A 56,632-nucleotide genomic window follows, 5' to 3' on the forward strand; every position below is an offset into this window, starting at 1 on the left:
ATGCAGGCGTAACATCCAACGCGCTGCGCGTGACTGCCGACAGCGCTAAAGGCTGTTCTCACACAGCCTCCACCAAACCCGGCCCTCTCTCCCCGCTTGCCCCACGCCCCGCCGTACCCCATACGTTCGCGCATGGCCGACGATCTCTTCGCTAGCGCCCCAACGCCCAACACCTACGACGCCTCGTCGATCGAGGTGCTCGAAGGGCTCGAACCCGTCCGCCGCCGTCCGGGCATGTATGTCGGTGGCACCGACGAGCGGGCGCTGCATCATCTCGCCGCCGAGGTGCTCGACAATGCGATGGACGAGGCGGTCGCGGGGCATGCGACGCGGATCGAGGTGACGCTGGCGCCGGGCAACCGGCTGACCATCGTCGACAATGGCCGCGGCATCCCGGTCGATCCGCATCCGAAGTTCCCCGACAAGAGCGCGCTGGAAGTCATCCTCTCCACGCTGCATTCGGGAGGCAAGTTCGCCGGCAAGGCCTATGCGACCAGCGGCGGGTTGCACGGCGTCGGCGTGTCGGTGGTCAACGCGCTGTCGTCCGATACCGTCGTCGAGGTGGCGCGCGACCGGCAGCTCTACCGCCAGTGCTTCGCGCGCGGGCTGACGCTGGGGCCGTTGCAGACGGTGGGGCCCGTGCCCAATCGCCGCGGCACCTCGGTGGCGTTCACGCCGGACGCCGAGATCTTCGGCCCCGAGCTGAGCTTCAAGCCGCAGCGGCTGTACCGGCTCGCGCGGTCGAAGGCGTATCTGTTCGCGGGGGTCGAGATCCGCTGGCATTGCGCGCCCGAACTGCTCGTCGACGATACGCCCGCCGAGGCGGTGTTCCAGTTTCCCGGCGGGCTTGCCGATCACCTGCGTGAGCAGATCGGCGGCCGCGACTGTGCGACCGCGGATTTTTTCGCCGGTAGCCAGGACTTTCCGGGCGAACAGGGCCGCGTCGAATGGGCGGTCGCGTGGCCGCTGTGGAGCGACGGGTCGTACAGTTGGTATTGCAACACCATCCCGACCCCCGACGGCGGCACGCACGAACAGGGCTTGCGCCAGGCGCTCGTCCGGGGCTTGCGCGCCTTCGCCGATCTGGTGAACCAGAAAAAGGCGAAGGACATCACCGCGGACGACGTGATGGTCGGCAGCGAACTGATGCTGTCGGTCTTCATCCGCGAACCGCAATTCCAGAGCCAGACCAAGGACCGGCTGACCTCGCCCGAGGCGGCCGGGCTGGTCGAGAAGGCGGTGCGCGACCATTTCGACCATTGGCTCGGCCACAATATGGAGCGTGGCAAGGCGCTGCTCGGTTACGTCCTCGAACGGATGGACGACCGCCTGCGCCGCAAGCAGGAGCGCGAAGTCAAGCGCAAGACCGCGACCAGCGCGCGCAAGCTGCGGCTGCCCGGCAAGCTCACCGATTGTTCGGCGGACGATCCCAAGGGTACCGAACTCTTCATCGTCGAGGGTGATTCGGCGGGCGGCTCCGCCAAACAGGCGCGCGACCGCAAGACGCAGGCGATCCTGCCGATCCGCGGCAAGATCCTGAACGTGGCGTCGGCGACGGCTGCGAAGATCTTCGCGAACCAGGAGATTGCCGATCTGTCGCTCGCGCTCGGCTGCGGCACGCGCAAGGACTGCCTGGTCGACAATCTTCGCTACGAACGCATCGTCATCATGACCGACGCGGACGTCGACGGCGCGCATATCGCGACGCTCTTGATGACGTTCTTCTTCCAGGAAATGCCCGATCTGGTGCGGCGCGGGCATCTGTATCTCGCGCAGCCGCCGCTCTACCGGCTGACGGTCGGTGCGAAGTCGCTCTACGCCCGCGACGACGCGCACCGGGCCGAGCTGGAGCGTACGGCGTTCAAGGGCAAGAAGGTCGAGGTCGCGCGCTTCAAGGGGTTGGGCGAAATGAACCCGGGCCAGTTGCGCGAGACGACGATGGACCCGAAGACGCGCGGCATGATCCGGATCACGCTGCCCCAGGAATATGAGGAGCGCGCGGGGGTGAAGGACCTGGTCGACCGGCTGATGGGGACGAACCCGGCGCACCGCTTCGCCTTCATCCAGGAGAATGCCGCGCGGCTGGACGAGGAAGCGATCGACGCTTGAAGGGATCTGATCGTATTTATAATTCGGGAGTAAGCGCCTAGATGGAATTCGTCTTCGATCCCGCGAAAGATGCCGCCAATATCGCCAAGCATGGCGTTTCGCTGGCCGACTTCCGCGGGTTCGATACGGAGGCGAAGATCAGGATCGACGATCGGTACGATTACGTCGAAACGCGATATCGTGCGTGGGGCAGGATCGGTGGCCGGGGGTTTTGCGTGGTCTTCACCTTCAGGGAGACGACGACGCGGGTAATCAGTTTCCGCCGAGCGCATGACAAGGAGATGAGGCGTTATGAATAAACCGCTACCACCACCGGACGATTACGACGAAAATCCGGAATGGACGGAAGAGGATTTCGCCAAAGCCCGACCCGCCTCCGAAGTTCTTCCCCCCGAAGTCGTCGCCCTGCTGGTCCGTCGGCGCGGCCCGCAGCGGGCACCGACCAAAGCACCGGTGACGCTCCGCCTCGATCCCGATGTCCTCGCCAAGTTCCGCGCGACGGGGCCGGGGTGGCAATCGCGGATGAACGAAGTGCTGCGCAACGCGGCGATCTGATCGCCGGGCACGGTTGATCGGGCACGGTGTTGCCCCCCTCGTCCCACCTCTGTATCAGGCATTTCCGGGCGGCCCTCCACGGGTCGCCCTTTTCGTTTCGTGAAGAGGATCAGCGCCGTGCCAATGACCGCCCTCATGCCCGTCTACCCGCGGTGCGGCGTGCGGCCGGTGCGCGGCGAGGGGGCGTATCTGTTCGGCGAGGACGGCACGCGCTATCTCGATTTCGCGGCGGGGATCGCGGTCAATGCGCTGGGTCATGGCCACCCCGCGCTCAGCAAGGCGATCGCCGAGCAGGCGGCGACGCTGATGCACGTGTCGAACCTGTACGGCTCCCCGCAGGGCGAGAAATTCGCGCAGCGGCTGGTCAATGCGACGTTCGCGGACACGGTGTTCTTCACCAATTCCGGCGCGGAGGCGGTAGAGTGCGCGATCAAGACCGCGCGCCGCTATCATTTCGCGAACGGCCATCCCGAACGCACCGACCTCATCACCTTCGACACCGCGTTCCACGGCCGGACGCTGGGGACGATCAGCGCGACCAACCAGCCCAAGATGCGCGACGGGTTCGAACCGCTGCTGCCCGGGTTCAAATATGCGCAGTTCGATGATCTGGACGGCGCGCTGGCGCTGATCGATGGGCATACCGCCGGGTTCCTCGTCGAACCGATCCAGGGCGAGGGCGGTATCCGTCCCGCCAGCCACGAATTCCTGACCGGTCTGCGCAAGGCGTGCGACGAACACGGCCTGCTGCTGGTGCTGGACGAAGTGCAGTGTGGTTACGGCCGCACCGGCAAGATGTTCGCGCACGAACTCTATGGCATCACCCCCGACATCATGGCGGTGGCGAAGGCGATCGGCGGCGGCTTCCCGCTCGGTGCCTGTCTCGCGACCGAGGAAGCGGCCAAGGGCATGGTCGCGGGAACGCACGGCTCCACCTATGGCGGCAACCCGCTGGCGATGGCGGCGGGCGAGGCGGTGCTCGACGTGATCCAGGGCGAGGGGTTCCTGGCGAATGTCGAGGCGATGGGCGCGCGGTTGCGCGGCGCGCTGGAACAGATGATCCCGAACTACGACCATCTGTTCCACAGCGTACGCGGGCATGGCCTGATGGTCGGGTTGAAGCTGAAGAGCGACAGCCGCAGGTTCGTGGCGTTCCTGCGCGACGAACACCAGTTGCTGACGGTGTCGGCGGGGGACAATGTCGTGCGCATCCTGCCGCCGCTGAACATTGACGAAAGCCATGTGACGGAGTTCGTCGAGAAGCTGTTGGTCGCGGCCCGGGTCTATGTGCCGGCGATGGACGAGTGATCCATTCCTCCCCGCTTCGCGGGGCGGGGGACCATGCGAAGCATGGTGGAGGGGGAGTGCGGCAGGTGGTTCGCGTGAGGCAAGCCCCCTCCAGCCTGCGGCTGGTCCCCTCCCGGCGAGCGGGGAGGAATTAGAATGCGCCATTTCCTGAACCTGTCCGACGCCGGACCCGACGGCATCGCCGCGATGCTGGCGGATGCGCTCGATCGCAAGGCGGCGCGGATCGGCTGGCCCAAGGGCAAGCCCGATGCCGACGCGCCGCTTGCGGGCCGCGTCCTCGCGATGGTGTTCGAGAAGAATTCGACCCGAACGCGGTTCAGCTTCGACGGGGCGATGCGCCAGCTCGGCGGCGATACGATCATCTCCGATGCGAGCCAGATGCAGCTCGGCCGCGGCGAGAGCGTCGCGGACACCGCGCGTATCCTGTCGGGTTACTGCGACGCGATCATGATCCGTACCGACGATCACGCGAAAATCGAGGAGATGGCCGCGTACGCCAGCGTCCCCGTCATCAACGGGCTGACCGACGCATCGCATCCGTGCCAGATCATGGCCGACCTGCTGACGATCATCGAGGCCGGCAAGGCGCTGCCGGGGTTGAAGGTCGCGTGGCTCGGCGACGGCAACAACGTGCTGGCGTCGATCGTCGAGGCGGCGAGCCTGATGCGGTTCGATGTCGTGGCGGCATGTCCACAGGGGTTTCAGCCCGAGGCGGCGGCGATCGTCCGCGCCTCGGGCCGCGCGCGTGTCGTCGCGGACCCGGCGGAGGCGATCGCGGGGGCGGACGTCGTCGTGACGGATACCTGGATCTCGATGGGGCAGGCGCATGCCGAGACCAAGCTGAAGGCGTTGATGCCGTATCAGGTTACGTCGCAGCTGATGATGTGTGCGAAGCCCGATGCGGTATTCCTGCACTGCTTGCCCGCGCATCGCGGCGAGGAGGTTGCGGCGGACGTCATCGACGGACCGCAATCGCTGATCTGGGCGGAGGCGGCAAACCGGCTACACGCGCAGAAGAGCGTGTTGCGCTGGTGTTTCGGGCAGATCGGTTGATCTTTCCTTCGTCACCCCGGCCTTGTGCTGGGGTCCAGGGTTTGCGCGTACCGCACAGCGTTTCGGTCGCGACGGCCTGGATGCCGGGACGAGCCCGGCATGACGGAAAGCGTTGATCGCGATCGCCATCCGCCCCATTTCACGACCTATATGACCGACCCCCGACGCTCCGACACCGACCGAACGCTCGCCTTCGCCATCCCGCAGCGGTCCGCCCGGGGGCGCGTCGTGCGGCTCGGCCCGACACTGGACACCGTGCTCGCCGCGCATGCCTATCCGCCCGCGATCGAGTCGCTGTTGGCGGAGGCGCTGACGCTCGCCGCGCTGATCGGGTCGACGCTGAAGGACGCGAGCGGGCAGCTGACGATGCAGACGCGCACGGACAGTGGCGTGGTCCAGCTGCTGGTATGCGATTACCGTGGCGGGGAAGTCCGGGGCTATGTGCAATATGATGCGGACAAGCTGGCCGAAGCGCCCGAGCGGCCGACGCTCTTCGCGCTGTTCGGCGCGGGCTATCTGGCGATCACCTTCGATCTGGAGACCAGCGGCGAGCGCTATCAGGGGATCGTGCCGCTGGACGGCGAGACGCTGGCGCACGCGGCGCAGAATTATTTCGTGCAGTCCGAACAGATCCCGACCCTGATCCGCGTCGGCATCGACAAGCGCGCCGACGGCACGACGGTGGCGGGCGGGTTGTTCCTCCAGCACCTGCCCGAAGGCGAGGACGGCCGCGAACGGCTGCACACCCGGCTCGACCATCCCGAATGGGAACATGTCGCGGCGTTGGGCACCACGATGGGGGCGGACGAACTGACCGACCCGGTGCTGCCGCTGGAAACGCTCGTCTGGCGGCTGTTCAACGAGGAAGAGGTGCGCGTCCACCAGGTCGTGCCGATCGCGCGCGGCTGCCGCTGCACGACCGAGCACATCCTGAGCGTCATCGCGAAATTTCCGCTGGAGGAACGGCAGGCGATGGCGGGCGACGACGGCGTGATCCGGGTCGACTGCGCGTTCTGCGCGAGCGTGTTCCCGGTGCCGGTGGAGGCGGTGGGATGACGTTGGGGCAGCGCATTCTTAACCCGATCTTCACCTCCATCCGCTATCCCGTATCTCGTGCTTTCTAGTTCGGCACGCTTTCTCTCCCTTGTAAGAAACTCGGGGCCGCCAACGAGCGGCCCTTTTTTCGTTCGGGCCTGCAGATGTTGCGATGCCGAGCGGAAGCGCCTAGCGCGCGCCGATCATGTCGCAACAACAACCCCTGGCGGTCGCGCTCGTGTCGGGCGGGCTCGACTCGATGGTGTCCGCAGCGATCGCGCGCGAGGCGGGCTATCGCCTGCTCGCGCTGTCGATCGATTATCACCAGCGCCACCGGATCGAACTCGACGCGGCCGCGCGGGTGGCGACCGCGCTGCGTGCCGAACGCCATATCGTCCTGCCGATGGACCTGTCCGCGTTCGGGGGCTCCGCGTTGACCGCGACGGACATCGCGGTGCCGAAGGACGGCGTCAAGCCCGGCATTCCCGTGACCTACGTGCCTGCACGCAACACGATCTTTCTCAGCCTCGCGCTCGGCTGGGCGGAGGCGGCGGGCGCGCGGGACCTATTCATCGGGGTCAATGCGCTCGATTATTCGGGCTATCCCGATTGCCGCCCCGAATTCATCGCCGCGTTCGAGAGCCTCGCCGAACGCGCGACCAAGGCGGGGGTCGAGGGCGAGCCGTTCCGCATCCGGGCCCCGCTGCAGCATATGACGAAGGCGGATATCGTCCGCGAAGGCGACCGGCTCGGACTGGACATGGGAATCAGCTGGTCCTGCTACGATCCGGCACCTGCCGGCGAACATTGCGGGCGCTGCGACAGTTGCCGCCTGCGCGCGAAGGGGTTCGAGGAGGCCGGCGTCGCCGATCCGACCGTGTACGCGGTTTCCCCGGGCGTGTCGGCGCGCGCCGGCCGGCCATGACCTATGCGGTCAAGGAGATGTTCCTGACGCTCCAGGGCGAGGGCGTGAATGCCGGCGCGCGTGCGGTGTTCGTGCGTTTTGCCGGGTGCAATCTATGGTCGGGCCGGGAGCAGGACCGCGCGACCGCGGTCTGCCGGTTCTGCGATACCGACTTCGTCGGCACCGACGGGTCGGGCGGCGGCAAGTTCGCCGACGCCGCGGCGCTTGCGGCGTCGGTGGTGGGGTTCTGGGGGCCGGGCGCCACCGATCGTTTCGTCGTGCTGACCGGCGGCGAACCGATGCTGCAGGTCGACGATGCGCTGGTGGATGGGCTGCACGCGGCAGGCTTCCGGATCGCGATCGAAACCAACGGCACGCTGCCCGTGCACCCCCGCATCGACTGGGTCTGCGTCAGCCCCAAGGCGGGCAGCGTCGTCGTTCAGCGGTCGGGCGACGAATTGAAGCTGGTATGGCCGCAGCCGGAGACCGATATCGAACTGATCGAGCACTGGACTTTCCCGCACCGGTTGATCCAGCCGCTCGACGATGTCGACGCCGCCGCCAACCGGGATGCCTGCGTCGCGCTGGTCATGGCGCGGCCCTGGTGGCGGCTGTCGCTTCAGACGCACAAGCTGCTGGGGCTGCGGTAGTGGTCCCTTCGTCATCCCGGGCTTGTCCCGGGATCCAGAGCCGCAAGGGACGCCGTTAGCGGACCTGGATGCCGGGACGAGCCCGGCATGACGGACAGACCGTTGCGCTCAGCGCGCGGCGATCCCCGCGGGCGGCCAATTCTGTTCCCCGCATTTGCGAACCTGCCACTCGCCCTTTTTGGACCAGCAGGCCTCGTCCAATCGCGGAACGGGCAGATTGTAGGTCCGCGCATAGACGTAGGAGGGCACGCCCTGTTCGCCATACGGCACCAGGCTATTGCGCAATTCGCGCATCCGCGCCTGCGCCAATGCGGTCAGGCCACCGCGCGGGGTGAAGATCGCATCGCGTCCGATGACGTTGGCGGTCTGGCAGAAATTGCGCTGCGCCGACACGGTCGAGAAGCTGGAATAGATATGCGTGCCGAACTGGTCGAACGCATCCGATCCCGCCTTTTTCGTCTTCACCTTCGCGGTGCGCAGATAATATTTGTTCAGCACCGCCTGTGCCGCGTCGAATTCGCCGTCATGATCCTTCAGCAGGGCGTTGTAGTTCGACACCACCAGCAAGGTCGGTTCGAACTGGCATTGCAGCGCCGCCACGTTCAGGCCTGCGCGCATGTTCCACAACAGGCCGGCGCGTAATTCCGCCGGGGTCGCATTCGGCATCGAAAATCCGATATCGGCTTCGTCGCCCGTCACCGATCGCCCCGCCATGTCATGGCTCTTCAGATAGAATTGGGCCGATGCCGGCCACGCGGCGATGCCGCCTGCAGCCAGCATAAGCGCGGCCGCGATACGCAACGAACCCATGAAACCTCCCCGAAGGACTATGTCGGTGATTCTAGGTGGTTTCGTCGCCGAGCCCAAATGGTTTTTAACCACGAACCGTCACGCGGGTCGACCGTCACGCCGTCCGCGAAACGAAAAGCCGTTCAATGCAAAGGGCCGCCCGGTCGCCCGGACGGCCCTTCTTACGACGAAGCCCGTTGGGGCAATTACATCGTGGTGTTGCTCGTGCTGTTGGTCGTCATGGTGTCGTTCGCCATCATGCCGCCATTGCCCATGGTGTCGTTGGCCATCATGCCGCCGTTCATCGAACCGTCGACCGCAGTCATGTTGTCCGACATCGTGTCCATGCCCTCGGTCGAGTTCATGTCGGTGACGGTCGTGTTGGTCGTATCGGTCTTCGGGCCGCAGGCCGAAACCATCAGCGCGGCACCGGCGATCATCGAGCCGGCCATAACCTTGGAGATAAGTGCACGCATTTCGGAAGCTCCCTTAGATAGAGGATTTGGACGGCTGGTGGCCATTTATAATACCCAAATCGCAGTGGACATTAAACGCAATGGGCCTGACCCTCAAGCCTCGTTTTAGTTCCCACAAGAAAGAGTTTCGGCAAAAGCGCCTGCGGTCGCCGCAAGTGCGGCGTCGAAGACGGTCATATCCGCCGCGATCCCGAGCGCGGCGATGCTGGTGACGGGATAATCCGGCAGCCCGCACGGCACAATACCCCCGAAATGGGAAAGATCGGGCGCTACGTTCACCGCAAAGCCGTGAAGCGTGATCCACCGGCGTACGCGCACCCCGATCGCGCCGATCTTCGCCTCGCAGCCGCCGTCGGTGGTCCAGATGCCGACGCGCCCGTCGACGCTGAACGCCGTCACGCCCAACCGGGCCAGCGCGTCGATGACCCAGTCCTCCAGCGCATGGACATAGCGACGGACGTCGCGCCCGCGCGTCGATAGGTCCAGCACGAGATAGCCGACCCGCTGGCCGGGGCCGTGATAGGTGTGGCGTCCCCCGCGTCCGGCCGCCACGACGGGAAAACGCGGATCGATCAGTTCGTCCGGAACGGCGCTGGTGCCCGTAGTGTAGACGGGGGGATGTTCCAGCAGCCAGGCCAGTTCGCGCGCCGCGCCCGCGCCGACGGCGGTCGCGCGCGCCTCCATCTCGGCCAGCGCGTCGGCATAGCCGACAAGCCCCGGGGTCACGCGCCATTCCACGCCGGGCAGGGGGCTTTCGAACCGGGGGTTTTCGATCTGGGGTGAACCGGCCATCGCCAGCGACATGTCCCTTGCATCGGCCGCTTGCAAGCGACGTGACGCTAGCGGTGGTCAGTGCGACGCAGGTGCGCTAGTCTTCTCGCCGACGACCGCAAGGAAGGAGCGAAGGCGCATGGTTCGGATGGGGGACGTCTGGGATCGGACGACGGACGTGCTGTCGGGGCGGGGACGCACGCTGGCGGGGATCGCTGCGTTGGCGATCTTCCTGCCCGGCGTCGTGCGCACGGCCTATTCGCTCTATGTCGGCAAGGATACGCCCGCTACCGCGCTTCTCGGCGGACTGATCGCGATCATCGCCTCGCTGGCGGCGGTCTGGTGCCAGTTGACGCTGATCGCTCTGTCGACCGATCCCGCCACCACCGAGCCGCAGGCCGGGGCGGTCGGCCGTGCGCGATTGCTGCCGACGATCGGGGTCGGATTGCTGATCGGTATCGTGTTCGGCCTGTTCCTCCTGCCGATCTTCATCGCGCTCGTCGGTGCGGGGTGGAGCCCCGAGGCGATGCAGGCGGGGCAGATGCCGACGCTGTCCAGTGGCCAAGCGGGGTTCATCGGGCTCTACGGGCTATTGTATGCGATCCTGGCGCTGTGGGTCGCGGCGCGATTGGCGTTGTGGACCGCGGTAATGGTCAACGAACGGCTCGGCATCGGCGCGATCCGCCGGTCGTTCGCGCTGACCCGGGGGATCACCTGGCGGATCATCGGCGTGTTCGTGCTGTACCTGGTCGTGCTGGGGATATCGTTCAGCGCGGCGCGTGCGGTGACGGGGGTTGTGTTCGGGCTGATCCTGGGCATCGGTGCGAAGGCGACCGTCGGCTTCCTAGCGGCGGTGGCGGGCGGCGCGGTGGCGGCGGCGTTCTCGACCGTCGCGGCCGTGTTCACCGCACAATTGTACGTCGCGACGCGGGTGGGGCCGGCGGCGTCGGCCGGGACGCCATTCGACGTCTGATGACCCTCGATTTCACGACCGTTATTCGCGATGCGTGGACCTTGTTCCGCCGCGACCGCGACATCTTGTTGCGGATCGCCGGCCCGTTCCTGTTTCTGCCGGCCTATGCGCTCGCGTTGCTCGTTCCCGCGCCGCCGACGCCCGACGCCGCCGCCGCCGATAGCCAGGTCGCGACCCAGGCATGGGTCGAATCGATCGGCGATTGGGGAGCGGCGCATGGCGGGTGGTTCCTGCTGTCCTATGCGATCGCCTATGTCGGCGGCGCGGCGATGCTGTCGCTGTATCTCGACCCCGCGCAACCCGATGTCCGCGGTGCGCTCCGCCGCGCGGTCAGCCTCGCCCCGCGATTTCTGCTGGCGATGTTCGCGCTGACGCTGCCCGCCGGCCTGGGGCTGTTGCTGTGGGTCATCCCGGGGTTGGTCATCATGGGGCGCACGATGCTCGTCGCCCCCGTCCTGATCGCCGATCGGCCGATCGGCGTGCTGGCGGCGATCGCGCGCGGCTGGCGCATGGGGCGCGGCGCATCGCTGTCGCTGACCGCGCTGTCCGCCTTCACCTACGTCACCGGCTGGATCGCCAGCGTGCCGTTGCTGGCACTGGACAATTGGCTGCGCACGGGGGCCGATGCCAACCCGGTGCCGATCGCGATCGTCGATGCGGCGGCGGCGGCGGTGGCGACCGCGTCGGGACTGGCGGGAACGATCGTCGCGCTCGCGGCCTATCGCCGGCTTGCCAGATAGGGGATCTGCGGCGCGGCGTCGGCGGACAGCAGCCCCAGTGCACGCGGGTCCGGAAACGTCTCGATCGTCCGGGCCGTCGCGACGAAGCCTTGCGCGCGGTAGAAGCTCAGCGCCGACGGATGATCCAGCGTACACGTCCGCACGCGGATGCATGCGACGCCGGGGGCCCAGGCAAGCGCCATCGCCTGCGCCATCAGCCAGCGGCCATGCCCCTTGCCCGCCAGTTCCGGAACGAGCGCGAAATAGGTGATGTCGACGACATCGCCGTTCGGCGAGTCCAGTTCGAGCAACCCGACCTCGATCCCGCGTGGATCGGTGACGGCGAAGATCCGCCTGGTGGGTTCGGCCAGCGTCTCCGTCAGCCGTACCTCGTCCATCGCCAGTCGCGAAAACCAGAGCCACGGCGCACCGACCCGGGTGAACAACATGCGATAGGCTTCGAGCGTCGGGGTCTGCCAACGCACAAGTCGCAGCGGAGCGACGGGCATCGGGCGAAGCGGCGGGCGGGTGCGCATCTCCAGCGTGGTGACGATCGTCGCCACCTCGTCGTCCGCGACGGGTATCAGGGCCATGGCGCGATCAGGACCATGTCGCCACGGGGGGCAGGCTCATCAGGATCGCATCGACGTTGCCGCCGGTCTTCAGCCCGAACGACGTGCCGCGGTCGTAGACGAGGTTGAATTCGGCGTAGCGCCCGCGCCATGCGTCGCGCGCCGCGATGTCGTCCGCGGTGAAGGGCGTGTCCATGCGCCGCCGGACGATCGCGGGATAGCTGGCGAGAAAGGCGCGACCGACGTCCTGCGTGAAGGCGAAGTTCGCGTCGAAATCGCCTTCGAGGTGATCGTAGAAAATGCCGCCGACGCCGCGGTGGACCTGGCGGTGGGGTATATAGAAATACTCGTCCGCCCATCGCTTGAACCGCTCGTAATCACCCGGGCCATGCGCGTCGCACGCGGCCCTGAGCGATCGGTGGAAGGAGGCGGTGTCGTCCGCGATCGGCATCGGGGGGTTCAGGTCGGCGCCGCCGCCGAACCAGCGTTTCGTCGTGACGAGGAAACGGCAGTTCATATGGACCGCGGGGACGTGCGGGTTCGCCATGTGCGCGACCAGGCTGATGCCCGTGGCGAAGAACCCCGGATTGTCGCCCGCGCCGTGGATCGACTTGGCGAACTCGCCCTCGAACGTGCCACCGACGGTGGAGACGTTGACGCCGACCTTTTCGAACACCTGTCCCTTCATCACGCCCCGAACCCCGCCGCCGCCGGGTTCGCGCGAGGGATCGACGCGGTCCCAGGCGATATAATCGAACGCCGCGTCCGATCCGGCCTCGCGTTCGATCGCGACGAACTCCGCACAGATCACGTCGCGGAGATGTTCGAACCACGCGCGGGCGGTGGCTTGCTGGGGGTCGAGGGGGGGCATGGAGACACGCCCTATCAAATCCTCCCCGGGACGGGGAGGGGGACCCGGTGGCGAATGCGTATCGTGCGACGATGACCACCCCGCGAAGGCGGGGGCCCAGTCGCAACGGTCATGGTAACGTAGCGATGCACCGCGTCATTGTCGTATTCCCAACTGGGCCCCGGCCTTCGCCGGGGTGGTATATCTGATCAAGGGAATGCTCACGCTAGCGGCACAGTGATTTCACGGCGTCGTCTGTCGCAACGCCTCGGCCAGCACGATCGCCACCGATACCGACAGGTTGAGCGATCGCAGCGGCGGTCGCATCGGAATGACCACGCGGGCGTCGGCGCGAGCGTGGACGGTCTCGGGAACCCCCGCGCCCTCCTGCCCGAACAGCAACACGTCGTCGCTGCGGAAGGTGGTGCCGTGGAGCGGGGTCGCCCCCTTCGTCGTCAGCAACACGAGCCGCCCTTCGACCTGACGTGCAAATGCCGACCAGTCTTCGTGGCGGGTGATCGCGACATGGTCGATATAATCCATGCCGGCGCGCGCGACGCGTTTGTCGTCCCAGGCGAACCCCATCGGCTCGATCAGATCGACCGCTGCGCCGAGGCAAGCCGCAGTGCGCAGAACGGCACCGACATTCCCGGCTATCTCGGGCTGATACAGGGCTATGCGCATTCCCGCCGTCCTAGCCGCTGCGCGCGCGGGCCGCAAAATGCTGTTGGCAAAGCCGACCCCGCCCGTCTATCAGGCCAGCACCCTCCCGTGGGGACGGGGGACAGGGCATGGCGGGCGCACGGGCTTCGGCGATACGAAGCTGGTTCTTCCGCCATGGCCGGCAACGTGACGTGCAAGGGTTTGGTGAATGGCCACGGTCGACGATACTATTCCTCTCGGCGAAGATCCCGCGCCTTTTCATGAACCGATGGAAGACCCGCGCCGCCGCGATTTCATGAACATCGCCGCGATATCGCTTGCGGGCGTCGGCGGATTGGCGATCGTGCTGCCGCTCATCAACCAGATGAGCCCGTCCGCGGACGTGCTGGCGCTGTCGACCACCGCGGTCGACCTCACCAAGATCGAACCCGGGCAGGGCGTCGTCACCAGCTTTCGCAAGCAGCCGCTGTTCGTTCGCAACCTGATGCCCAAGGAAATCGCCGAGGCGAACGCGGTCGACATCTCGACGCTGCGCGACCCCGCGACGCTGGCGTCGCGCACCAAGCCAGGCCACGAGAACTGGCTGATCACGCTCGGCGTCTGCACGCATCTGGGCTGCATCCCGCTCGGCATCCACGAGGGCGAGAACCGCGGCAAGTTCGGCGGGTATTTCTGCCCGTGTCACGGATCGCAGTACGACACGGCCGCGCGCATCCGGCAGGGGCCGGCCCCCAAGAACCTGCTCGTTCCCGACTACACCTTCACTTCCAATACGGCGGTTCTCGTCGGCAAGGCGGCCTGAGATGAGCTTTCCCTGGGCAAAGCAGTACGAGCCGAAGGTGCCGCTGATGCGGTGGCTCGACGAGAAGCTGCCGGTGCCGCGGCTGGTCTACAACGCGGTCGGTGCCGGCTATCCGGTGCCGCGCAACCTCAATTATTTCTGGAACTTCGGCGTGCTCGCGGGCGCGGCGCTCGGCATCCAGATCATCACCGGCATCGTGCTGGCGATGCATTATGCCGCGAACGGCGCGATCGCGTTCGATTCGGTCGAACACATCATGCGCGACGTCAATGGCGGCTGGTTCCTGCGTTATGCGCACGCGAACGGCGCATCGATGTTCTTCATCGTCGTCTACACGCACATCTTCCGCGGGCTGTATTACGGATCGTACAAGGCCCCGCGCGAGATGGTGTGGCTGCTCGGCGTCGTCATCTTCCTGCTGATGATGGCGACCGCGTTCATGGGCTATGTTCTGCCCTGGGGGCAGATGAGCTTCTGGGGCGCGCAGGTCATCACCGGCTTCTTCTCCGCGATCCCCTTGGTCGGCGAGAGCATCCGCGTGTGGCTGCTGGGCGGGTTCGCACCCGACGACGCGGCGCTCAACCGCTTCTTCTCGCTTCACTATCTGCTGCCGTTCGTCATCGCGGCGGTCATCATCCTGCACATCTGGGCACTTCACATCCCGGGGTCGAACAACCCGACCGGCGTGGACGTGAAGGGTAAGCAGGACACCGTCCCGTTCCATCCCTATTACACCGCAAAGGACGGGTTCGGGCTCGGTATCTTCCTGCTCGTCTTCGCCTTCCTGCTGTTCTTCGCGCCGAACTATCTCGGCCATCCGGACAATTACATCCCGGCGAACCCGCTTTCGACGCCCGCGCACATCGTGCCCGAATGGTATTTCTGGCCCTTCTACGCGATTCTGCGCTCGTTCACCGCCGACTTCATCCTGCCGGCGAAGCTGTGGGGCGTGCTGGCGATGTTCGGCTCGATCCTGCTGCTGTTCTTCCTGCCCTGGCTCGATACGTCGCCGGTGCGGTCGAACAACTACCGGCCCAAGGCGCGGATCGCGTTCTGGGTGCTCGTGGCGGACGTGCTGATCTTGGGCTGGGTCGGCGGGTCGGAAGCGACGCCGACCTATGCCATCCTGGGGCAGATCACCGCGGCCTATTATTTCGCGCATTTCCTCATCATCCTGCCGATCATCTCGCGTTCGGAACGTCCGCGTCCGCTGCCCAATTCGATCACCGAAGCGGTGCTGTCGAAGGCCGGCGGGACGAGCCCGGCGCAAACGGCACTCGCGTGAGCCGGACCGGAAAAGGGGCTTAAAGAACAATGGTTCGTGCAATTGCAGCGGTCGTCGGCGCCGCGTTCGTCTTCGTGCTGGCGCTCGCGCTGTTCGGCACCGTGTCCGATCGGATCAAGACGCCCCCGGCCGAGACCGCGGCGGAATGGGTCCATGATCGCACCCCGTCGCTGAACGCGGACCTGCCCTCGGCCGGGCTGCTGGGCAAATATGACGACCGTCAGCTGCAGCGCGGGTTCCAGGTGTTCAAGGAGGTCTGTTCCGCCTGCCATTCGATCCGTCTGGTGGCGTTCCGCGACTTGCAGCAACTGGGCTATAGCGAGCCCGAGACGAAGGCCATCGCGCAGCAGTGGCAGATCGAACAGCCGTCGCCCAATCCGGATACCGGCGAAACGGCGACCCGCAAGAATTTGCCATCGGATCATTTCCCGCTGGTCTTCGCCAATGACATCGCCGCGCGCGCCGCGAACAATAACGCGGTGCCGCCCGATCTGTCCGATATCACCAAGGCACGCGAAGGCGGGGCGGACTATGTCTATCGGCTCGTCGGTCACGGCTATGGTCCGCAGCCGGCCGAGTTGCTGAAGGAATTCCCGGATATCGCGACGCCCAAGGGACTATATTACAACAAATATTTCGCGAACCTCAACATCGCGATGCCGCCGCCGCTGAAGTCCGATGGGCAGGTGCAATATACCGACGGCACCAAGCCGACCGTCGACCAGATGGCGAAGGACGTCGCGTCGTTCCTGACGTGGACCGCGGAGCCGAAGCTGGAAGCGCGCCACGCCGGCGGGTTCGCGGCACTGATCTTCCTCCTGATCTTCTGCTTCCTGTGCTGGGGCGCGTATCAGAATGTCTGGCGCGACGAGGTTCACTGACTGGTTCGGGAAGGCGTAGGTCCTTCGCACCGGAGGTGCTCCCGCACGATGCAGACGATATCGCCGCCTGATCGGTAGGACAGTAGTCCTACCGGAACTGCGGCGTTCGTCGTACGTTCTGCAATGATCGCGGCGCGTTCTACGTCGCGCCCAGCGTACGGGACGAGATATCATGCTCAGGAAAACAGGAATTGCGGCGCTCGCCATTGGGTTAGCGGTTGGTTTGTCGGGTTGCGTAGACGATTATGGCTATGGCGGCGTCGGTGTCGGCTATGCCGCGGCACCGGGCTATTATGGCGATGGTCCGTATGGCGACGGTTCCTATGGCGACGGGCTATATGGCTATGGCGGCTATGGCTATGGCGCGAGCTATTTCGGCTGGTACGGCGACTTTTATTATCCAGGGTCGGGCTTCTACGTCTACGACCGGTATCGCCGACCCTATCGGTGGAACCGCGACCAGCAGCGTTACTGGAGCGGACGTCAACAATATCGCGGCAACGGCTATACCGGACGCGGCAATTGGGGCGCGTTCGCGAACCGTGGCGGCGGGACGCCCGGTACCGCTGGTGGCGGCTTTCATGGCAACGGCGGCAACCGTGGCGGAGGGAGCTTCCACGGCGGCGGCGGCTTTCACGGCGGTGGCCAATCGGCGCATAGCGGCGGCGGCCACCGCTGAGCAGACGGGCGGGGGATCGCGACGATCCCCCGCCGTCAGACGGATCGCGTCGAGATCAATCCGTTCGAAACGAAGGTCATTACCTTCACGTCATGCTGATTGTAGACGGTCATCCGGCTCTTGAAGATACCCATTTCGGGCCTGCTCGCGGATCGGCGCTTCTCGACGATTTCGGTTTCGCAGCGTAGCGTGTCGCCGGGATAGACCGGGGTCAGCCATTTCAGCTCGTCGATCCCCGGAGAGCCGAGCCCGGCCTGCCGATCCGCCTTCATATTCTCGACCACCATCGCCATCGTCATCGCCGCGGTGTGCCACCCGCTCGCCGACAATCGCCCGAAATGCGTCGCGGCCGCCGCCTCGTCGGACAGGTGAAAGGGCTGCGGGTCGAATTTCGCCGCGAACGCCACCACTTCGTCACGCGTGACCGCATAGCCGCCGAAGCTGGCCTTGCGGCCGATTTCCAGATCCTCGAAATAGAAACGGTCGTCGGTCATCGGCGTGGCCCTCCCCCGGTATATCGTTGCCGGTCTCACACGAATGTTCGCGGATTTGCCTTCCCCGTCCCGGGCAAGGAACAAAAGATCAAACGTTGAACCGGAACAGCATCACGTCGCCGTCATGGACGAGATATTCCTTCCCCTCCTGCCGCAGCTTCCCCGCATCGCGCGCGCCGCTCTCCCCGCCCAGCGCGACATAGTCGTCATAGGCGATCGTCTCCGCACGGATGAAGCCGCGTTCGAAATCGGTGTGGATCTCGCCCGCCGCCTGCGGAGCCTTGGCACCGGTATGGACGGTCCAGGCGCGCGCTTCCTTGGGACCGACGGTGAAGAAGGTCAGCAGATGCAGCAGCTTGTAGCCCGCGGTGATGACGCGGGCGAGGCCGGTCTCCTCCAGCCCCAGCTCCGCCAGGAACTCGCCGCGGTCCTCCGCGGGCATCGTCGCGATCTCCGCCTCGATCGCGGCGGAGACGACGACCGCCTCGGCCCCCTCCGACTTCGCTTTCTCGAACACGCGCGCGCTGTGCGCGTTGCCGTCGGCGGCATCGCTTTCGTCGACGTTGCAGACGTACAGGACGGGCTTGGCGGTCAGCAGCTGCGCCTGCGCGAAGATGCGCGCTTCTTCCTCGTCGCGCGGCTGGGTCAGTCGTGCGGGCTTACCCTGCCTTAGCAGGTCGAGCGCCTGGCCAAGGACCGCCGCGCCGATCTTCGCCTCCTTGTCGCCCTGCGTCGCCTTCTTGGCGAGCGCGGGAACGCGTTTTTCCAGGCTGTCGAGGTCGGACAGCATCAATTCCATCTCTACCGTCTCGGCATCCGCGATGGGATCGACCTTGCCCTCGACATGCGTGACGTCGCCGTCCTCGAAACAGCGCAGGACATGGACGATCGCGTCGACTTCGCGGATATTGCCCAGGAACTGGTTGCCCAGGCCCTCGCCCTTCGACGCGCCGCGGACCAGCCCGGCGATGTCGACGAACGCCAGCTGCGTCTCTATGATCTTCGCCGAGTGGGCGATGGCGGCGAGCGCATCGAGCCGTTTGTCGGGAACGCCGACATTGCCCACGTTAGGCTCGATCGTGCAGAACGGATAATTCGCCGCCTGCGCCGCGGCGGTCTGCGTCAGCGCGTTGAAGAGGGTGGATTTGCCGACGTTGGGCAGGCCCACGATGCCGCAGCGGAAACCCATGGATATGTCCAGTCCGGAAAAGTGGCGCGGCCGATGGCGCGCGGGGATCGAGGCGCTTTAGCGGGTGGGAGGGGTTAGCTCAACTCTCCGTCACCCCGGGCTTGTCCCGGGGTCCAGAGCCACAAGGGTCATCGCGTGCGGCTCTGCATGCCGGGACAAGCCCGGCATGACGTGGATCACCGCGCCAGCAACACCCGCGCCTGACCGGCGATCTGCGCGAGCATCGCGGCATTCGGTGTCGCGGCATGGCGGGCGCGGTCGATGACGGCCTTGAACTGCGCGACCCGCGCCGCATTGGCCGACAGCCACGCATCCACCGACACCTGCGGTTCGCCGCCGCCGACGCGCGCCAGGAAATCCAGCCGCAATTGCTGGAAATCGCGCGCCAGCCCGGCGATCAGCAGCCGCTCCCAGGGGTCGCTCGGCGACAGCCGCGCCGCCGTCGACTGCGCCCAGTCCAGGCCGAGCGCCTGGCCCAGATGCGTGAAGGCGCGGGTCAGTATCGCCTCGTCGATCCGCAGCCGTTCGCCGAGTGCGGCCAGGCCGACCGCGCCGTCGAGTGCGAACAGCCGCACGACGCGCTGCGCAAGGTCCGCCGGCGCCCCCGTGGCCGTAAGCGTGGCGGCGATCGCATTGCCCTGTGCACGTGCCTCGTCGAGCAGCAGCGTCGGGATCTGCCGATCGAGCGCGGCGATGCCGTTCGCCAGCCGCGCGAGCACGCTGCCCGGATCGGTGCCCGGCGCGCTGACTCGCAACAGGTCCGCGATGTGCGACCGCGCCGCGACCGCGGTCTCGTCGAACAGCGCGATCCGGCCCGCCTCGGGCATCGCGGCGGTCTCGATGTCCGTCCACAGCGAATCCAGCCCAAGCAGACGTTCGGCGACGACGAACATCGCCGCGATGTCGACCATCGCAGCACCTTCCTCCTCCGCCAGTTCGAACGGGTAGAGAATACCCATCCGGTTGACGATCCGGTTGGCCAGCTTCGTCGCGACGATCTCGCCGCGCAGCCGATGCGTGTCGATCGCGGTCGTGTACCGTTCGCGCATCGCGGTCGGGAAGGCGGCGTGGAGGTCGGGCTTCAGCGCGTCGTCGCCCCCCAGCGTCCCGTGCTCGATCGCGTCCTGCAGCGCGAGCTTCGCGGTCGCGAGCAGCACCGCGAGTTCGGGCCGGGTCAGCCCGCGCCCGTCCTGTCCGCGCCGCATCAGTTCGTCGTTGCTCGCCAATCCCTCGACCGCGCGGTCGAGCCTGCCGGTTTCCTCGAACATCTCGATCACGCGGACATAGCTCGGGATCGCGGTCGGGCCGTCCTGCTCCGCGATCGACAGCGCCAGGGTCTGGAGCCGGTTATCCTCCAGCACGAGGTGCGCGACATCGTCGGTCATCTGGGTCAGCAGCGTGTTGCGCGCGTCGAAGGGCAGGCGGCCTTCGTTCATCTCGCGGTTCAGCGCGATCTTGATGTTGACCTCGTTGTCCGAACAATCGACGCCTGCCGAATTGTCGATGAAGTCGGTGTTGATCCTGCCGCCGCGCAAGGAGAATGCGATCCTCGCGGCCTGCGTCACGCCCAGGTTGGCGCCCTCGCCGATCGCGGTGACGCGCAGGTCCTCGGCGTCGACGCGCAGCCGGTCGTTCGCCGGATCGCCCACCGCGATGTTCGCTTCGGACGCGGCCTTCACATAGGTGCCGATGCCGCCGAACCAGAGCAGATCGGCAGGCGCCTTAAGGATCGCGGTGATGAGCGCCGCCGGTTCCAGCGTGTCGGCCGTGATGCCGAGCGCGGTACGGGCTTCGGGGGACACGCGGATTGTCTTCTCGGTCCGCGCGAAGATGCCGCCGCCCCTCGAGATCAGCGACGCGTCGTAGTCCGCCCAGGACGAGCGCGGCAGCGCGAACATCCGCGCGCGTTCGGTCCAGCTCACGGCGGGGTCGGGCGCGGGATCGAGGAAGATGTGGCGATGGTCGAACGCGGCGATCAGTTTCAGCGTCTTCGACAGCAGCATGCCGTTCCCGAACACGTCGCCCGACATGTCGCCGCAGCCGACGACGGTGATGGCTTGGGTCTGCACATCGATCCCGCGCTCGGCGAAATGCCGCTGCACGCTGATCCACGCGCCCTTGGCGGTGATGCCCATCGCCTTGTGGTCATAGCCGTACGACCCGCCGCTGGCGAACGCGTCGCCCAGCCAGTAATCGCGTTCCAGCGCCAGCGCGTTGGCGACGTCGCTGAACGTCGCGGTGCCCTTGTCCGCGGCGACGACGAAATACGGGTCTTCGCCGTCGAGGATCGTGACACCCTGCGGATGGACGACCTTGCCCGCCGCGATGTTGTCCGTGACCGACAGCAAGGCACGGATGAACACGCGGTAGCTCTCGGTGCCCTCCGCCAGCCACGCGTCGCGGCTGACGGGGGAGGGGAGCTGTTTGGGGTAGAAGCCGCCCTTCGCGCCGGTAGGCACGATCACCGCGTTCTTCACCCGCTGCGCCTTCATCAGGCCGAGGATCTCGGTCCGGAAATCGTCGCGCCGGTCGGACCAGCGCAAGCCCCCGCGCGCGACCGGGCCGGCGCGCAGGTGGATGCCTTCCACGCGTGGCGAATAGACCCAGATCTCGCGCCACGGCACCGGGGCGGGCAGGCCGGGGATCAGGTGGCTGTCGAACTTGAACGCCAGCGCCTCGGCAGCGGCGGCCGCGAAGGCGTTGGTGCGCAGCGTCGCGGCGATCAGGTTGCGATAGGCGCGCAGGATACGGTCGTCGTCGATCGCCGACACCGCATCGAGCGCTGCCGTCACCGCCATATCGGCGGCGGCGATGTCATGCATGGCGGCCGGATCGTGCGCTGCGGCGAAGCGGTGGACCAGCGCCTTCGCGAGCGCGGGCGACCGGCGCAACGCATCGACGACGGTCGCCATCCCGTAGGTCAGCCCCGCCTGGCGGAGATACCGGAACCAGGCGCGCAACAGGATCACCGATGCGGGCGCGAGGCCGGCCTCGACGATCAGCCCGTTGAACGCGTCGTTCTCCGCCGTCCCGCGCAGCACCGCGGCGATCGCGTTCTCCAGCACCGCGGGATCGTCCGCGAACGCGCCGCCGCCGACCTCGACCGCGAATTCATGGACATGGGCCGCGGTCTCGTCCGCCAGTCTCGTCGGCAATTCGCCGATGACGCGGAAGCCGAAATTCTCCAGCACGGGCACCGCATCGGACAGCGCCAGCGCGCCACCCAGGCGATAGATTTTCAGCCGCTGCTCCGGCCCCGCCTGCGCCGGATACAATCGCACCGACCGGTCCTGATCGTCGGCCAGCGCGGCGATCCGCTGGATATCCGCGGCCGCCTCGTCGATCGTCGTGGCGTTGCGGTAGCTTTGCGGAAAGGTCGCCGCCCAGCGCAGCGCCAGCCGCGCCGCTCGTGCCGGACCGACCTGCTCCGCCAGCGCGGCCTCGGCATTGGGCACCCAGCCGCGCACCATCTGTTCCAGCCGTCGGTCGAGCGGTGCCGGATCGGGCATCCTCCCGCCGGCGCGGACGTCGATCGTGTACCGGGTCAGCGCGACGCCGCCGTCCTCGAGCGCGATCGACCAGTTCACGACGATGCCGTTCGCGGCCGCCGCGAGCATTTCGCCGATCGCGACCCGGCGCGACGTCGTGACTTCGTCGCGCGGCAGCCAGACGAACGCGAACACATGGCGTCCCAGCGCGGACTCGACCAGGACCAATGCCGGTCGCGGCCGGTCCGCCAGCGACATCGCAGTCAGCACCAGCCTCTCGAGCGCCGCCGGCGCGAAGGCGCAGACCAGGTCGTGGGGCAGGGCGGTCAGCGCGTGGGTCAGCGCCTTGCCGGTGTGACCCTTGCGATCGAACCCGAATTTCGCCTCCAGCGCCGCCAGCCGCGCGCGCAGCACGGGGACGTCGCGCGGCGGCGCGGCAAGCGCTGCGCTGGTCCAAAGCCCGGCATGGATCGACAGGCCGGTCACCGTGCCGTCCGCCTTCACCGGTACGACGACCAGGTCGAGCGGCACCGCCCGGTGGACCGTCGAGATCAGGCTCGACTTCAGCAGCAGGGGTGCCCCGCCCCCCTGGTCGAACCACGCGGCGGCGAGCGTCCTCGACGCGTCGGCGAGGATCGGCGTGGCATGCGCGTTGCGCGCGATGCCCAGCGCGACACCCGCGCCTTCCGCCCGGTTCCACATCTGATGGCCCAGCAGCGTGAAATGCCCGTCGAGAAGCCACTGCAGCAGCGCCGCGCCTTCGCCCTGCGGCAACGCCGCCTCGTCCGCCGCCATCGCGCGCTGCAGCTGTCGCCAGTCGGCGACCGCCGCGCGCACGTCCGCCAGCACCGCGATCATCTGATCGATCAGCGTCCGCCGGTCGCGCGCGTCGATCCGGTCCATCTCGATATAGATCAGCGATTCGGGATTACCGGCACCGCCGATATCCGTCAGTTCGCCCGCGGCATTGCGCGTCGTCCGGACGATGGGGTGGATGATCCGGTCGATCGCGATATCGCGCGCGCCGATCGCGGCGGCGATCGAATCGACGAGGAACGGCATGTCGTCGTTGACGATGGCGAGGCGTACCCGCCGGCGCGTATCGTCCGATGCCATCGGCTCGATCGCAATTGCCGGTGCCTCGTCTGTGCGGACCAACCCGGTCGCGACGACGAACGCCGCGGCCGCCGCGACCTCCGCAGGACCGAACCCCGTCAATTCGCCCGGTAGCGCGCCCTTGGTCAATCGGGCGGAGAGCGCGTCCGACAGCGATGTGGTCGAGATGTCAGCCATGGCTGCCGCGTATGAACCGGGCGGGTGACGTTCTCAAGACGCGAAACGATGTTGCGCCGCAACGTAACTTTACGCGAGTGCGGTCAATACTCGCTTATTCAGCGCGGCGTCATTGGCGATGCTGCCCACGACATCCAGCGTCCCATCCGCCGCGACCCGTGCCACCAGCACCACGAGGCTGCCCGGCGTCGCGCCCGTGTCGATCGACACATGCGCCATCGCAGGACGATCGGCGAAGGCGGGCTGCGGCACCGGTACCGCGACGTCGGGTTTCCGCGCGGCGCGCTCCGCGGCGACCACCGCCTTCACGCCGCCGTCGAACGCATCGAGGAACAGCGGCAGCCCGCCCGACGCGACGCCGTTGCGCGCCGCATGCTGCAGCACCGCGGCATATTCGGTCAGCCGGGTCTTGTCGTAATCCGCGCCGAAGACGAGCTTCACGACGGGGGTCATCGGCGCGCGCGCCTGAACGACGATGCCCGCCCGGCCGAGCAATGCATCGTATTCGGCCTGGGCCCCGGCCGCGGCAATCGCGAAATCATGGGCACGGCCGAGCGCGCGGTATAGCACCGCACGGCTGCGCGTATCGGCTGCGCGTGCCGCGGCGGCGCTTTCACGCGCCATCATGAGCCGGTCGTCGAGCGATCCGATGAAGACCCCCGGGATGCTTTCGCCATCGGCTCCGTCATCGGGCGTACCGAAACCGCCGCTGGGGCCGTCCGCCCAGATCGCGGGCTCGCCGGGCATGGCACCGCCATGGACGGCGGCGGCCAGTTCGGCGTCGAGCGAGGCCTGGACCTGCTGGTTGGCGACTTCCTTCCAGTTGATGACGCCGTAGATGAAATCGATCGCGTCACCATCCGACGAGAACGGCATCAGGATCCCGCGATACAGGGTCGTCAGTCCGCGCGTGTTGACGAATTCCGCTTCGAACCCGATCGGCGCGCGATTGGCGATGATCTGGAGATAATGATCGGTCAGCCGCGAAAGCAACGACCGGGTCGGCACGTCGGCGATCCGCGCGACGCCGATCTCCAGCCCGCATTCCTCGCGTAGCGTTCGGCCGAGATATGCGATCTTCGGATCATCGATCCCGCCGGAAAAATCGAGCAGCGCGCTGTTCGCGCCGAAATCCACGATAGTGTCGGGATCGAGGTCCGCGATCGACGGATAGGGGCGTCCGCGCAGCAGCGACACCCAGTGATTGTACGCGCGGACATGCATCCGCCGCTCGTCGCCGCCCAGGTCGAACATCGCATCGTCGAAGCTGGCGTCGACATCGGTATCCGCTACATCGTCCTGATCGACGCCGGCGTTCCCCCGGTCAAAGCCGCGTGCGCTGTCCATGCCACAGATCCCCGTCCGCCAGGGCACATCCCCGACCGCGACGATCCTTGTGCACCGCCCGTGGTAAACGAGACGTAAAGCCCTGCGCCTTCATGATCGATTGGCCCGTCCATGCTTGTCAGTCGCCCCCCGACCTGTTAGCCGAGCCACCACGTCGGTCGCGAAACGGCCGCCGCCACGCCGCCTTAGCTCAGTTGGTAGAGCATCGCATTCGTAATGCGGGGGTCACAGGTTCGAGTCCTGTAGGCGGCACCATTCCCGCGGTATAATGGCGCAACTGCACCACAACGATGTTTGTGGTTCGAACTTACAGGGCCAGCCATATTCGCGGTGTTTGGTAGCAAACGCACCACGGACGGCTTGCTCTCGCTACCGGCGCGTCGGGTGTAAATAGGCGTCGAACTGGGCCCCCAGATCGGCGTCCAAGAGGAACCCCCTTTTCTGATGTTAGGCTGTTGTCCCGGTAGTCCATAGGAGTGACCCGCGGCCGTCGCCGCGCGCCGCCACGAGCGCTGGCGGTGACGGCCGTGGGAGGTTCCTGTGGACCCACCGGGTCAACAACCGGGAGGGGGGTCCGGGGGAGGGTTTTAGCTGCGGTTTCGCCGCCGCCAGCTGTCATTGCCGGCCTCGACGATGTCACAGTGGTGAGTGAGCCGGTCGAGCATGGCCGTCGTCATCTTGGGATCGCCGAACACGGACGGCCACTCGCCGAACGCCAGATTGGTGGTGATGATGACCGAGGTACGCTCGTAAAGCTTGCTGACGAGGTGGAACAGCAGCTGGCCAGCGGAGCGGGCGAACGGAAGATAGCCGAGCTCATCGAGGACGACGAGATCAAGCCGGGAGAGCTGGGCAGCCAGGGTCCCTGCCTTGCCGATCCGGGCCTCCTCCTCGAGCCGGTTCACACACCTAGCGCAGCTTTCAACGCACCAAGATAGGGTTCGAAATTGCGCCACTGGTCGGCACCGCTTCGATCGATCGGGCGGCGCACCTGCTCGGAGCTTGCGGTGCGGACAGCGCGCGCGGTCTCGTAGAATTTCAGGCATGACTCCTCTAATGCCAAGCCCAGGAAATCCAGCATGCGCCTTGTCTGTCCGCCAACATCCTGCAGCAGGTCTTCGTGGTGGACTGTGAGGATCCGCCCCGGCAGCGCTTCGTCCCAATGATCCATCAGCCGCGTGTAGCCACGGTAATAGCGGCCGATCTGTTCCAGACCGTAGCTGAACTCCTGCCCCTCGGCGAACAGCTGCTTGAAGCCGCTGAAACAGCAGGCCATCGGCTCGCGCCGTGCGTCGATGATCCGGGCTTTGGGCAGCATGAGCGCGATCAGGCCCAGATGCCGGAAGTTGTTGGGCATCTTGTCGATGAAGAACGGCGCACCGGCGCGGTAGGTTCGCGTGTCCGCGATATAGCGTTCGCCCATCGCCGTTTTACGTGCCGTCGACAGCGTGGCGAGGTCGTGGGGATAATGGGTGGCGGCATCGGCGTCCGTCCTGCCGGATAGCCGTTGCACCTGGGCGAGCACGTTCGGCAGCTCGGCGGTGCCGTCGATCAGCGAATGGCTGGCAAGAATCTGCTCGATCAAGGTCGATCCGGAGCGCGGCAGGCCGACCACGAAGATCGGGTCGGGCGCGGCGCTCCCACCCTCGGACCGCGCGAACAGTTCGGGCGGCGTCGCTGCGATCATCATCGTGATTTCGTCGTCGAACCGATCCGCGTCATACCCGCTACGCGCCCGCTTCAACGCATTCCCCTGCTCGTAATGAGCGAAGGACGCCGCATAGTCGCCGCGATCCTCAAGCGCCTTGCCGAGCGCGAAATTCAGATGGATTCGGTCGATCTCGGTCACGCGCGGTGCGCCCTGCCAATGGCGAAGCGCGTCCAGTTCCGCGTCGGTGAACCGGTAGGTCTTGAGGTTGGCGAGGCTCCAATAGGCATCCCCGAAGTCCGGCCGGGCCTGGTACGCCGCGCGGTAGGCACCGATGGCGGCGTCCTGCCGCCCGATCGTCTTCAACGCGTGGCCGCAGGACAGATGGACGCTCTCCGCCTGCGGCCAGGCTTGCAGGACGGTCTCGTAGATCGCGATCGCGCGCTCGAACGCGCCGAGGCCGACGCAGATGTTGCCAAGCAGCACCTGCCAGGCGATCTTGCCCGGTTCGAGCTCGGCCAGGCGCTCGGCCACGCGCAGGGCTTCCGCATATTTCTGCCGCCGGTTAAGAACATTTGCCTGTTCGCTCAGCAGGCGCACATCGTCGGGCGCGATCTCCAGCGCAGCCTGTAACAACGTCTCGGCGTCATCGAGGATGTTCATCGCCAGGCCGATCACCGCCAATTGGCGCATCGCCTCAATATGCCGCGGATTGACCTTCAGGAAAGCGCGGCACAGCGCCTCGGCCTTCAGCAGCCGTTTCTCCGCGATCAGGTTCTCGACCGCAGCCAATTCGCGCGGCAGCGCCGCCAGCCATGCCGCCTGGCGCTCTGCTTCGGTGGCCAGATGCGGCTGACCGGCATGCTGGTGGATCGCCTGAAGCGTGCGCCATGACGCCTCGAGCGAGGGATTGAGCGCGACCGCCTTGCCATAGGCACGCGCGGCCTCGTCCATGCGCCCTTTCGCGCGCATGATATGGCCCTGCTCCTGCAGAGCGCGGCCGTGATCCGGTAACACGTCGAGCAGGCGACCTAGAGCGACCTCGGCTTCATCCAGTCGGTGCGCATACCGCAAACCCACAGCCAGGATGTAAAGGGCATCAGGGTGTTCGGGCCATTTCGCCAACGCCAGTTCGGCTGCGGCGATGCAGCCGGTAATATCGCCCCGTTTCAGCCGGAGCGCCGCGTCGTCCGTCACTATTGAAGGATCGTCGTTCGTCATGGCTTTGCGCGTGGCGATGGGGGGCCGGATTGCCACCCGTCATCGCCCAATAATCACATTTCGACGCTGATCTTCAACCCTATGGTGCGTGGCCGATTGGTGGTGATCAGATCATAGACGCTCGTGATCGCATTGCCGTTGGCGTCTCTGGGACTATAGTGACTGTTATCGTAAAGATCGGCGCGCTTATCGGTGATATTGTTCGCGTATAGTATCGCGGAATACTTGCCGTGGGTAATGCCGGCCGACAGGTTGAGTACGCCATATGGTGCCTGTTTCTGACGTTCCTCGCGGTCGAGCGAGCTATAGCTCGACGATGCCGTCTGGCCGCCAATCTCGGTATAGAGAGTGTTGTCAGCGATCGCCCAGCTATAGCGCGCGCGCAGGTTGGTCTGGATGACCGGCGCCTGCGACAGACGCGAGCCGACCGGAACGACATCGGCCGCAAGGATCGGGTTACCCAGGATCTTGGTCAGCCGCGTATCGTTATACGAGACCGCGCCCGTGACCTGGATATGGCGCGTGGGACTAATCGTGAAGTCGCTTTCGACGCCCTTGATCCGCGAATTCGCCGCGTTGTAGGTGTAGAATAGCTGGGCAATGCCGACGTTCTGCGTCGTCAACTGCATGTTGTTCCAGTTCATCAGATAGGCGGTGCCGTTCCATCGCACGAGTCCATGCAAGAACGTCGTCTTCCAACCAGCCTCGTAATTGATAATTTTGTCCGAGACGTAGGTCTCCGGTATCGCGGAGTCCGCCTTGGCGGGATTGGGATCATAGCCACGATTGAATCCGCCGGGTCGGAAGCCGCGCGAATAGGTGGCGTAGAACAGGAGGCGCTGGCTTGGTGTCAGCGTCAGCGTAAAGCGCGGAACCGTGCCGTTCTCGCTCTTCGGCGATACGTTCGAAAGCAGCTGATCGATGTTGCGCCCGTAAAGCCCGGGGCCGTAACGGTTGCCGAACGACGTCGACCCGTCGAGGCTGTAGACGAGATGGTAGCGGCGAAGACCACCGGTCACGGTCAACAGGTCGCGCAGGATATCGAACGACGCCTCGCCAAAGAACGACAATTGGTGGCTGCGCGACGTATAGTCGTTGATGAACTGGATACCGGGCGCGCGCAGATTGGGATTCGACTCGGTCGATCCGGGGATCGGGCCGTTCTGAACGAAGCCGTTCAGCGTGGATGCCGGATAATCGAAATCGCCCTGGTCAGTCGTCTTGGACGAGTCGTGATAGACACCGACGGTAAAGCGAAGCCGCCAGTCCTTCGGCGTGCTGATCCGGAGTTCATGATTCCACCGCTCGGAATCGATATGCCCGATATAGCCCAGCGTAGGATCGGAGCAGTGGGTATATTTGGCGTTGCAGACATAATAGGGGATGAACGGACCCACGTTGCCGTAGGACGTGTAGTCCATCGTCTGAAACGCGGTGCGGTGGAGATAGCCGCCGGTGTAGATGACGTCGAGCGGTCCGATCTTGCCGTCGATGTTCCATGACACCTGATCGAACTTGTCGTCGAGGTGATCGGGATAATAACGCTGGACCTGCAGATCGCCCACATCGGGATCATAGGCGAAAACGCCGTCGGTCGTGAGGTCCTGGTGCGAGAACTGGATGAGGGCGCTCCAGTTGTGGACCGGCTCGACCTTCAGGCCGATGCGCACGCCGCGATAGGTATCGGTGTTGAAGTCGTTGCGCACCAGCGGGGTATTATTGGCGGCGTCGTACGTGGCGCCCTTCCCCGGGTAATAGGGGTTGTAGGGCGAGAGCGTCTGACTGCCGGAAACATTGTCGATATATCCCCCGTCATGGCTATTGTACGCGGCGACCCGCAGCGCCGCCACGCCGTCGATCAGCGGAACGTTGACATAGCCCTCGACGCTGTTGCTGGGTGATCCGTGCTCGGTCACCGATGCACCCATCGTGACCCCCGCCTCCCACTTGTCGAGATCGGGCTTGTGGGTGATGAGGCGCACGTTGCCGGCCTGCGAGCTGGCACCGAACAACGTACCTTGCGGTCCCGACAGGACCTCGATCCGCTCCAGGTCGGTTACGTAGATGTCGAGGTTGCGCCCCGTCATGGTGACGGGCTGGTCGTCCAGGTAAAGGGCGACGTTGGGCACGGTGCCCTGCGCGCCGGACAGCTGGACCCCGATCTTGTTCGACGCGATCCCGCGGATATAGACGTCGTTCTGTCCCGGGCCCGTGCCGGCGAAGCTCACGCCCGGCAGGTGCGACACATAATCCTGGAAGTTCTGAATATTCTGCGACTTGATCGTCTTCGCGTCGATCGCTTCGATCGCGATCGGTACGCGCTGGATGCTTTCGGCGCTTCGCGTCGCCGTGACGATGATATCGCCCGTATCTCCGGCAGTGGACGGTTGCGGTTGCGCCTGCGCGGAGGCCGTTCGTACGGCGACAGCCGGGGTCGGAACGACCGAGGTCGGGGCATCGCTCTGGATCGGCGTCAAAGGCTGTGCCGCAGGCCCTGCCTGAGCGGCGGTGGCCGCCGCGCCGAAGGTCGTCAGGGCCGTTCCGCTAATTAGCACGCTCCAAAGTCGCATCGGCTACCCCCTTTTCTCTGCGTGCTGACCTTTGGCCATTCTCACGCCCGACCCTCTGATGGTATACCGCCAATCGCATGGTGGCAATGGTTACTTTACTCCCAAGAAAAACATTTTCCCTTATCCGTAATAGACAGCGGACATTCGCTCGCCCGCCACCGATCTCTATCTCGTTGTCGGTTGCGCCGATCGATATGCCGGGATCGAATCCGGACCCGCTATTGCTTCTCGACCAGCATACTGGCCGCGATATGCGATGCTTCGCGAATATGCTCGCGGCAGGCGTCGCTTGCCGCCTGCGGATTGCGGTCTTCGATCGCCGTCACGATACGCGAAAGCCGTTCGATGCCGGCGGCTTGCCGCCCTCGTGCCGACAGCGTCAGCGCGCGCATCTGGCTGATGCGTCCGTTCAGCCGCTGCACGATCTCCCAGGCGATATCGTGGCCGCCGGTCTCGAAGATGATCTGGTAGAACCGTGTCGTCGCCCGCAACGCACCATTGGAGCTGTGCGTCTCATGCGCCTGCCGGATCTCGTCGAGAGCAGCGCGCAACTGGCCGCCGGTCTCCCGCGTCGCCGCTTCGGCGCAGGCGGCCGCAGCGGATGATTCCAGCAGCAGCCTTATCTCATAGATCTGCTGTGCTTGGTCGATCGACAGCGTCATCAGGCGGGGCCCCGACAACGTGTTCTCGATGAAACCTTCCGACTCGAGGTTGCGGATGACTTCGCGGATGACCGAGCGGCTGACCCCCAGACGCTCCGCCAATGTCCGCTCGATCAACCGCTCGCCCGGCTTGATCCGTCCTTCGATGATCGCATCACGGACGCGCTCGAGCGCGATGATCCGCAATGTCTGGGGCCGCACCCCGATCCGCTCCAGCGACTCGTCCATCTGTATCGCATTGCCTCAATGTGTGGCGATGTTGTCGCAGAACATGTTGCACCTGTCAATGTTGGTGGTATACCAGAAGACGGCATACAAATAGGGCGGTTCAGATGGCTCTCAACATCCGCAAGCTTGTGACCTACCAGGATGAGACCCGCGTCGAAGGCGGCAGGGCGGCTACGCGGCCGGTGCACAGCGTCCTCGTCGCTGCGGTGCTGACAGACCCCTGGGCCGGTCGCGGCTTCGTGGAGGACCTCTCGCCAGAGATCGGTGCCTGCGCTTCCGATCTCGGAGCGCTGCTCGTCGAACGCCTGACGGCCGTCATCGCCGCCGACCGGATCGAGGCCTATGGAAAAGCGGCGGTCGTCGGCGCGGATGGCGAGATCGAACACGCCTCCGCGCTGATCCACACTCTGCGCTTCGGCAATCATTACCGTCGGGCGGTCGATGCCAAATCCTATCTCAGCTTCACCAACAAGCGCGGTGGCCTCGGTACGTCGATCCAGGTGCCGATGATGCACAAGGACGACGAAGGCCAGCGCTCGCACTACATCACCGCCGAGTTTGCCATCGCCGACGCACCTTTCGCGGACGAAATCGTGGTCGTCCTGGGCGCGGCCGACGGCGGCCGGGTGCATCCGCGGATCGGCAACCGGTATCTCGATCTCGAAGCCATCGCAGCGGAAGAAGCGGTCCGCGCGTGATGATCGGCGACGGAGGCGAGGACGGATCGATCCGTGCGGCTTACGACGACAGCGGCGGCGATCTGCCGGCGGTCGTGCTGATCCACGGCGTCGGCCTGTCGCGCGAGATGTGGTCGGCCCAGATCGACGCGCTTCGGGACCGATACCGGGTAGTGACGCCCGACATGCTTGGGCATGGTGCCAGTCCCCGGCCGGGCCGCGAGGCGACGCTGGACGATTATGCCGATCATGTCGATGCGGTCATTACGCGCGCGGGGATCGACCGCGCGGCGATGGTCGGCTTTTCGATGGGCGCGCTGGTGGCGCGCGCGTTCGCGTTGCGGCATCCGTCGCGACTGACCGGCCTTGCGTTCCTCAACGGCGTCTTCGCACGCACACCCGAGGTCCGGGCATCGATCCTCAAGCGGGTCGACGAGGTCGCGACAAACGGTCCTTCGGCGAATATCGACGCAGCGATCGGCCGCTGGTTCAGTCCCGACTTCCGGGCGTCCCATCCGGACTATCTCAGACGCTTGCGTCGGGGTTTCGCGAACAACGATCCCGTGGGATACGAGACCGCCTACCGGCTGTTCGCCACCCAGGACTCGTTCGGATCGGATCGCCTCGGCTCCATCAATTGCCCGGTGCTGGTCGCGACCGGCGAACTGGACGTCGGATCGACCCCGGCGATGGCGCACGCGCTGGCCGCGCATATTCCTGGCGCTGCCTTGCGGATCGTGGCGGGTGCCCGCCACATGATGGCGGTCGAGATGCCCGCAATCGTAAGCGCCCTGTTGCTGGATTTCCTGAAATCGCTGCCGGTTGCGAACGGCATTGGAGAGAATGCATGAGCATGACCGAATGCCAAATGTTGATCGACGGCGCGTGGACCGCGGCGGCGTCCGGCCGGACGTTCCTGTCGCGGAACCCCACCACCGGAGAGGATTGGGCGATCCTTCCCGACGCGGACGCGGCCGATGTGGACCGGGCGGTGCGCGCCGCCGACGCCGCCTTCCATGCCGCCGCCTGGCACCGTACGACCGCGACCGCGCGCGGCAAGCTGCTGCGCCGCCTCGGCGACCTGGTCGCCGCCAACGCCGCCGAGCTGGCCGAACTGGAGACGCGCGACAACGGCAAGCTCATCCGGGAGACGCGGGGGCAACTCGCCTATCTGCCCGAATTTTTCTATTATGCCGCCGGTCTCGCCGATAAGCTAGAAGGCAGTACGCTGCCGATCGACAAGCCGGACATGTTGGTCTTTACCGTGCCGGCACCGGTGGGCGTGGTGGCGGCGATCATTCCCTGGAACAGCCCGCTCTATCTCACCGCGATCAAGCTCGCGCCGGCACTGGCGGCGGGCAACACATTGGTCGTGAAGCCGTCCGAACACGCGTCCGCCAGCATACTGCGCTTCGCCGCGCTGGTGAAGGAGGCCGGCTTCCCCGATGGCGTCGTGAACGTCGTTACCGGCCTGGGCGGCGGAGCGGGCGCGGCGCTGACCAGCCATCCGCTCGTCCGCCGCGTGGCGTTCACCGGGGGGCCGCAGACCGCGCGCCATGTCATCCGCGCGACCGCAGAGAACTTCGCCAAACTCTCGCTGGAGCTGGGCGGCAAGTCGGCCAACATCGTCTTCGACGACGCCGATCTGGAAGGCGCGGTGAACGGTGCGGTCGCCGGCATCTATGCCGCCTCCGGACAAAGCTGCGTCGCCGGATCGCGGCTGCTGGTGCAGGCGGGGATATACGACCGTTTCGTCGCGGCGCTCACCGCGCGCATCGCTCGGATTCGCATCGGTGATCCGCTGGATACCGCGTCCGACATGGGGCCGATGGCGACGGCGCAGCAGCTCGAGATCGTCGAGACGATGATGGCGCGCGCCGTCGAGCAGGGTGCCGTCGTGCTGGCGGGCGGCAGGCGGCCGGAGGGGCGGGACGGCTGGTTCTACGAGCCGACGCTGATCGCGTGCGACGACGCTACGTTGGACATCGTGCAGAACGAGGTGTTCGGTCCGGTAGCCGCGCTCCTGCGCTTCGATGACGAAGCGGAAGCACTGGAGCTGGCCAACGGCACGAGCTACGCGCTGGCCGCCGGTATCTGGACCAAAGACATCGCGCGCGGCCATCGGCTGGCGCGCGACGTCCATGCCGGCATCGTCTGGGTCAACACCTATCGCGCGATATCCGCCATGGCACCGATCGGCGGCTACGGCGTCAGCGGCTACGGCCGCGAGGGCGGCATTCAGTCGGTGCTGGACTATACCGAACTGAAGACCGTGTGGATCAACCTGTCGGAAGACCCCATGGGCGATCCGTTCATGATGCGATAGCCGACGATCAATCGCCGGCGGCGTCGATCTCGGCAAACGCTTCGCGGGCGAGGCGGAAGCTGTCCACGCCGGCCGGTATGCCGACATAGACCGCGATCTGCAGCAGGATTTCCCTGATCTCCTCGCGGCTGAGGCCGTTCGTCAACGCGCCGCGCACATGCGCCTTCAACTCATGCGGACGATTGAGGGCGGCGATCATGCCGAGGTTGAGGATACTGCGGCTCCTCCGGTCGAGCCCGGGCCGGTTCCAGATCGCATCCCAGCAATATTCGGTCGTGAGTTGCTGCATCGGCCAGCTGAAGTCGTCGGCCGCGTCCAGCGCCTTGTCGACATAGGCGTCGCCCAGGACGGCGCGCCGGGTTTCCAGGCCGCGGTCGAACCGGTCGCTTCGCTCGCGCGCGTCCGCCGTCATGTGTCTACCCCTTCCACGATCAGGATCTCGGTGTCCGCGGCACCGGCCCGCCGTTCGCGCGCGACGCGGTATTCGGGCGAATCGTAGCAGGCGAGCGCCGCCTCCATGCTATCGAACTCGATCACCACGCTGCGTTGGCGCGGGGGCGGTCCTTCCAGCGCGATGATGCGTCCTGCGCGCGCCAAGATGCGGCCCCCTCTTCCGATGATGGCAGGAGCGCCCAGCGCCATATAGGCGGCATAAGCCTCGGGCTCGGTTATATCGACCCGTGCGATCCAATAGGCCTTGGGCATCACGCGAACGCCGGCGCGACATGGTCGATGAACAGCCGGATCGAGTCGCGTTTTTCTTCGAAGGTCAGGCTGTTGTCGACCCAGATGCTGTATTCGTCCACGCCGATGGCTTCATACCTCTTCAGGCGGCCGATGATCTCGTTCGGCCGGCCGATCATCATATTCCTGCGGATCGCGTCGGGGGCAAGGTCGGGGAACTTGTCGACGTCGAGCGGCGGCACGTCGTGATGGAAGCCGTTGACCGGCGGCGTCCGATTGCCCGCCCATGTGCCGAAGGCGCGGTAGAAATACGAGATGCCGTCCGCCGCGCGGTGCCAGTCGTCCGCGCCCGCATGGACATGGGCGTGCTGCAGCACCATCAGCTGCGGGCGGGCGACGCTGGGGTTCGCGGCGCAGGCTTCGTCGAATTTGCGGGTCAGGTCCTCGACCTCCGAATCGCCCTTGAACAGGGGCGTCACCATCACGCTGCATCCGTTAGCGACCGCGAAATTGTGCGAGTCGGGATCGCGCGCGGCGATCCAGATCGTCGGTGCCGGCTGCTGCACCGGCTTGGGGACACTGGTGGACACCGGGAACTGCCAGATCTCGCCATCATGTGCGACGTCGCCCTCCCATAATTGGCGGATGAGCGGCACCATCTCACGCAGATATTTGCCGCCGGCATTCGCGGACTCGCCGCCCAGCAGGCGGTCGAATTCGAACTGATAAGCACCGCGTGCCAGACCGATCTCGGCGCGCCCGTTGCTGATGACGTCGAGCATCGCCGCCTCGCCCGCGAGGCGGATCGGATGCCAGAACGGCGCGACGAAGGTGCCTGCGCCGAGCCTGAGCTTCGTGGTACGCTCCGCAATAGCGGACAGGAGCGCGATCGGATTGGGCGAGATGGTGAATTCCATCGCATGATGCTCGCCGATCCACACCTTATGCAGGCCGCCTTGCTCCGCCAGATCGCAAAGCTGGAGCAGCTCCTCGAATAACTGGCGATGCGAGATGGTAGCGTCATATCGCTCCATGTGCAGAAACAGCGAGAACTTCATCGAACGTCCCTTTCCGCCAAAATTCCCGATCCGCCAATATTGACGCTTGCACTGGTCGACACGTCAAAATACCGTAAGATGGTATACCGCCGCGATCGTCCAGCTAGAAGGAACCGCCGAGCATGGCAAGTCCGGCCGATAGCCAAGGGATGGTGGAAGAAAACAGCATCGGCTTCGTGCCGTTGGCGGCACGCCATGGCCGCGTCCGCGACCTTTTCACCCTGTGGTTCACCACCAATATCGCGCCGTTGCCGGTCGTCACGGGGGCAATGGCGATCGAGGTCTATCACCTTCCCTTGGTCTGGGGGATCGGCGCGATCGTCCTCGGTAACGTCATCGGCGCGTTGGTGCTCGGGGCATGCTCGGCGCAGGGGCCCCAGATGGGGCTCGCGCAGATGATCCAGAGCCGCGGACAGTTCGGCCGCTATGGCGCGCTTCTCGTCGTGGTCTTCGCGACCCTGATCTATCTCGGCTTCTTCACCTCGAACATCGTCCTGGCCGCCAAGTCGATCCATGCGCTGCAGCCGGGGATCGCGCTGCCGTTCGGCGCGATCGGCGCGGCGCTGGCGGCGGCGGGGATCGGCATCCTCGGCTATAACGTCATTCACCTGCTGAACCGGATCGGCATCTGGTTCATGGGATCGGGTCTGCTGCTGGCCGCCGCCAAGCTGGTGATGGCGATGCCCGCCGGGGTCTGGACGGCGGGCCGTTTCACGATGCTCGGCTGGCTGTCGATGTTCTCGCTCTCCGCGGTCTGGCAGATCTCCTACGCCTGCTACACATCGGACTATTCGCGTTACCTGCCGCCGACGATCGGCATCCGCGCGCCGTTGCTTGCGAGCTTCGCCGGTGCCGCGTTGGGGGCCGCGGCGTCCTTCTCGCTGGGCGCGATCGCGGTCGCGGGCATGCCGATTAACGCCGATCCCATGGCGGCGATCGGCACTGCGATCGGCGCGCTCGGACCGGTGCTGATGATCCTGTTCGTGCTCAACATCGTCAGCCACAATGCGCTCAACATGTACGGCGCGGTGCTGTCGCTCATTACCATGACGCAGACGTTCGCCGTGGCCTGGATGCCCCGCCGCCGCGCGCGCATCGTGCTGTCGAGCGTGGTGCTGGCCGGGTGCCTCACCGTCGCCACCGTGTCTGCCGACGTCTTCGTCCCGCGCTTCATCACCTTCGTGATCGGGTTGATGGTGGTGCTGGTCCCCTGGGCGACGATCAACCTGCTGGACTTCTACCTCATCCGCAAAGGGCATTACGACATCGCCTCCTTTTTCGAGGCGGACGGCGGCATCTACGGTCGCCTCTCCCTTCCGGCGACGTTGGCCTATAGCGCCGGCATCCTGATCCAGATTCCGTTCCTCGCGAGCACGCTCTACACCGGTCCGATCGCGCACCGGCTGGGCGGGGTCGATATCGGCTGGTTGGTTGCGCCCTTGGTGACCGGCACGATCTATCTCGCGCTGAGCGCGACGCGGAAAGGAAAGGGGGCAGGGGCTCCACCCTATCCGGTCGACTCACGACGGCATGTTTCCTCAGCGCCGTGACCGACTGGGACTTGCGCCGAAGCGTAGCGTGAACCGGCGCGAGAAATGGGCCGGGCTGCGGAAGCCGCAGGCGAACGCGATCTCGATGACGGACAGCCCGGTGCGGCGCAGCAGCTCGGCGGCGCGGTCCAGGCGAATGGCCAGATAGGTGTCGGCGATGCCCGCACCGAGCTCGGCAACGCACAGGCGTTCGAGCTGGCGCAGCGAGACACCGGCCCGCCCCGCCAGCGCAGCGCGCGGCAGCGGGTCCTCGAGCGCCGCCTCCATCGCCGCCAGCATCGGCAGCAGCCGCCGGTTGGTGGTGCCGTAGCGTGCGGCCACGCCGACGCGCTGGGAAAGGTCGGGACTACGCGGCTCGGCGCGAATGAACCATTCGCCCACCCGACGGGCGAGCGCGCGCCCGTGGTCCTGCTCGATCAGCGAGAGCGCGAGGTCCAGCCCCGCGGTCCCTCCCGCGCAGGTCATCCGGTTGCCGTCGATGACGTAGAGGCCGTTTTCCAGCACGACATCCGGGAATGCCGCCTCCAGCGCGACCGCATGTTCCCAATGCACCGTCGCCCGGCGGTGGCCGAGCAGTCCGGCGCGCGCGAGCAGATAGGGGCCGGCCGAGACGCCGCCGATGCGGATGCCTTTCCGCGCGAGCGTCCGCAGCCACGCAAAGCACGCCTCGTCGACGAAGTTCGCGGGGTCCCCCGCCGCGAACACCACCAACGTGTCGCAATCCACCGCGTCGCCGACCTCGACGTCCGCCACCAGTCGCGCGCCGTTGGAGGCATAGGCCTCGCGCCCGTGCAGCGCCACATGGCTCCAGCGATAGAGCTGCGCGCCGGACAGGATGTTGGCGGCGCGGAACGGCTCGATGAAGGCAGCATAGGACAGCAGCGAGAAGCCATCCACCAGCAGCAGGCCGAGCGTGACCGGCACCGAACGCGCATGATTGTCGTTCTGAGACATCATTTCGTCGCCTACAGGATCCCGCAGTTCCTGTTAAGAAGCTAGATTTCTTGTCACACAGTTGATGAGATTGCGGCTCCCGTGCGCTACTCGATCCTTTCCCTTGCCACCAAAGCGCTCGGCGCGAATCGCGGCTGGAAACCGGTATGGCGTGACGCCTCGCCGGCGGAGGCGTACGACATCGTCGTCGTCGGCGGCGGTGGCCACGGACTGGCAACCGCCTATTACCTCGCCAAGGTGCACGGCATCAGGCGAGTGGCGGTCATCGAGCAGGGTTGGATCGGCGGCGGCAATGCCGGTCGAAACACCACCATCATCCGCTCCAACTACGGCCTGCCCGGCAACGAGCCCTTCTACGAATGGTCGATGAAGCTCTGGGAGGGGTTGGAGCAGGACCTCAACTACAACGCGATGGTGAGCCAGCGCGGCGTACTCAACCTCTATCACTCGGACGGCCAGCGCGACGCCTTCGCACGGCGTGGCAATGCGATGCGGCTGCATGGCGTCGATGCCGAGTTGCTCGATCGGGACGGGGTGCGCAAGCTCGCGCCGTTCCTCGCCTTCGACAATGCGCGTTTTCCGATCCAGGGCGGCCTCTATCAGGCGCGCGGCGGGACGGCGCGCCACGATGCGGTGGTCTGGGGCTATGCCCGCGCCGCCTCCGCTCTGGGCGTCGACATCATCCAGAATTGCGCGCTGACCGGGTTCCTGCGCGACGGCAGCGATGCGATCGTCGGCGTCCAGACGACGCGCGGGGCCATTCGCGCCAGCAAGGTGGGTGTGGCGGTGGCGGGCAACAGCTCGCGCGTGGCGGCGATGGCGGGGCTGCGCCTGCCGATCGAAAGCCACGTCCTCCAGGCCTTCGTGAGCGAGGGGCTGAAGCCCGTCATTCCCGGTGTCGTCACCTTCGGCGCGGGGCATTTCTACGTCAGCCAGTCGGACAAGGGCGGCCTCGTCTTCGGCGGCGACATCGACGGCTACAACAGCTACGCGCAGCGCGGGAACATGCCCGTCGTCGAGGATGTGTGCGAGGGCGGCATGGCGCTCATGCCGATGATCGGGCGTGCCCGTCTGCTGCGCAGCTGGGGCGGCATCATGGACATGTCGATGGACGGATCGCCGATCATCGACATCGCGCAGATCCCTGGCCTCTATCTCAACGCCGGCTGGTGCTATGGCGGGTTCAAGGCGACGCCTGCCTCGGGCTGGTGCTTCGCGCATCTGCTCGCCACCGACACGCCGCACGAGACCGCGACCGCCTACCGGCTCGACCGGTTCCGGACCGGGCATGTCATCGACGAAAAGGGCGTCGGCGCCCAACCCAATCTCCACTGAGGCGGCATCGATGCGCATTCCCTGCCCCTATTGCGGCGACCGCGACTCCCAGGAGTTCCTCTATCGCGGCGACGCCGGTCTCCGGCGGCCGGAGGGCGAAGACGGCTTCTTCGACTATGTCTACTTGCGCGACAATCCGGCCGGCACGATCCGCGAGCATTGGTATCACGCGCAGGGGTGCCGGAACTGGATCGTCGTGACGCGCGACACGCGCTCGCACGAGATCCAGGGCGCAACGCTCGCCGCGGGGGCGGGGCGATGAGCCGGCGCGCCGCCGGCGGCCTGATCGATCGATCGAAGCCGCTCGCTTTCACCTTTGACGGCAGGTCGCACACGGGCTTCGAGGGCGATACGCTCGCCTCCGCGCTGGTCGCCGACGACGTGCGCCTCATCGCGCGTTCGTTCAAATATCATCGTCCCCGCGGCATATTGACCGCGGGTAGCGAGGAACCGAACGCGCTCGTCACGCTGCGGAGCGGAGCCCGTGCCGAGCCGAACACGCGGGCGACCACCACCGCGTTGTTCGCCGGGCTGGAGGCGTTCAGCCAGAACCGTTGGCCGAACCTGCGCTTCGACGTGATGGCGGTGAACCAGCTGTTCGCGCCGATCTTCGCGGCCGGCTTCTACTACAAGACGTTCATGTGGCCCGCCGCTTTTTGGGAAAGGGTGTACGAGCCCGTAATCCGCCGCGCCGCCGGGCTGGGGCAGCTCTCGATGCTGCCCGATCCCGACCGTTACGACCGCGAACACGCCTTTTGCGACCTGCTGGTGATCGGCGGCGGTCCGGCCGGGCTCGCCGCCGCGCTCACCACGGCACGCGCCGGGCTCCGCGTGATATTGGTCGACGAGGATGTCCGGCCCGGCGGGCGGTTGCTCGCCGAGCGCCACGAAATCGATGGCATGCCCGGCGCGGTCTGGGCGGACGCAGCCGCCGTCGAACTGGCGGCGCTTCCCAACGTGCGCGTCCTGACCCGCACCGCCGTGTTCGGCGTCTATGACGGACGCGAATATGCGGCGGTGGAGCGGGTGACGGACCATCTCGTCCAGGCGCCCGCCGGTCAGCCTCGCCAGCGGCTGTGGAAGATCGTGGCGAAGCGCGCGATCCTCGCCACGGGCGCGACCGAGCGGCCGCTGGTGTTCGGCGGGAACGACCGGCCCGGCGTGATGATCGCGTCCGCCGTGTCGACCTACATCAACCGTTTCGCCGCTCTGCCGGGCCGCCGCGCCGTAGTGTTCACCGCCAGCGACAGCGGCTGGCAGACCGCGCTCGACTTGGCCGATGCGGGGGTCCACGTCGCTGCGGTCGTCGATCCGCGCGAAGCCGCGCCGGTGGTCGCAGACGCCCTGCGCAAGGCGGGCACCGAGATATTGCTCGGCGCGCAACTGCAGGACGCGATCGGCGCGCCGGTCCGCAAGGTCGAGGTTCGCCTCGCTGACGGACGCTTGCGACGCATCGCCTGCGACCTCGTGGCCATGGCGGGCGGCTGGAACCCGGCGATCGGCCTCGGCAGCAACATGGGTGCGCGGCCCGTCTGGTCGGAGGCGGCGCAGGCTTTCCTGCTCGACCAGACACCGCCGGGCTTGGCCCCGGCCGGTGCGGCGGCGGGGCATTTCGCGATTCACGCGGCGCTACACGACGGCGTCGCGCAGGCGGTGGCGGCGACCGATGCACTGGGCAAGTCGGCGCTCGCGCATCGCTTCGCGGCGAGCGACGAGCCCATCGGCGTCAGGCCGCTGTGGCATGTTGCAGGGCGCGGCAAGGCGTTCGTCGATTTTCAGCACGACGTGACCGACAAGGATGTCGCGCTCGCGGCGCGTGAGGGTTTCGTCTCGATCGAACATCTGAAACGCTACACGACGCTTGGCATGGCGACCGACCAGGGGCGGACCAGCCAGCTCAACGGCCATGCGCTACTCGCCGCCGCGACCGGCCGGTCGATCGCCGAAACCGGCACGATCCTGTCGCGCGCACCCTATCAGCCGGTCGCGATCGGCGTGCTCGCCGGCCATCACCGCGAAGAGCATTTCCGACCCGAGCGCCGCACCGCCAGCCATGATTGGGCGGTCGGGCGCGGCGCGAGCTTCGTCGATGCCGGCCAGTGGAAGCGCGCGCAGTGGTTCGCGCGACCCGGCGAGGACTGGCTGGCGACCGTCAACCGCGAGGTGACGGCGACCCGCAACGGCGTCGGCATCTGCGACGTCTCGACCCTGGGCAAGATCGACGTGCACGGACCGGACGCCGCCGTGTTGCTCGACCGGCTCTACGTCAACATGTTCTCGACATTACCCGTCGGCCGGGCACGCTATGGCGTGATGCTGCGCGAGGATGGTTTCGTGATGGACGACGGCACCACCACGCGTCTGGCCGAGGACCACTTCTTTGTCACCACCACCACGGTCAACGCGGCGCGGGTGATGCAGCATATCGACTATGCCCGGCAGGTGCTGTGGCCCGAGCTGGACGTCCAGGCGACCTCGGTGACCGAGCAATGGTCGACCTATGCGGTGGCCGGGCCCCAGTCGCGTGCGCTGCTCCAGCAGGCGCTGCCGGGCATCGACATCTCCAACGACGCCTTCCCGTTCATGGCCGCCGCCGGGTTCCGCTGGAACGGCCAGCCGGCGCGCATCTTCCGTCTCTCCTTCTCGGGCGAGCTGGCGTATGAAGTGAGCGTCCCGGCGCGGCAGGGCGATGCGCTGGTGCGCCACCTGTTCGCCGCCGGCCGCGCGTTCGAGGCGGTTCCCTACGGCACCGAGGCGCTGGGCGTTATGCGGATCGAGAAGGGGCATCCGGCAGGCAACGAACTCAACGGCACGACCACCGCGGCCGATCTCGGCATGCGCCGGATGATGTCGAAGAAAAAGGATTATATCGGCCGCGTCATGGCAGCGCGTCCGGGCCTGTCGGATCCGCTTCGCCCGGCGCTGGTCGGGCTCAAACCGGTCGATCCGACGAAGAAGATCCGCGCCGGCGCGCATCTGCTCGCGCCCGGCGCGCCGCGGACCGCGGCGCGTGACCAAGGCCATGTCAGCTCGGCGGCGTGGTCGCCGACGCTCGGTCACGGCATCGCGCTGGCGCTGCTGGTCGACGGCCCCAATCGCCACGGGGAGCATGTCGTCGTCCACGATCCTGTGCGCGGTGCCGATGTGGAGGCGGAAGTCTGCCATCCCGTGTTCGTCGATCCGGAAGGAGTGCGCGTCCGTGCCTGACAGCCTCACCGTCGAACCGCGCGACCGGCTTGGCATCGCCAGCGTCATGGCACGCAAGGGGATCGCCAGCGCCGCGATCGGCACGAGACTTGGCATTGAGATGTCCGATCGCCCGCGCGCGATCGTCACGGGCGGGCGTACCGTCGTCGGCACTGGCCCGGGTACATGGCTGCTGATCGAGGAGGATGCCGCCCCCGACTTCACGGAGACGCTCCAGCAGGTGCTCGCCGGGCTTGCCGGGGTGTCGGACCAGTCGAGCGGCTATGTCGTGCAGCGTTTCTCCGGTCCCGGCGCGCGCACGCTCCTTAAGCGCGGCGCGGCGATCGATTTTGATACCGAGGCGTTCGCAACGGGGTCGGCGGCGACCACCGTCATCGCGCATATCGGCGTCATCCTGTGGCAGGTCGACGACCGGCCGAGCTACGATGTCGCGACCTTCCGCAGCTACGCGCACAGCTTCCGCCACTGGGTCGACGAGACCGCCGCCGCGCTGTGAGCGCTCTCCGTCCCGAGGTTCCGATGATCGCCTATCTACTTACCCTGTCCTGCCCAAACCAGCCCGGCATCGTCGCGCGGGTGACGACCGAGATGTTCCGCCACGGCGGCGACATCCGGGAGGCGCACCAGTTCGACGACATCGAAACCGGCCGCTTCTTCATGCGCATCGTCGCGAGCCTGCCCTCCGCGGACAAGGCGGCGTCGTTTCGCGACGGCTTCGGGACGATCGCGGCGGACCTGTCGCTCGACTGGTCGTTCCGCCCGAGCGGCGAGCGGCGCAAGGTGCTGATCCTGGCCTCCAAATTCGACCATTGCCTGGTCGACCTGTTGTACCGCGAGCGGATCGGCGAGCTGCGCATGGACATGGTCGGTATCGTCTCCAACCACCCGCGCGATACCTATGCCGGCACCGACTTCGGCGCGATCCCCTTCCATCATCTCCCCGTCACCAGCGAGACGAAGCCGGCGCAGGAGGCGGAGATCAAGCGCATCGTCGCCGAGAGCGGTGCCGAGCTGGTCGTGCTCGCGCGCTACATGCAGATCCTGTCGGACGATCTGGCCGCGTTCCTCTCCGGCCGCTGCATCAACATCCACCACAGCTTCCTGCCCGGCTTCAAGGGCGCGAAGCCGTATCATCAGGCCCATGCGCGCGGCGTCAAGCTGATCGGCGCGACGGCGCACTATGTCACCGCCGATCTCGATGAGGGTCCGATCATCGAGCAGGATGTGGAGCGGATCAGCCATCACGACAGTCCCGAAGACCTCGTCCGCAAGGGCCGCGACATCGAACGCCGCGTGCTGGCGCGCGCCGTCGCCTTCCACCTCGACGGCCGGGCGCTCGCCAACGGTCACAAGACCGTCGTCTTCAGGGACTGATCGCGTGGGTGCTCGACAATAGCGTGTGCGCGGCGTGCCGCCGGCAGGGACTGACGGGTGACTTTGCGATGCGGGTCGCCTAGGTTCGGCCGACGCCATTCAGCCGAGGGTTCCGCCATTTCCGTCCCTGTCGATTCCGCCGATGCCGACGATCTCGCGACCGGGTCCGCCGCGCCCGCCGTCGCCGAGCGAAGCCTGGAGAAAGCGCTTGGCAACCAGATCCGCACCATCCGCCGCCAGCACGACCTGTCGGTCGCCGATCTCGCCGGCGCCGCCGGCATCTCGAACGGGATGCTGTCCAAGATCGAGAATGGCGGCATCTCGCCCTCGCTCTCGACGCTGCAGTCGATCTCGGGGGTATTGCAGGTGACGCTGTCGTCGCTGTTCGCGTCGTTCGAGGAGCGTCAGGACTGCTCGTACGTGCCCGCCGGCCAAGGGCTGACGATCGATCGGCGCGGCACCAAGGTCGGCCATGTCTACCAGCTGCTGGGTCATGTACTGCGCGGCGACGTGGCCGTGGAGCCCTATCTCATCACGCTGCGCGAAAATGCCGAAGCCCATACCAGCTTCCACCATTCGGGCGTCGAGTTCCTTTATATGCTCAAGGGCCAGGTTCATTATCGTCATGGTTCGGAGGTCTATCACCTGGCGCCGGGCGACGCGCTGTTGTTCGACAGCAGCGCGCAGCACGGTCCCGAAACGCTGGCCGACGAGGAAACCAGCTATCTGTCGGTGATCGTCTATCCGCGGGCCGCGAGCTGATACGGTTTCCTTAAGAGAAAGATTTGTTCTTCAGGATTGACGGATTAAGTCGCCATACGTAAAGGTACGGAACCCGATCATGGAAGGTTTCCCGCCGAATGTGTGGAATTGTCGGCCTGTTCCTGAAGGACAAGGCGCTCGAGCCGCAGCTGGGATCGCTGCTGGCGGGCATGCTCGAAGTCATGACCGACCGCGGCCCGGACAGCGCCGGTTTCGCGATCTATGGTGCCGGCGACGCCGATCACCTGAAGCTGACGGTACGGGGTCCCGACCTCGACGGCCTCGCCACCGCGCTGGGCGTCGAGGGTGTCGTGCGCGACAGCCATCTCGTTCTCGTCTTCGCCAAGGATCAGGAAGACCTGGTGCGTGGTTGGCTCGCCACCGAACGCCCCGATCTCGTCGTGACAGGGGCCGGGCAGCGGATCGAACTTTATAAAGAGGTCGGTCTGCCGGCCGACGTCGCCGCACGCTTCGGTCTTCCCGGCATGAGCGGCACGCACGGCATCGGACATACCCGGATGGCGACCGAGAGCGCAGTCACGACCGACGGCGCTCACCCCTTCTCGACCGGGCTCGATCAGTGCCTCGTCCATAACGGCTCGCTCTCCAACCACCACTCGCTTCGGCGAATGCTGGAGCCGCAGGGCATCCGTTTCGCAACCGATAACGACAGCGAGGTCGCCGCGGGGTATCTGAGCTGGAAGCTGCGTGAGGGGGCGACGCTCGCGCAGGCGCTGGACGCGAGCCTCCACGACCTCGACGGGTTCTTCACCTTCGTCGTCGGCACCGAAAGCGGGTTCGCGGTGGTGCGCGACCCGATCTCGTGCAAGCCCGCGGTCATGGCCGAGACCGACCGCTATGTCGCGTTCGGCTCCGAGTACCGCGCACTGGCCGGCCTGCCCGGCATCGGGACGGCGCGCCTTTTCGAACCGGAGCCTGCGCGCGTCTATGCCTGGGAGCGCCACTGATGCCGGTCGTCGACCTTGCCGCAACGACCAAGCGCGACTTGAATGCACAACTCCATGCATTGTCCGCCGTCACCAACGAAACGCTGTGGCGCGTCGAGAACCCGGCGGGCCAACATGCGCTTGCGGTCGGCCTTGACGCTCCCATCACCGTCGAGATCGCGGGTCATGCGGGCTATTACTGCGCCGGCATGAACGCCCACGCTTCGGTGATCGTCGAGGGCAATGCGGGGGTCGGCGTCGCGGAAAACATGATGTCCGGAACGGTGCATGTCAAAGGCGACGCCAGTCAGGCGGCGGGTGCCACCGCACAGGGCGGGCTGCTGGTGGTCGATGGCGATGCGTCGGCGCGCTGCGGCATTTCGATGAAGGGGGTCGATATCGTCGTGAAGGGCTCGATCGGGCCGATGAGCGCCTTCATGGGCCAGTCGGGCAACCTCGTCGTGCTCGGCGACGCCGGCGATGCGCTGGGCGACTCGATCTACGAGGCGCGGCTGTTCGTGCGCGGCACCGTAAAGAGCCTTGGTGCCGACTGTATCGAGAAGGAGATGCGCGACGATCATCGCGTGCAGCTACGCCGCCTGCTCGACGCCGCCGGTCTTGCCGACGTCCAGCCGGACGAGTTCAAGCGCTACGGCTCGGCCCGCACGCTCTACAACTTCCACGTCGACAACGCCGCTGACTACTGAGGACGATACGATGGACGTGGCCAAAATTCCGCAGACGCCGCCCCGCCAGTCGGCGACGTTCGATCCGCATACGCTCGCCGAGATCCGCCGCGCGGCGGCGACAGGAATCTACGATATCCGCGGTGCCGGCACCAAGCGCGCGCTGCCGCATTTCGACGATCTCCTGTTCCTCGGCGCGTCGATCTCGCGCTATCCGCTGGAGGGGTATCGCGAGAAATGCGCGACCGACGTCTGGCTCGGTACGCGCTTCGCCAAAAAGCCGATCCATCTGAAGATCCCCGTGACCATCGCCGGCATGAGCTTCGGTTCGCTCTCGGCGCAGGCCAAGGAGGCGCTCGGCCGCGGCGCGGGGGCGGCGGGCACGTCGACCACCACCGGCGACGGCGGCATGACGCCCGAGGAACGCGGCCAGTCCAGGATACTGGTCTATCAATATCTGCCGTCACGCTACGGCATGAACCCCCGCGACCTGCGCAAGGCGGACGCCATAGAGGTGGTGATCGGCCAGGGCGCCAAGCCAGGCGGCGGCGGTATGCTGCTCGGCCAGAAGATTTCCGATCGTGTCGCCGCGATGCGCAACCTGCCCAAGGGGATCGACCAGCGCTCGGCCTGCCGCCATCCCGACTGGACCGGGCCGGACGACTTGGAGATCAAGATCGAGGAACTGCGCGAGATCACCGACTGGGAAAAGCCGATCTACGTCAAGGTCGGCGCCACCCGCCCTTATTACGATGTCGCGCTGGCGGTGAAGTCGGGGGCCGATGTCGTCGTGCTCGACGGCATGCAGGGCGGGACCGCGGCGACGCAGGACGTTTTCATCGAACATGTCGGCATCCCGATCCTCGCCGCGATCCGCCCGGCGGTGCAGGCGCTGCAGGACCTCGGCATGCATCGCAAGGTGCAGCTCATCGTTTCGGGCGGCGTCCGCAACGGCGCGGACGTGGCCAAGGCGCTGGCGCTGGGGGCCGACGCGGTGGCGATCGGCACCGCGGCGCTGGTCGCGCTCGGCGACAACGATCCGGCGTTCGAAGAGGAATATCGCAAGCTCGGCACCACCGCCGGGGCCTATGACGACTGGCAGGAGGGCCGCGATCCGGCGGGCATCACCACGCAGGACCCGGTGCTGGCGGCGCGGCTCGATCCGGTCGCGGCCGGAAGGCGGTTGGCCAACTACCTCGCGGTGCTCACGCTGGAGGCCCAGACCATCGCGCGCGCCTGCGGCAAGAGCCACGTCCACAATCTGGAACCCGAAGATCTGGTCGCGCTCACCATCGAGGCGGCGGCGATGGCGCGGGTGCCGCTGGCGGGAACCGGCTGGATCCCCGGTCAGGGCAACTTCTAGGCACCAAGCGTACGGCGATCCGCTGCGGCGCAGGCGGAACGCGTTCATCGAAAGCGGTGGGTTCAAAGGAACGCCGCTCCATCGGGGTAAGGACATCGACCATGACCATCGATCTCGCGGGCGTCGCCCGGGAAAAGGGCATCAAGTACTTCCTGATTTCCTACACCGACCTTTTCGGGCATCAGCGCGCCAAGCTGGTGCCGGCGGCCGCGATCGGCGGTATGCAGAAGAACGGCGCGGGCTTTGCGGGCTTCGCCACTTGGCTGGACATGAGCCCGGCGGATCCCGACCTGTTCGCCAGGCCCGATCCGGAAAGCCTGATCCAGCTTCCCTGGAAACCCGAGGTGGGCTGGCTCGCCGCCGATCTGTGGATGAACGGCGCGCCGGTCGAGGCCTCGCCGCGGAACGCGCTGAAGGTGCAGATCGCTCGCGCGGCCGAACAGGGCCTGCAGATGAAGACCGGCGTCGAGTGCGAGTTCTTCCTCATCACGCCGGACGGGACGGGCGTCGCCGACGCCGCCGACACGCATATCAAACCCTGCTACGACCAGCAGGCGCTCATGCGCCGCTACGACGTGATCACCGAGATCTGCGACGCGATGCTGGAGCTCGGCTGGAAGCCGTATCAGAACGATCATGAGGACGCGAACGGCCAGTTCGAGATGAACTGGGAATATGACGAGGCGCTGCTGACGGCGGATCGCCACGCGTTCTTCAAATACATGGCCAAGAGCATCGCCGAGAAACACGGCCTGCGCGCGACGTTCATGCCCAAACCGTTCGTCCACCTCACCGGCAGCGGGTGCCATATGCATGTCTCGGTCTGGAAAGACCACGAGAACGTCTTTATTGGTCAGGATAACTGGCTGTCGCCGCTCGGCCTGCACTTCATCGGCGGCATCATCCATTCGGCCGATGCGATGGCGGCGATCACCAACCCGACGGTCAACAGCTACAAGCGCATCAATGCGCCGCGCACGCTGTCAGGCGCGACCTGGGCACCCAATTCGGTGACCTGGACGGGCAACAACCGCACCCACATGATCCGCGTGCCCGACAGCGACCGGTTAGAGCTTCGCCTCGCCGACGGGGCGGTCAATCCCTATCTGATGCCGGCGGTGACGCTGGCTGCCGGTCTCGACGGTATCGCCCACCGGCGCGATCCTGGTCCGCGGCTCGACATCAACATGTATACCGACGGCCAAAACGTCGGCGACGTCAAGAAACTGCCGCTCAACATGCTTGATGCATTGCGTGCATTGGCGGGCTCGGACGTGCTCAAAAACGCGACTGGCACATTGGTGCCTGCCTATCTCAAGCTGAAGCATGGCGAGTGGAATGATTATGCTCGCCACCTGACCCAGTGGGAGCGCGACACCACGCTCGACTGCTGACGATACTGTCTGGCCAATCTGGGAGACAGAGTCCGACGACGATAACGGCCGAGGCAACCCGGAGATTTGGACCTAAACTGCTCAGCCTTTTTCGCCGCGGAACGGTCGCGACGCCGTGCTGACGGATACGACCCGTGCGATCCCCGCCTGCACCTCGAGCCATTCGGCTTCGCGTACGATCCTGGCACGATCGCGATAGGGCCACCAGCGATAGGCGTCGGGTGTGGCTTTCAGATCATACGCTCCTGCGTGGCGCGGGCGGCGACCGCGGCGGCCGCCACGCCCGCCAGCCGGCCGAAGGCGGTGGCCGTCATCAGCCCGTTGCCGGCGATATAGCCTGCCGCGGTGGCACCCGAAACGCCGCGCGCAGCGCCGCCGCCTGCGAACAGATTGGTAAACGGGCTGCCGGCACGGTCGAGGACGCGCGCGGACTCGTCGATGACGAGTCCGCCTTGCGTATGGAAAAGCGCGCCCGTGACCTTCACCGCGATATAGGGCGCGACAAGGGCCTTTTCCGGATCGAACCGGCGTCCGAACGGGTCGGCCGCATCCTCGCGCTGCATCGCGGCGACCGCTGCCATGGTCCCGGCAAGTCGGTCGGCCGGAAGCCCGGTCGCGGCGGCAAGCGCCGCAACGTCGTCACCGCGCCGCAACGCCCCCGCCTTCGCGAGTTCGCGATATTCGTTGAAATCCTCCAGCACGCGGTGCACCCGCTCGTCATAGATCGCCCAGCCCACGCCGCCGGGTTGCGCGATGATCTCCACCGCATGTTCCGAATAGCCGTGCGAGTCATCAGTGAAGCGCTCGCCGTTCAGATTGACCTGGATGCCGCCCTCAGCCATCGCGATCCATTGCAGCAGCAATCCGTAGCCGGCGGCAAGACTGCCATGGCCCTGATAGCCCGCAAGGTCGGCGGTGGCGGCACCGAGCGCGATACCCCAGGTCAGCGCGTCGCCCTGATTGCCCGGATGCGTGTGGGCGATCGCCCCCGCGATCTCGGGGATATGCTCGGCCACCAGCGCGGCGTTGCCGGCAAAGCCGCAGGTCGCCAGCACCAGCGCCTCGCAGCCGATTCGTTCGACCGCGCCGTCGGGCCGGGTGATTTCGACGCCGCGCACGCGCTTGCCGTCATCGACCACCAGCGCCGACACGCGCGCATCGGTCATCACATCGACCCCGGTTGCCTGCGTCGCAGCGTAGAGCGCGGCGATCAGTTCCGATCCCGTACGGTTGGGCGTGCCATGGAGCCGCGATCGGCTATGCCCCGGCAGGGACCTAGCGGATGGCGTCAGCGTGAGCGGAATGGCGTGCCGTTCGATCAGCCAGTCGATCGTGGCGGCCGAGGCGATGGCGACATGCCGCGCCCAGTCACGATCGACCGCACCGTTGGTCTTGGCGACGATATCGTCGGCGTGGATCGCGATGCTGTCATCGTCCACCCCGCCGGTACGCTGCGCCTGGGTGCCGGCGGCGGGGATCAGCCCGCTCGACATCGCGGTCGTTCCCATCGGCACGCTATCGCGTTCGAGTACCAGCACCGACGCGCCGTGGTCGCTCGCAGCGAGCGCGGCGGTCAGGCCACACGCGCCGCCACCCGCCACCAGCACGGGCACCACGACATCGAACGCCGTCCCGTCGAAGCGCTTGACGGTCATGGCCGGGGATCGCCCGCGGTGATCTTGAAATCGACCACCGTTTCGCGGAAGCGCTGGCCATCGGCGATCAGATCGCTCGCGCCGACGGCATCGTTGATCCCGCCTAGATCGACCATGCGCGGCCGATAGGTCTCGGTCGTGCCAGCGGTCTTCAGCGCGGCGAGCATCTGCCGCCCCATATGGACCACCGCACGCGCAACGGCGACGGGGAAGATCATCAGCCGGCAACCAATCCCATGCAGCGCGTCGTAGGGCAGCACAGGCGAAGTACCGCCCTTCACCATGTTGGCAAGCATCGGTACGCGACCGCCAAAGCGCGCGCGCATGGCGCGTATCGCATCTTGCGATGGCGGTGCCTCGACAGACGGCATGCCGGCACCCGCCTCGATATAGGCGGCGGCGCGGCGTCCAGCGCGGCGTCCAGTCCCTCGACCGCGATCGCATCGGTGCGCGCGACGATCAGCGGTATATCGATGCGGTCGACGATCAGATCGTTCGTGTGGGCGACCGCGGAAACGCTGACCAACTCGATATCGAGGCGGTTCGAACCGCGAATAGGGCAGCGACCTTCCAGAAAGATAGGCCGCATCGAAGCCAGCCTGCGCGATCGGCGCGGCCGACAGCGCGTCGTAGCAGCCGGGCACCAGCACACCGCCGGCAAACCTTGCGCGCAATCGAGCGGCGGTCGAAAGATGAAGCCTGTCCATAGTCCTGATCGTGACCGATCGAGCCGGCACTGCAACATTGCGATAGGCGCTATTCGCAGGGCGAGAATATCAACGCCCGCGCGATGTAGGAACGCGTCCGCGCCATCCCAACCGGGCACGATTCAGATTCCGGTATCGGCTGGCGATCGTCAATGTCGACGTTCAAGGGGCCTTACCCGCCCCGATCCGATGCTCGGCCACGAAATCGTGGGCGAGCTTCAGAATGCCGGCAGACGCGGCATCGGTGGCCGGAACGTCGTGATCAGTGACGATCGCTACCTTGTCGGCATCCCACAGGCCGATGCCCAGGCGATCGAGATGCCGCTTCCAGCGGCGCGGCCCCGAACTGTCATGGGCAAAGGCGAGATCGATCGTTTCGGTGACGATCTCGCCCGGCCGCACCGATGGACGGCCGTCGTTGGACGATGATTGTTTCCGCAAGGGTGCAAGATGCCATGGCCTTTCCGATGACGCCGCATCTGGCCCACGGCCGTTACCGTCCCCGTCGTTGCTCGGCACGCGATGGTTCTATCGGGCCGGGGCGGTGTGGCGTTAGCGATCGACGTCTTCGCGGAGCTTCGCCTCGGTGAGATCGTAATAGGCGAGCGCGACGCAACTGAGCAGCAGCAATCCCATCGGTGCCAACGAAGCGAGTACATAGATCGCATCGACCGCCGATTGAGGCTGAACGGCGGGCTTTGCCCCGTGCGCTGCGACATAGCCCGCGCGGCCCAGGACGATGCCGGTCATTGCCGCACCAAGGGCATAAGCGATCTTTTCGACGATCGTATACAGCGCCGACAGCATGCCTTCGCGCCGCATCCCGGTGCGGCGATAGTCCCATTCCATCGTGTCGGGCAGCAACGACTGGCCGAACAGCAGCACCGCGCCTGCCGTCACCCCAAGGCCGATCGCGCGCAGGAACGTAAAATACAGCGGTTCGCCCGTATGGACGAAGTACCAGCTCAGATACATCACGGCATAGACGGCGGTGGCGATCATGTAGACCAGGCGTTTGCCGGCGCGGCGCGCGATCCGCAGCCAGAAGCGCTGCGACACGATCATCGCCATATAGAATACCAGGAAATACAGGCCCAGCAACGTATCGCTGAATCTCAACACCTGCTTGAATAGAAACGGCGTCGCCGCCTGGGTGACCGCCAGCGCCGTGAGCTGGAGCAGCTTGATCGCCATCAGCAACATAAAGGGCCTGTTGGTCGCGATCAGCCAGATCTTGCCGACAAGACCGATCCGCGGCTGGGCGACGGCGTAATGGAACGGCGCGGTGCGCGTGGTGCGGAAGCACACGATCGCCGCTACCGCTGCGACGGCGGCGACGAACAGCGACATGGTGCCATGCCCCGCCTGGCCCCCGCCGCCGCGCGCGATCAGCAACGGCCCCGCGAACGTCGCGATCAGGCTTGCCACCGCGGCGGCATAGACGCGGAACGAAATGAGATGAGAACGCTCCTGATAGTCGCTCGTCATCTCGGCCGGCATCGCCATATAGGGGACGGTGAACACGGCATAGGCGGTTGAATAGAATAGCAACGCCGCGCCCAGATAGAGGATCGCCGAGGTGCCCGCGATGCCGCCGGGAAAATGGAAAAGGACGACCACCGCGACGGCCAGCATCAGCCCGCCGACGAGCACGAACGGTCGCCGCCGGCCGCGCGGCGAACGGCTGCGATCGCTGATCCCGCCGATCATCGGATCGATCAGCGCGTCATACAGCTTGGACAGCCCGATCAGCGATCCGGCCAGCGCGGCACCGATCCCGACGGTATCCGTCAGATATCGCAGCAGCAGGACGTTGATGGTGTTGAACACCACCGCCACCGCCAATGTGCCGACGCCCCAGCCGACGCAGGTCGATAGCGACAACGGTCCCTCACCCGATCCATGATATGTCGTTGACGTCATGCCGCGCCCTCCCCGTCGATGATGTTACCCCTGCGGGCATTTCCATGGCAGCCGTATATGCGCGCCGATCGTACGGAAGAGGGCCGCGCACGACCGGTCATGTTGCAAGGAAGTCGAGCATCGCCGCTGCCGTTTCGGCAGGTCGCTCCTGATGCACGAACGATCCGGAATTGGCGATCCGGACGATCCGCACCCCGGGCAGCACCTTGCGCCCGACATCCTCGTACTTGGTATAATAGCCGCGATCGGCATAGATCAGCAGCGTCGGTGCGGCGACCTTCGCCAGCAGCGCTGCGGTGTCGGTCAGCGCGACGCCGCGTTCGGACGGACGGACCCAGCGATCCGCCTTGGCGCGGCTGTCATTCTGTTCGACCTCGATTTGCGGATCGATCGTGCCGAAGCGCGCGACCTGCGCCAACGTGCGCCGCTTGGGACGCCAGTCGCTCGTCCACACCGCCGGATCCCGGTCGGCATCGGTCTTTGCCAGATCGACGCGGGTAATCGCGCTGTTCAAACTCACGCTGATCAGCATCAGGCGGGTGACGCGTTCGGGCCAGCGTGCCGCCATCGTCGTCGCGATAATGCCACCCAGCGAATTGCCCGCCACCGCGAACCGGTCCACGCCAAGTTGGGACAACGCCGCCAGGATCATCGCGGTGCTCTCGTACGGCATCTGGACATAGGGCGGGGCGCCGCGCATCGTCGATCCGCCATGCCCCGGCAGGTCGATCGCGATCACGCGGTAGCGTTTGGCCAGCAATAGCGCCGCCGCCCGCCAGTCGGCGATCCAACCGCCGAGCTTGGGCAGCAGCACCAGAGGCGGCGCATCGACGGGCCCGAGCGTGGCGTAATGGATTTCGCCGCCCGCCCGCGCGATACCGCCGCCGCCGGTCCAGGGCATCGCGGTGCCGGTCGCCGACGCCCCCGGCACCGGTGCAGCCGCGAACAGCGCCGCGCCGACAACCAGGCCGCGTCGCGGCAGATCGATCCGTTCGCTCATCGGTTCCTTCCCGTATCGCGCCAGGCGGCGGCGCGGCGAACCGCGTCCGCGCGGATATTATCCCAGAAAAACGCGATGTCTTCCATGTGCAGGATGCCCCCCGGCACCCGGTCGGGCACCGGCAAGCCCGGCTTCACCGTCACGCGCAGGACGCCGCCATCGCACCGCGCCGCGACCATGTGCGGCCGCAGTGGCGGCAGCGGCCCGGCCACGGCGGGGGCTGGCAGGGTTCCGCGCGCGTCGGCAAAATCCCCCGCCGGACGCCCGGTGTCGAACGTCAGCGGATTTGTGCACACCAACGTCGCGCCGGGCAGCGGCACCGGATCGCGCGTCAGCGAGTGCGCTACATAGGCTTTGGTATCGGCGTCGGCGTCGAAACTGTTCCAGCTGGCGATGCAGCCGGTCTGGCGCGGCGTGGTGCAGGCGGGGATGCCGGGGGGCAGCAATCCGGTCGGAATGCCGAGCCCGGGCAGATAGGCCACGACCAGCCGCCCGGCGAGCGGCGTGCCGGCGATCTCCTCGCGCAACAGACGCAGACCCTGAAGCGCCCCTTGGCTATGCCCCGCGATGATGAAGGGCCGGCCACCATTGTCGATCGCGATGTAATGCCGGAAAGCGCGGCGGACGTCCTGATAGGCCAGGTCGTACGCCTTGGCACCGTCCCCCGCTTCCTCGACGAACGCCCGCGACGACGCTTGGCGGTAGCGGGGCGAAAAGGCGCGGCAGCAATCGGCGAACAGGCTGATCTGACGCGCGCCGACGCTGACATCGGTCCAGCGATTGGTCTCGGCATCGGTAACGTCCTGGTTCCACAGTTGCTTGGAACGGAACGTCGTCGGCTGGATGTAGAACACGTCGACGCGGCGCTGCTTCTGTATGTCGCGCACCGCCCAATTACTGGCCAACGCATAGTCCGGGGCGGGGGGCGGCGGGGTGGCGTCGAAGCCCGGACCGGCGGGGGTCGCGGCAAGGCACGCCAAAGCCGCAATCGCCGTGGTCAGGCGGCGGGAACGACCGGCAAGCCTGGTCGGCCATGATCGTTCCCGCCGACCCATCAGAACCGCGCGTCCAGCGTCAGACCGAGGGTTCGACCGTTGGTGACGAAGCCGGTGGAAAAGGTCGTCACGGGAAAGAATTCCGGCTCGTTGATCGCGCTGGAGATATATTGCTTGTCGAACAGGTTCTTGGCGAACACCGACACCTCATATTTGTCTAGTGTCAGCCCGAGCCGGAGGTTGACCAGCGTCTGGTCGCCCGTATTCTGTAGCGCGATCGGCGTGCCTGACACCTGCGCCGACCGATAGGACAAATCGCCGCGCAGATACACCTCCGCCGCACCGACCGGCACCGTATAGGTGCTGGCTAGGACATATTGGTCGGTCGAGGTGCGCTGGATCTGGCGACCGCTGATGTCGATGCCGCCGCCCAACGCCGTCAGGCCGCACGCCGCCGCCGTCGCACAGACGCGGGTCGAGCTGAAATCGATCGTGCCGTTGTTCCATTTGGGATCGGCATAGCTGTACGCCACGGTCAGGTCCCAGTGCGACATCGGGTGGAGGTTGAGATCGACGTCGAACCCCTTGACCGTCGCGTTGCCGACGTTGGTGATGAAGTTCGCCTGGCCGAAGATCGAGGATGGCTGGGAAATCTGGATCGCCGACCATTTGATGTAATAGGCGCTGGCGTCGATAACGACCATGCCGCCTGCGAAGCTGTTCTTCGAACCGACTTCGAATGTGGTGTTCTTTTCGGGACCATAGGACTGTTCGGCAAGCACCGCGGTATTGTTGAAACCGCCCGATTTGGTCCCGCTGCC

The 56,632-nt window shown here is 66.2% G+C and carries 52 protein-coding genes, 1 tRNA gene and 1 pseudogene (1 of these 54 cut by a window edge); 29 read left to right on the forward strand and 25 right to left on the reverse strand.

Annotation, left to right across the window (positions count from 1 at the left end; all coding sequences use genetic code 11):
- Positions 1-132 precede the first annotated feature (132 nt).
- The 8 genes from parE (at position 133) to queE (ending at position 7,614) form a co-directional block, all read left to right on the forward strand.
- Positions 133-2,109, forward strand: coding sequence for a DNA topoisomerase IV subunit B (gene parE, locus HUU99_RS01190; protein WP_174284754.1), 1,977 nt, complete (start codon positions 133-135; stop codon positions 2,107-2,109).
- 41 nt (positions 2,110-2,150) lie between these two features.
- Positions 2,151-2,408 (forward strand): BrnT family toxin, encoded by a 258-nt coding sequence (locus HUU99_RS01195; RefSeq protein ID WP_174284755.1) that lies wholly within the window; start codon positions 2,151-2,153, stop codon positions 2,406-2,408.
- Positions 2,401-2,664: a BrnA antitoxin family protein gene (locus HUU99_RS01200; protein WP_174284756.1), complete on the forward strand. Its 264-nt coding sequence runs from the start codon at positions 2,401-2,403 to the stop codon at positions 2,662-2,664. The genes HUU99_RS01195 and HUU99_RS01200 overlap by 8 nt, the downstream gene beginning before the upstream one ends.
- A gap of 117 nt (positions 2,665-2,781) precedes the next feature.
- Positions 2,782-3,972 carry an aspartate aminotransferase family protein gene (locus HUU99_RS01205; protein WP_174284757.1) on the forward strand — a complete coding sequence of 397 codons (1,191 nt, stop codon included), beginning with the start codon at positions 2,782-2,784 and terminating at the stop codon, positions 3,970-3,972.
- Between the two features lie 135 nt (positions 3,973-4,107).
- Positions 4,108-5,025, forward strand: coding sequence for an ornithine carbamoyltransferase (gene argF, locus HUU99_RS01210; RefSeq protein WP_174284758.1), 918 nt, complete (start codon positions 4,108-4,110; stop codon positions 5,023-5,025).
- Between the two features lie 150 nt (positions 5,026-5,175).
- The gene (locus HUU99_RS01215; protein WP_174284901.1) at positions 5,176-6,081 is read left to right on the forward strand and encodes an Hsp33 family molecular chaperone HslO; all 906 of its coding nucleotides are present in this window, start codon (positions 5,176-5,178) and stop codon (positions 6,079-6,081) included.
- A 184-nt stretch (positions 6,082-6,265) separates the two neighbouring features.
- Positions 6,266-6,985 (forward strand): 7-cyano-7-deazaguanine synthase QueC, encoded by a 720-nt coding sequence (queC, locus tag HUU99_RS01220; protein WP_174284759.1) that lies wholly within the window; start codon positions 6,266-6,268, stop codon positions 6,983-6,985.
- Positions 6,982-7,614: a 7-carboxy-7-deazaguanine synthase gene (gene queE / locus HUU99_RS01225; RefSeq protein ID WP_174284760.1), complete on the forward strand. Its 633-nt coding sequence runs from the start codon at positions 6,982-6,984 to the stop codon at positions 7,612-7,614. Before queC ends, queE begins: the two co-directional genes overlap by 4 nt.
- Before the next feature lie 108 nt (positions 7,615-7,722).
- Here the strand turns inward: queE and HUU99_RS01230 are convergent, their stop codons facing one another.
- The 3 genes from HUU99_RS01230 to lipB form a co-directional block, all read right to left on the reverse strand.
- Positions 7,723-8,424: a hypothetical protein gene (locus HUU99_RS01230; RefSeq protein ID WP_174284761.1), complete on the reverse strand. Its 702-nt coding sequence runs from the start codon at positions 8,422-8,424 to the stop codon at positions 7,723-7,725.
- 185 nt (positions 8,425-8,609) lie between these two features.
- On the reverse strand, positions 8,610-8,879 hold the full coding sequence (locus tag HUU99_RS01235; protein WP_174284762.1) for a hypothetical protein: 270 nt from the start codon (positions 8,877-8,879) through the stop codon (positions 8,610-8,612).
- A 105-nt stretch (positions 8,880-8,984) separates the two neighbouring features.
- On the reverse strand, positions 8,985-9,671 hold the full coding sequence (gene lipB / locus HUU99_RS01240) for a lipoyl(octanoyl) transferase LipB (RefSeq protein ID WP_174284763.1): 687 nt from the start codon (positions 9,669-9,671) through the stop codon (positions 8,985-8,987).
- Between the two features lie 118 nt (positions 9,672-9,789).
- Between lipB and HUU99_RS01245 the strand changes: the two genes are divergently transcribed.
- The gene (locus tag HUU99_RS01245; RefSeq protein ID WP_217430728.1) at positions 9,790-10,623 is read left to right on the forward strand and encodes a hypothetical protein; all 834 of its coding nucleotides are present in this window, start codon (positions 9,790-9,792) and stop codon (positions 10,621-10,623) included.
- Positions 10,623-11,363 (forward strand): hypothetical protein, encoded by a 741-nt coding sequence (locus HUU99_RS01250; protein WP_174284765.1) that lies wholly within the window; start codon positions 10,623-10,625, stop codon positions 11,361-11,363. Before HUU99_RS01245 ends, HUU99_RS01250 begins: the two co-directional genes overlap by 1 nt.
- On the opposite strand, the gene HUU99_RS01255 is transcribed toward HUU99_RS01250, so the two are convergent.
- The 3 genes from HUU99_RS01255 to HUU99_RS01265 all read right to left on the reverse strand — a co-directional run bounded on the left by HUU99_RS01255 (position 11,342) and on the right by HUU99_RS01265 (position 13,448).
- Positions 11,342-11,935 carry a GNAT family N-acetyltransferase gene (locus HUU99_RS01255; RefSeq protein WP_174284766.1) on the reverse strand — a complete coding sequence of 198 codons (594 nt, stop codon included), beginning with the start codon at positions 11,933-11,935 and terminating at the stop codon, positions 11,342-11,344. The two genes, HUU99_RS01250 and HUU99_RS01255, sit on opposite strands and share 22 nt — an antisense overlap.
- Before the next feature lie 7 nt (positions 11,936-11,942).
- A complete protein-coding gene (gene hemF, locus HUU99_RS01260; RefSeq protein ID WP_174284767.1) occupies positions 11,943-12,785 on the reverse strand; it encodes an oxygen-dependent coproporphyrinogen oxidase in 843 nt (280 codons plus the stop codon).
- Between the two features lie 222 nt (positions 12,786-13,007).
- Positions 13,008-13,448, reverse strand: coding sequence for a tRNA (cytidine(34)-2'-O)-methyltransferase (locus tag HUU99_RS01265; protein WP_174284768.1), 441 nt, complete (start codon positions 13,446-13,448; stop codon positions 13,008-13,010).
- A 247-nt stretch (positions 13,449-13,695) separates the two neighbouring features.
- On the opposite strand from HUU99_RS01265, the gene petA reads away from it, so the two are divergent.
- The 4 genes from petA to HUU99_RS01285 all read left to right on the forward strand — a co-directional run bounded on the left by petA (position 13,696) and on the right by HUU99_RS01285 (position 17,074).
- Positions 13,696-14,229, forward strand: a complete 534-nt coding sequence (petA, locus tag HUU99_RS01270) for a ubiquinol-cytochrome c reductase iron-sulfur subunit (RefSeq protein ID WP_254602849.1) — start codon at positions 13,696-13,698, stop codon at positions 14,227-14,229.
- 1 nt (position 14,230) lies between these two features.
- Complete coding sequence (locus HUU99_RS01275; protein WP_174284770.1) at positions 14,231-15,514, forward strand: cytochrome b; 1,284 nt, start codon at positions 14,231-14,233, stop codon at positions 15,512-15,514.
- A 29-nt stretch (positions 15,515-15,543) separates the two neighbouring features.
- Positions 15,544-16,395, forward strand: a complete 852-nt coding sequence (locus HUU99_RS01280) for a cytochrome c1 (RefSeq protein ID WP_174284771.1) — start codon at positions 15,544-15,546, stop codon at positions 16,393-16,395.
- A 172-nt stretch (positions 16,396-16,567) separates the two neighbouring features.
- A complete protein-coding gene (locus HUU99_RS01285) occupies positions 16,568-17,074 on the forward strand; it encodes a hypothetical protein (RefSeq protein WP_174284772.1) in 507 nt (168 codons plus the stop codon).
- Positions 17,075-17,109: 35 nt separating this feature from the next.
- On the opposite strand, the gene HUU99_RS01290 is transcribed toward HUU99_RS01285, so the two are convergent.
- The 4 genes from HUU99_RS01290 to HUU99_RS01305 form a co-directional block, all read right to left on the reverse strand.
- Positions 17,110-17,568, reverse strand: a complete 459-nt coding sequence (locus HUU99_RS01290; RefSeq protein WP_174284773.1) for a MaoC family dehydratase — start codon at positions 17,566-17,568, stop codon at positions 17,110-17,112.
- An 88-nt stretch (positions 17,569-17,656) separates the two neighbouring features.
- Positions 17,657-18,757 carry a redox-regulated ATPase YchF gene (gene ychF / locus HUU99_RS01295; RefSeq protein WP_174284774.1) on the reverse strand — a complete coding sequence of 367 codons (1,101 nt, stop codon included), beginning with the start codon at positions 18,755-18,757 and terminating at the stop codon, positions 17,657-17,659.
- A gap of 176 nt (positions 18,758-18,933) precedes the next feature.
- On the reverse strand, positions 18,934-23,538 hold the full coding sequence (locus HUU99_RS01300) for an NAD-glutamate dehydrogenase domain-containing protein (protein ID WP_174284775.1): 4,605 nt from the start codon (positions 23,536-23,538) through the stop codon (positions 18,934-18,936).
- Between the two features lie 69 nt (positions 23,539-23,607).
- Positions 23,608-24,885 (reverse strand): PAS domain-containing protein, encoded by a 1,278-nt coding sequence (locus HUU99_RS01305; protein ID WP_174284776.1) that lies wholly within the window; start codon positions 24,883-24,885, stop codon positions 23,608-23,610.
- A 179-nt stretch (positions 24,886-25,064) separates the two neighbouring features.
- Here HUU99_RS01305 and HUU99_RS01310 point away from each other — a divergent pair.
- Positions 25,065-25,140, forward strand: a tRNA-Thr gene (locus HUU99_RS01310).
- Positions 25,141-25,472: 332 nt separating this feature from the next.
- Here the strand turns inward: HUU99_RS01310 and HUU99_RS01315 are convergent.
- The 4 genes and pseudogenes from HUU99_RS01315 to HUU99_RS01330 all read right to left on the reverse strand — a co-directional run.
- Positions 25,473-25,790: pseudogene (locus HUU99_RS01315) on the reverse strand (ATP-binding protein); the annotation flags it as partial.
- Complete coding sequence (locus HUU99_RS01320) at positions 25,787-27,730, reverse strand: tetratricopeptide repeat-containing sulfotransferase family protein (RefSeq protein WP_254602850.1); 1,944 nt, start codon at positions 27,728-27,730, stop codon at positions 25,787-25,789. The pseudogene HUU99_RS01315 and the gene HUU99_RS01320, both read right to left, overlap by 4 nt.
- 77 nt (positions 27,731-27,807) lie before the next feature.
- A complete protein-coding gene (locus tag HUU99_RS01325; RefSeq protein ID WP_174284778.1) occupies positions 27,808-30,324 on the reverse strand; it encodes a TonB-dependent receptor in 2,517 nt (838 codons plus the stop codon).
- Between the two features lie 218 nt (positions 30,325-30,542).
- Positions 30,543-31,172, reverse strand: coding sequence for a GntR family transcriptional regulator (locus tag HUU99_RS01330; protein WP_254602851.1), 630 nt, complete (start codon positions 31,170-31,172; stop codon positions 30,543-30,545).
- A 146-nt stretch (positions 31,173-31,318) separates the two neighbouring features.
- Between HUU99_RS01330 and HUU99_RS01335 the strand changes: the two genes are divergently transcribed.
- From HUU99_RS01335 to HUU99_RS01345, 3 genes are read left to right on the forward strand one after another with little or no spacing between them, the layout of a single operon-like run.
- Positions 31,319-31,912 (forward strand): amino acid synthesis family protein, encoded by a 594-nt coding sequence (locus HUU99_RS01335; protein ID WP_174284780.1) that lies wholly within the window; start codon positions 31,319-31,321, stop codon positions 31,910-31,912.
- Entirely contained in the window at positions 31,912-32,742 is an 831-nt protein-coding gene (locus tag HUU99_RS01340; RefSeq protein ID WP_174284781.1) for an alpha/beta fold hydrolase, read from the forward strand. The genes HUU99_RS01335 and HUU99_RS01340 overlap by 1 nt, the downstream gene beginning before the upstream one ends.
- Positions 32,739-34,217: an aldehyde dehydrogenase gene (locus tag HUU99_RS01345; protein WP_174284782.1), complete on the forward strand. Its 1,479-nt coding sequence runs from the start codon at positions 32,739-32,741 to the stop codon at positions 34,215-34,217. The genes HUU99_RS01340 and HUU99_RS01345 overlap by 4 nt, the downstream gene beginning before the upstream one ends.
- Before the next feature lie 7 nt (positions 34,218-34,224).
- Here the strand turns inward: HUU99_RS01345 and HUU99_RS01350 are convergent, their stop codons facing one another.
- The 3 genes from HUU99_RS01350 to HUU99_RS01360 are packed head-to-tail and all read right to left on the reverse strand — an operon-like array spanning position 34,225 to position 35,959.
- A complete protein-coding gene (locus tag HUU99_RS01350) occupies positions 34,225-34,629 on the reverse strand; it encodes a carboxymuconolactone decarboxylase family protein (RefSeq protein ID WP_174284783.1) in 405 nt (134 codons plus the stop codon).
- On the reverse strand, positions 34,626-34,922 hold the full coding sequence (locus HUU99_RS01355) for a DUF1330 domain-containing protein (RefSeq protein ID WP_174284784.1): 297 nt from the start codon (positions 34,920-34,922) through the stop codon (positions 34,626-34,628). The genes HUU99_RS01350 and HUU99_RS01355 overlap by 4 nt, the downstream gene beginning before the upstream one ends.
- Positions 34,922-35,959, reverse strand: coding sequence for an LLM class flavin-dependent oxidoreductase (locus tag HUU99_RS01360; protein WP_174284785.1), 1,038 nt, complete (start codon positions 35,957-35,959; stop codon positions 34,922-34,924). Before HUU99_RS01360 ends, HUU99_RS01355 begins: the two co-directional genes overlap by 1 nt.
- Positions 35,960-36,081: 122 nt before the next feature.
- Here HUU99_RS01360 and HUU99_RS01365 point away from each other — a divergent pair, with 122 nt between their 5' ends.
- Positions 36,082-37,509, forward strand: coding sequence for a purine-cytosine permease family protein (locus HUU99_RS01365; protein ID WP_174284786.1), 1,428 nt, complete (start codon positions 36,082-36,084; stop codon positions 37,507-37,509).
- Here HUU99_RS01365 and HUU99_RS01370 read toward each other — a convergent pair.
- Positions 37,498-38,433 (reverse strand): GlxA family transcriptional regulator, encoded by a 936-nt coding sequence (locus tag HUU99_RS01370; protein WP_254602852.1) that lies wholly within the window; start codon positions 38,431-38,433, stop codon positions 37,498-37,500. The two genes, HUU99_RS01365 and HUU99_RS01370, sit on opposite strands and share 12 nt — an antisense overlap.
- A gap of 111 nt (positions 38,434-38,544) precedes the next feature.
- Between HUU99_RS01370 and HUU99_RS01375 the strand changes: the two genes are divergently transcribed.
- The 10 genes from HUU99_RS01375 to glnT all read left to right on the forward strand — a co-directional run bounded on the left by HUU99_RS01375 (position 38,545) and on the right by glnT (position 49,531).
- Positions 38,545-39,798, forward strand: coding sequence for a sarcosine oxidase subunit beta family protein (locus HUU99_RS01375; RefSeq protein ID WP_174284788.1), 1,254 nt, complete (start codon positions 38,545-38,547; stop codon positions 39,796-39,798).
- A 10-nt stretch (positions 39,799-39,808) separates the two neighbouring features.
- Positions 39,809-40,060, forward strand: a complete 252-nt coding sequence (locus tag HUU99_RS01380) for a sarcosine oxidase subunit delta (protein WP_174284789.1) — start codon at positions 39,809-39,811, stop codon at positions 40,058-40,060.
- Entirely contained in the window at positions 40,057-43,005 is a 2,949-nt protein-coding gene (locus HUU99_RS01385) for a sarcosine oxidase subunit alpha family protein (protein ID WP_174284790.1), read from the forward strand. The genes HUU99_RS01380 and HUU99_RS01385 overlap by 4 nt, the downstream gene beginning before the upstream one ends.
- A complete protein-coding gene (locus HUU99_RS01390) occupies positions 42,998-43,501 on the forward strand; it encodes a sarcosine oxidase subunit gamma (protein WP_174284791.1) in 504 nt (167 codons plus the stop codon). Before HUU99_RS01385 ends, HUU99_RS01390 begins: the two co-directional genes overlap by 8 nt.
- A gap of 23 nt (positions 43,502-43,524) precedes the next feature.
- A complete protein-coding gene (gene purU / locus HUU99_RS01395) occupies positions 43,525-44,379 on the forward strand; it encodes a formyltetrahydrofolate deformylase (RefSeq protein ID WP_174284792.1) in 855 nt (284 codons plus the stop codon).
- Positions 44,380-44,436: 57 nt separating this feature from the next.
- Complete coding sequence (locus HUU99_RS01400; RefSeq protein WP_254602853.1) at positions 44,437-45,141, forward strand: helix-turn-helix domain-containing protein; 705 nt, start codon at positions 44,437-44,439, stop codon at positions 45,139-45,141.
- A gap of 98 nt (positions 45,142-45,239) precedes the next feature.
- Positions 45,240-46,109: a class II glutamine amidotransferase gene (locus HUU99_RS01405; protein WP_174284793.1), complete on the forward strand. Its 870-nt coding sequence runs from the start codon at positions 45,240-45,242 to the stop codon at positions 46,107-46,109.
- On the forward strand, positions 46,109-46,795 hold the full coding sequence (locus tag HUU99_RS01410) for a protein glxC (protein ID WP_174284794.1): 687 nt from the start codon (positions 46,109-46,111) through the stop codon (positions 46,793-46,795). The genes HUU99_RS01405 and HUU99_RS01410 overlap by 1 nt, the downstream gene beginning before the upstream one ends.
- A 10-nt stretch (positions 46,796-46,805) precedes the next feature.
- Entirely contained in the window at positions 46,806-48,137 is a 1,332-nt protein-coding gene (locus HUU99_RS01415; protein WP_174284795.1) for an FMN-binding glutamate synthase family protein, read from the forward strand.
- Positions 48,138-48,238: 101 nt separating this feature from the next.
- Positions 48,239-49,531 (forward strand): type III glutamate--ammonia ligase, encoded by a 1,293-nt coding sequence (gene glnT / locus HUU99_RS01420; RefSeq protein ID WP_174284796.1) that lies wholly within the window; start codon positions 48,239-48,241, stop codon positions 49,529-49,531.
- 230 nt (positions 49,532-49,761) lie between these two features.
- Here the strand turns inward: glnT and HUU99_RS01425 are convergent, their stop codons facing one another.
- From HUU99_RS01425 to HUU99_RS01455, 7 genes are all read right to left on the reverse strand, one after another.
- On the reverse strand, positions 49,762-51,186 hold the full coding sequence (locus tag HUU99_RS01425; protein WP_174284797.1) for an FAD-dependent oxidoreductase: 1,425 nt from the start codon (positions 51,184-51,186) through the stop codon (positions 49,762-49,764).
- Positions 51,183-51,512, reverse strand: a complete 330-nt coding sequence (locus tag HUU99_RS01430) for a hypothetical protein (RefSeq protein ID WP_174284798.1) — start codon at positions 51,510-51,512, stop codon at positions 51,183-51,185. Before HUU99_RS01430 ends, HUU99_RS01425 begins: the two co-directional genes overlap by 4 nt.
- A 543-nt stretch (positions 51,513-52,055) precedes the next feature.
- On the reverse strand, positions 52,056-52,295 hold the full coding sequence (locus HUU99_RS01435) for a hypothetical protein (RefSeq protein WP_217430729.1): 240 nt from the start codon (positions 52,293-52,295) through the stop codon (positions 52,056-52,058).
- A gap of 150 nt (positions 52,296-52,445) precedes the next feature.
- Positions 52,446-53,816 (reverse strand): MFS transporter, encoded by a 1,371-nt coding sequence (locus tag HUU99_RS01440; RefSeq protein ID WP_174284800.1) that lies wholly within the window; start codon positions 53,814-53,816, stop codon positions 52,446-52,448.
- Positions 53,817-53,913: 97 nt separating this feature from the next.
- Positions 53,914-54,816 carry an alpha/beta fold hydrolase gene (locus HUU99_RS01445; protein WP_174284801.1) on the reverse strand — a complete coding sequence of 301 codons (903 nt, stop codon included), beginning with the start codon at positions 54,814-54,816 and terminating at the stop codon, positions 53,914-53,916.
- Positions 54,813-55,796 (reverse strand): DUF3089 domain-containing protein, encoded by a 984-nt coding sequence (locus tag HUU99_RS01450; RefSeq protein WP_174284802.1) that lies wholly within the window; start codon positions 55,794-55,796, stop codon positions 54,813-54,815. The genes HUU99_RS01445 and HUU99_RS01450 overlap by 4 nt, the downstream gene beginning before the upstream one ends.
- 74 nt (positions 55,797-55,870) lie before the next feature.
- Positions 55,871-56,632, reverse strand: the end of a protein-coding gene (locus HUU99_RS01455) for a TonB-dependent receptor (protein ID WP_174284803.1). 1,512 nt of this gene lie beyond the right edge of the window; only the last 762 of its 2,274 coding nucleotides appear in the window; the start codon falls outside the window, past its right edge; it ends in the stop codon at positions 55,871-55,873.

This window comes from Sphingomonas bacterium (assembly GCF_903642285.1).
Taxonomy (GTDB): domain Bacteria; phylum Pseudomonadota; class Alphaproteobacteria; order Sphingomonadales; family Sphingomonadaceae; genus Sphingomonas.

Excerpts from the sequence above, each read along its gene's own strand:
- parE (WP_174284754.1), top strand. The coding sequence starts at position 133 with ATGGCCGACGATCTCTTCGCTAGCGCCCCAACGCCCAACACCTACGAC.
- HUU99_RS01195 (WP_174284755.1), top strand. The coding sequence starts at position 2,151 with ATGGAATTCGTCTTCGATCCCGCGAAAGATGCCGCCAATATCGCCAAG.
- HUU99_RS01200 (WP_174284756.1), top strand. The coding sequence starts at position 2,401 with ATGAATAAACCGCTACCACCACCGGACGATTACGACGAAAATCCGGAA.
- argF (WP_174284758.1), top strand. The coding sequence starts at position 4,108 with ATGCGCCATTTCCTGAACCTGTCCGACGCCGGACCCGACGGCATCGCC.
- HUU99_RS01215 (WP_174284901.1), top strand. The coding sequence starts at position 5,176 with ATGACCGACCCCCGACGCTCCGACACCGACCGAACGCTCGCCTTCGCC.
- queC (WP_174284759.1), top strand. The coding sequence starts at position 6,266 with ATGTCGCAACAACAACCCCTGGCGGTCGCGCTCGTGTCGGGCGGGCTC.
- queE (WP_174284760.1), top strand. The coding sequence starts at position 6,982 with ATGACCTATGCGGTCAAGGAGATGTTCCTGACGCTCCAGGGCGAGGGC.
- HUU99_RS01230 (WP_174284761.1), bottom strand. The coding sequence starts at position 8,424 with ATGGGTTCGTTGCGTATCGCGGCCGCGCTTATGCTGGCTGCAGGCGGC.
- HUU99_RS01235 (WP_174284762.1), bottom strand. The coding sequence starts at position 8,879 with ATGCGTGCACTTATCTCCAAGGTTATGGCCGGCTCGATGATCGCCGGT.
- lipB (WP_174284763.1), bottom strand. The coding sequence starts at position 9,671 with ATGGCCGGTTCACCCCAGATCGAAAACCCCCGGTTCGAAAGCCCCCTG.
- HUU99_RS01245 (WP_217430728.1), top strand. The coding sequence starts at position 9,790 with ATGGTTCGGATGGGGGACGTCTGGGATCGGACGACGGACGTGCTGTCG.
- HUU99_RS01250 (WP_174284765.1), top strand. The coding sequence starts at position 10,623 with ATGACCCTCGATTTCACGACCGTTATTCGCGATGCGTGGACCTTGTTC.
- HUU99_RS01255 (WP_174284766.1), bottom strand. The coding sequence starts at position 11,935 with ATGGCCCTGATACCCGTCGCGGACGACGAGGTGGCGACGATCGTCACC.
- hemF (WP_174284767.1), bottom strand. The coding sequence starts at position 12,785 with ATGCCCCCCCTCGACCCCCAGCAAGCCACCGCCCGCGCGTGGTTCGAA.
- HUU99_RS01265 (WP_174284768.1), bottom strand. The coding sequence starts at position 13,448 with ATGCGCATAGCCCTGTATCAGCCCGAGATAGCCGGGAATGTCGGTGCC.
- petA (WP_254602849.1), top strand. The coding sequence starts at position 13,696 with ATGGAAGACCCGCGCCGCCGCGATTTCATGAACATCGCCGCGATATCG.
- HUU99_RS01275 (WP_174284770.1), top strand. The coding sequence starts at position 14,231 with ATGAGCTTTCCCTGGGCAAAGCAGTACGAGCCGAAGGTGCCGCTGATG.
- HUU99_RS01280 (WP_174284771.1), top strand. The coding sequence starts at position 15,544 with ATGGTTCGTGCAATTGCAGCGGTCGTCGGCGCCGCGTTCGTCTTCGTG.
- HUU99_RS01285 (WP_174284772.1), top strand. The coding sequence starts at position 16,568 with ATGCTCAGGAAAACAGGAATTGCGGCGCTCGCCATTGGGTTAGCGGTT.
- HUU99_RS01290 (WP_174284773.1), bottom strand. The coding sequence starts at position 17,568 with ATGACCGACGACCGTTTCTATTTCGAGGATCTGGAAATCGGCCGCAAG.
- ychF (WP_174284774.1), bottom strand. The coding sequence starts at position 18,757 with ATGGGTTTCCGCTGCGGCATCGTGGGCCTGCCCAACGTCGGCAAATCC.
- HUU99_RS01300 (WP_174284775.1), bottom strand. The coding sequence starts at position 23,538 with ATGGCTGACATCTCGACCACATCGCTGTCGGACGCGCTCTCCGCCCGA.
- HUU99_RS01305 (WP_174284776.1), bottom strand. The coding sequence starts at position 24,885 with ATGGACAGCGCACGCGGCTTTGACCGGGGGAACGCCGGCGTCGATCAG.
- HUU99_RS01325 (WP_174284778.1), bottom strand. The coding sequence starts at position 30,324 with ATGCGACTTTGGAGCGTGCTAATTAGCGGAACGGCCCTGACGACCTTC.
- HUU99_RS01335 (WP_174284780.1), top strand. The coding sequence starts at position 31,319 with ATGGCTCTCAACATCCGCAAGCTTGTGACCTACCAGGATGAGACCCGC.
- HUU99_RS01340 (WP_174284781.1), top strand. The coding sequence starts at position 31,912 with ATGATCGGCGACGGAGGCGAGGACGGATCGATCCGTGCGGCTTACGAC.
- HUU99_RS01345 (WP_174284782.1), top strand. The coding sequence starts at position 32,739 with ATGAGCATGACCGAATGCCAAATGTTGATCGACGGCGCGTGGACCGCG.
- HUU99_RS01350 (WP_174284783.1), bottom strand. The coding sequence starts at position 34,629 with ATGACGGCGGACGCGCGCGAGCGAAGCGACCGGTTCGACCGCGGCCTG.
- HUU99_RS01355 (WP_174284784.1), bottom strand. The coding sequence starts at position 34,922 with ATGCCCAAGGCCTATTGGATCGCACGGGTCGATATAACCGAGCCCGAG.
- HUU99_RS01360 (WP_174284785.1), bottom strand. The coding sequence starts at position 35,959 with ATGAAGTTCTCGCTGTTTCTGCACATGGAGCGATATGACGCTACCATC.
- HUU99_RS01365 (WP_174284786.1), top strand. The coding sequence starts at position 36,082 with ATGGCAAGTCCGGCCGATAGCCAAGGGATGGTGGAAGAAAACAGCATC.
- HUU99_RS01380 (WP_174284789.1), top strand. The coding sequence starts at position 39,809 with ATGCGCATTCCCTGCCCCTATTGCGGCGACCGCGACTCCCAGGAGTTC.
- HUU99_RS01385 (WP_174284790.1), top strand. The coding sequence starts at position 40,057 with ATGAGCCGGCGCGCCGCCGGCGGCCTGATCGATCGATCGAAGCCGCTC.
- purU (WP_174284792.1), top strand. The coding sequence starts at position 43,525 with ATGATCGCCTATCTACTTACCCTGTCCTGCCCAAACCAGCCCGGCATC.
- HUU99_RS01405 (WP_174284793.1), top strand. The coding sequence starts at position 45,240 with ATGTGTGGAATTGTCGGCCTGTTCCTGAAGGACAAGGCGCTCGAGCCG.
- HUU99_RS01410 (WP_174284794.1), top strand. The coding sequence starts at position 46,109 with ATGCCGGTCGTCGACCTTGCCGCAACGACCAAGCGCGACTTGAATGCA.
- HUU99_RS01415 (WP_174284795.1), top strand. The coding sequence starts at position 46,806 with ATGGACGTGGCCAAAATTCCGCAGACGCCGCCCCGCCAGTCGGCGACG.
- glnT (WP_174284796.1), top strand. The coding sequence starts at position 48,239 with ATGACCATCGATCTCGCGGGCGTCGCCCGGGAAAAGGGCATCAAGTAC.
- HUU99_RS01425 (WP_174284797.1), bottom strand. The coding sequence starts at position 51,186 with ATGACCGTCAAGCGCTTCGACGGGACGGCGTTCGATGTCGTGGTGCCC.
- HUU99_RS01430 (WP_174284798.1), bottom strand. The coding sequence starts at position 51,512 with ATGCGCGCGCGCTTTGGCGGTCGCGTACCGATGCTTGCCAACATGGTG.
- HUU99_RS01440 (WP_174284800.1), bottom strand. The coding sequence starts at position 53,816 with ATGACGTCAACGACATATCATGGATCGGGTGAGGGACCGTTGTCGCTA.
- HUU99_RS01445 (WP_174284801.1), bottom strand. The coding sequence starts at position 54,816 with ATGAGCGAACGGATCGATCTGCCGCGACGCGGCCTGGTTGTCGGCGCG.